Genomic DNA, 55,488 nt, shown 5'->3' on the forward strand with positions numbered 1-55,488 from the left:
AAATCGGGAGGCGAAGCGGATATGGACAAGCTCTTCAGCATGCGCGTGTTCTCGCGCGTCGCCGAAACCGGCAGTTTCAGCGGCGTCGCGAAAGACATGGATTGCAGCGTGGGCATCGTGTCGCGGGCGGTCGTCTCGCTCGAAGACGGCCTGCGCACGCGGCTGTTGCAGCGCACGACGCGCCGCGTGTCGCTCACCGACAGCGGCGAGCGCTACTACCGCAAGTGCAAGACGATCCTCGCCGAAATCGATGCCGCCGACGCCGAAGCGAGCGATGCCGCCACGATCCCGCGCGGCCTGCTGCGCGTGCACGCGATGCCCGATCTGGGCCTCACTCAGTTGATGTCGACGATCGTCGAATACCGGCGCGCGCATCCGCAAGTGACGGTCGAACTGAAGCTCTCGCCGGGCATGCCGGATCTCGTGCAGGAACAGTTCGATGTTTCGGTGCTGTCGGCGGCCTCGCTGCCCGATTCGGGCAACGCGTACCGGATCGTTGGGCGCTTTCAGCGCGTGCTGGTCGCCGCGCCCGCGTATCTGCGACGCCATGCGGTGGAATCCGTCTCCGATCTGCCGATGCACGCGCTCACGCGCATCAACGCGCCGTTCGCGCATCCGTGCGACTGGCACGCGGAACTCGCATCCGGCATGACCGGCAGCATCGATCAAATCGTGGTCAACGACGCTGCGGCGATCCGCGTCGCGCTGCTGGCGGGAGCGGGCGTTTGCGCGATGCCGCATTACTTCGTCGCCGACGACATCAAGGCCGGCCGGCTCGTGCGTCTTTTTCCGGACTATCCGCTGCTGGGCGCAAATGTGTACGCGGTCTATCCGTCGCGCCAGCATGTCGATGCGAAGATCCGGACTTTCGTGGATTGTCTGTCGACGTCGCTGAAGAACGCGTTCGATGCGGCGCCGCCGGAGAGCACGCCGCATGACATGGCTCAGGAAGTCATGGCTTAGGAATGCGGATGCGGCTGATCATCAGCGATCCGGAGATCGCGTAGATCAGCACGAGCGGATGCAGCGTGAAGCCGCCGACGCGCCAGGTGCCGAGCCACATGCTTTCGCCGATCGCGCCGGACCACGCGCCGACCGTCAGCAGCAGCACGATGACGAAGGACGTGGGAATCGGCGTGCCTTCGAAATGCGTGACCTTGCCGCCGCTGCCCGACATCTCTTCGGTCGTCACGTTATAGCGCGCGAGACGCGACACGCCGCACGCGACAAAGTACGCCAGCACCACGCGGTCATACAGTCCGCGCATACCGAATCCATAGCCGATGATCGCCGGCGCGACACCGAACGAAATCACGTCGGCGAGCGAATCCAGTTCCTTGCCGAGAAGCGATGCCTTCTGACGCCAGCGCGCGATGCGGCCGTCGAGCACGTCGAAGACCAGCGCGGCGAACACGAGCGCGCAGGCGAGATAGATATGCAGCACGTCGGAATCGTCGAGATAGGACATCGACGAGAACAGCGCGCCCGTGCCGCACACCGCATTACCCAGCGTGAACCAGTCGGCCAGGTGGAAATCGCGGATCATCGAGAATCGTTTTTTCATTCGTTTCTGCTTTCGTCACGTTCGGGCAGCGCCGATGGCCGGCGCCGCGAGGCTTTCAGTCTATCATCGCGCCCTCTTTCATCAGCACTCCGCACCTCAGCACCTCGCATGCCCGGCAAACCTGTACGCGAACGTACAGGTTTGCGCTATAATGCGCGGCATCGACACCGCACTTTCGATGCCGTCATGTCCGAAACCAAGCCCGCGTTCCTCACCATCCGCGACGCCGCCGAGCGCCTGCAAGTCACGCCGCGCACGCTCAAGTACTACGAGGAGCGCGGCCTCGTCACGCCGTCTCGCAGCGAAGGCCGTTACCGGCTCTACAGCGAGCAGGACCTGGAACTGTTCGCGCGCATCCTGCGGCTGCGTTCGCTAGGGTTCTCGCTGCAGGGCATCGTCGAGATGCTGAAGCGGCCGATGGAAACGCAAAGCGAAGGCGGCAGCGGCTATTCGGCTTCGTCGTTGCGGGAGATCGAACAGGCGCTGTCGCAGCAGATCGAATCGGTCGATGCGCGCATCGCGGCCGTGCGCCGCGAATTGAAGGAAGCGCAGGCGGTGCGCAGCGAACTCGCCAGCGACCTCGACTATTTGCGGCGCAGAATCGCGGGCGAAAGCAAGGAAGTGCTGCTGCGCGAGCGCCTGGCCGCGCGCAAGCCGCGCAAGGCGCAGAGCGCCGGGGACGCCGACGAATGACCGAAGCGTCGTATCGGCATCCGAAGCCGATCGCGGAGCGTGTGCTCGGCGATCTGTTTCCGTGGGCCATCGCGCTCGCAACAGGCCTCGATTACTTCGACAACTCCGTCTTCGCGTTCTTCACGAGCTATATCGCGGGCGGCATCAATGCATCGTCCGATGAGCTCGTCTGGGCATCGAGCGCGTATGCGGTGGCGTCCGTGCTCGGCATCCTGCAGCAGCAATGGTGGATCGAGCGGCTCGGCAACCGGCGCTATATCGCGGGATGCCTGTTTCTGTTCGCGGCGGGCGCGGTGGCGGCGACGTTGTCCGAATCGGCCATCGAGCTGGCGTTCGCACGCGGCTTTCAGGGCTACTTCATCGGCCCGATGATGAGCGCCGCGCGCATCCTCATTCAGACGCGCTTTACGCGGCAGACACGCCCCGCCGCGACGCGCCGCTTTCTCAACATGATCCTGCTCGGCTCCGCGCTCGCGCCCTTGTGCGGCGGCTATCTGGTCGCGTCGCTCGGGTGGCGCGCGCTGTTCTCGTGCACCGCGTTCGCGGGCGTCGCGCTCGGCGTGCTGGCGTTCGTCGCCGTGCCATCGACGGGCCGGGTGCATCCGGAGGAGCGCGGCGAGGCGCACTTCTGGCCGTACATCATCTTCGCGTTCGCGCAGGGCGCGCTGCAGATCGTCATGCAGCAAGTGCGATTCGAGCTTTTCAGCACGTCGCCCGAGCTGATCGTGCTGACCGTCGCCGGGCTGCTGTCGCTCGCGTGGTTCGTGTGGCATCAGTGGCATCATCCGAAACCGCTGTTGCGGCTGCATGCGCTGCGCGAGAAGACGTTTCAGGTGGGCATCGTGCTGTACATCGCGTTCTATTACATCAACAACGCGATGAGCTTTCTCGTTTCACGCCTGCTCGAAGGCGGGCTCGGCTATCCGGTCGAAAACGCGGGGCGGCTCGTCGGCTTCACGTCGATGGTCTCGCTCGCGATGGCCATCGTCTACTTCCGCTTCTCGTCGCGCATCAGGCACAAGAAGTGGCTGATCATGACCGGCTTTCTGATGGCCGCGTTCATCGGCACATGGATGATCAACATGCCGCCCGACGTCTCCATGCCGTGGCTCATCGCGCCGATGGTCCTGCGCGGATTGCTGCTGCTCTTCATCGCGCTGCCGGTCGCGAACCTGACGTTCCGTGTGTTCGCGATCGACGAGTACAGCCACGGCTATCGCTTCAAGAACATCGTCAAGCAACTGACGTATTCGTTCTCGACGGCGACCATCATCATTCTCGAACAGCATCGCGTCGCGCTGCATCAGACGCGGCTCGTCGAAACCGTCAACGTGTATGACCCGACGTTTCAGAGCGTGTATCAGAGCCTGCTCGGCGCGTTCGAGCGCATGGGCCACGGCGCGTCCGAAGCGAAGAGCCTCGCGCTCGTCGAGATCGGCCGGATCGTCACGCAGCAGGCGAACTTCCTCAGTTCGATGGATGGCTTCTACTACATCATCGGCGTCGCGCTGTGCGCGAGTGCGATCGCGGCATGGCAGAAGCAAATCGATTGATACGTCTCAGAGCAAAAGAAAGTGGACACACTCAGCAGCATGCGGATGTTTGCCCGCGTCGCCGAAGAAGGCAGTTTCACCGCCGCCGCGCAGCGCATGAACATATCGACGGCCGCGACCTCGCGCGCCATCGCCACGCTGGAAGCGCGTCTGAACACGCGGCTTCTTCATCGCAGCACGCGGCGCGTGATCCTCACCGAAGCGGGCCGGCGCTACCTGCAGCGCTGCGAGCAGATTCTCGCGTGCGTCGACGTGGCCGAAGCCGAAGCCGCCGATGCGCAGTTGCGCCCTTCCGGGCACTTGCGCATTCATGCATCGACGAGCCTCGGGCAGTCGTATGTCGTGCCTGCCATCGTGCGGTATCGGCAACGTCATCCGGCCGTGTCCATCGATCTGACGTTGTCGCAGCACATGCCCGATATCATCGACGAAGGCTACGATCTCACCGTGCAGGCGAGCATCGCCGAGTTGCCGGATTCGAGTCTCGTCGCGCAACGGCTCGGCACGGTGCATAGCGTGCTGTGCGCGTCGCCGGCGTATCTGCGCGAACATGGCGCGCCGCGTACGCTCGCGGAGCTGTCGCGCCATCCGTGCCATCAACTCGTTTCGCCGATCTTTCCGCGCGACGTCTGGACCTTCGAAGGCCCGAACGGCACCGAGACCTTCGCGCTTGCGAAGACGAACTTCGGCGTGAATGTCGCGGGCGCGCTGGCGGTGGCGCTGCGCGAGGGCATGGGCATCGGCGCGCTGCCGATGTCGACCGCGAGCAAGCTGCTCGCAAGCGGCGCGCTGGTGCGCGTGCTGCCGGAATATCGGTTACAGGCGCTCACGCTGCACGCGCTCTATCCGTCGCGGCAGTATCTGAATGCGAAGGTCAAGACCTTCGTCGAGTTCATCAAGGAGGTCGTGCCGCGGATTCTGGAAAGCGATGCCGCTCATATCGATGCCGCACGCGAGAGCGAACGCCATCACGAAGTATCATGAGATGCGTTGATCACGTCACAGGGAAACGACCATGAGCTATGACCCGGAGAACATCTTCGCCCGGATTTTGCGGGGCGACGCGCCGTGCATCAAGGTATGCGAGACGGAGAACACGCTTGCGTTCATGGACGTCATGCCGCAATCCGAGGGGCATGTGCTCGTGATTCCGAAAGAGCCGGCCGCCAATATCCACGACGTTTCCGATGAAGGACTCGCCGCCTGCATGCGTACCGTCAAACGCGTGGCAGCGGCGGTGCGTGAAGCATTGAAACCGGACGGTATGTTGATCGCGCAGTTCAACGGCGCGGCGGCGGGCCAGACGGTGGAGCACATCCACGTTCATATCATTCCGCGCTGGGGCGACGTTCCGCTCAAGGCTCATGGACGCGAGCGCGCCGACGATGCTCAACTCGAAGCTCTCGCTCAGCGCATACGCGCGGCGCTTGCCGCCGGGTGACCGACCGGGCTGGAAGGCAGCGCGCCTCACAGTCTGAAGTTTGCCTTGATGGCGGCGATAAGCACGTCAATCGCTTCGCTTCCGCGACCGGCGCCGTCGCGCATCAGGACGACTTCGTGGTCGCCGATTCGCGGGAGCGTGTCCAGCACGCTCATATCGTTGCTGACGCGTGCGCGGTCGAGCAGCGTGACCGCAAGCCCCGACTCGACGCAGGCTTTGATGACCTGGCTCGACGCGCTATCGAGCACGACACGCCATTTGCGCCCGGCACGTTCGAGCGCGTCTGTCATCGCCACGCGATAGGGGCAAGGCTCGCCGTACAACGCCAGCGGAAGCGGACGGTCCTCGTTCACAACGAAGGTCGAACTTCCGACCCAGACCGGCGTGGTCAGGGTCAGGACATCCGCGGGTCTGCTCGCCTTGACGGGCTGAACCAGTAACGCCACGTCGAGCTTGCCGCGCGTCACCCAGTCCCGAAGCTTGAGGCTCGGTGCGGTTTTCACTTCCAGCACCACGTTGGGCCAGCTTGCCGCGAAGCCCGGAAGAATATCCCGGACGACGTGCGTTGCGTACTCGTCCGGCACGCCCAGAACGACGCGTCCCGCGAGCGTTTTTCCCTGAATATCCTGCAGCACGCGGTCATGCGCGCTCAACAGCTCGCTCGTGCCCGCGAGCAGCCTTTTGCCGAGCGCCGTCAGCGTGACGGACTGATTGTCCCGTTCGAGCAGCCTGCCGCCAGCGATCGCTTCGAGACGCTGGATATGGATGCTGACCGCAGCCGGGCTTCTGTGAACATGCTCGGCCGCCGAACGAAACTTGCCGAGCCGCGCCACCGCATGAAAGGTGCGCAGGAGTTCGATATCGAGGATGGATTCCATGATGGTTCAGCCAGATTGAACGACCTCATCAATATATTTTGATTTTCGAATCGTCGCACGGGTATTAGGCTGGATGCATGACAAAAGCTTCTCGACCTTGCCTCGCCGCTCATTCGCCTGCCATCGAGGCGCTGCGCGTGCCTTTGCCTGCGCTGGAAGCGCTGATGGTCATCGCGTGGAGTTCGGGTTTCGTCGGGATGCGGTTTTCCACGGACTACGCACCGGTCTTTCTCGTGGTGCTGTGGCGTTGCGCCGTGCTTTCAGTCTGCCTGCTTCCGTTCGTGGCGCGAGAGATCATCAACGCGCCCGCAGGCTTATTGCTGCGACAGGCCGCAATTGGCTTGTTCGCGTTGACTGGCTATATCGCGGGCGTTGCGAAGGGAATCGAACTCGGCGTATCGGCCGGTCTTTCCGCTCTGATCGCAAATCTTCTGCCGGTCGGAACGGTCGCCATTTCGTCCATATTTCTCAGGGAGCGGATCTCGGGCCGGACGTGGGCCGGCATGGCGCTCGGGATGGCCGGCGTACTCGTGGTCAGTCGCGACGCGTTGACGCTTGGCTCCGCGCCTCTTTGGGCGTACGCGTTGCCGGTCGCGGGCATGATGTCGCTCGCCGTGGCCAGCATCTGGCAACAACGGAGCGCATCTCGCGCGGGCTCGCTGAGCCTCTTGCCTACCCTCTGGATACACTGCGTCGTGTCGTGTCTCATGTTCGCCTGCCTGCAAATGTCGCAAGGCAGCGTGAGACCGATCGCGACAATCGGTTTCGCAGCCAGCGTCGGCTGGACGGCGGCCATCTCGACGATCGGCGGTTACGGCCTGTACTGGGTATGTTTGCGGCGTTCGTCGCCCGCGCGCGTATCGAGCGTGCTGTTTTTGAGCCCTTCAGTCACTTTCGTATGGGCGTGGGCACTGTTCGGAGAGCCGCTTTCCTGGCCGATGCTTGTCGGAACGATCGTCTCCGGCCTGGGAATCGTAGTCATGACGCGGCCGCAAGGAAGCAGCGGCGGCGCTCGTCGACTCTGACGCCGGCAAAGCCGACGCCATACGTCAATCCGCCGATGGTTCGCACTCGCCGACGAAATCCGATCCGCGAGCCGGCCGTTCCAGCGCGGCAAGGCGGCTCAGTGTCATCAGTCCGAGCACCGCGAGCCCGCATCCCAGCGTGAAGTCAGCGCGCACGCCGGCATGATCGACAATTGAACCGCCGAGCGCGGAACCCACGGCAATCGCGACCTGAATGATGCTGACGAACATCGCAGAGCCCGCTTCAGGCAGGTCCGCCGTGCCGCGCTGAATCCATACGCTGAAACATAGCGGCAGCGCGCCGAAGGCCACGCCCCAGAGCAGCATCCCGGCTGCTTCGCCGATGATCGAATGGTCCAGAAGTAGCATCGACGCGATCGCGGCGAGCAGGAGCACGATCATCGCGGCGACGGACTTTTTCAGATGGTTCGCGACCGCCATCGACATCAGCGCGTTCGAAAAGAATCCGACCAGCCCGAATCCGAACAGCAGCAACGTGATCGCGCTGATGGAGAAGTCCTGCTCCAGGAGCGGCGCGATATACGTGTATGTCGAGAAATGCGCGCCGAAGACGAGCGCGACCATCAGCAAACTCCACCGGGTCTCGGGACGGCGAAGCAGCGTCCTGAAATCGCCGATGCGCAGCGCCGATGCCGACGGCAGCGAGGGCACGAGAAGCGCCTGTGCGACGAGAGCGAGCGCCACGAGCCCTGCCGTGGCGGCGAACGACGCCCGCCAGGATGCGAACGATGCGATGAACGTACCGAGCGGCACGCCGATAACCGTCGCGAAGGTGACGCCAGTCAGAATGGTCGCCGTGGCCTTCGCGGCGTCCTTCGGTTCGACGAGTCGCGGTGCGGCGGCCGTCGCGAGCGTCCAGAATCCGCCCAGCGCGGCGCCGAGCAACGCGCGTCCGGCGAGCAGGACCGGGAAACTCGTCGCGATTGCGCACAATACGTTGGAAACCAGAAGTACCGCCGTCAGCAACAGAAATACAAAACGGCGGTCCATACGTCCGGCACCGGCAATCAACGCTGGTGCGAATATCGCGGCCATGATCCCCGGCGTCGTGACCATCAGGCCGGCAACGCCGGGTTTGACGCCGAGGTCGTGCGCAATCTGACTCAACAGTCCGACCGGCAGGAACTCGGCCGTGACGAAGGCGAATGCGCTGACGGCGACAGCGACCACGGACAGCCACTGGCGCAACGATGTGCTACCGCCATGCAACGACGCTGAAGTTGCAGGTGTATCGATTTGCATGATGAGAAATCCTGGAAGAAGCCGACCACTTTAAGCGGGCCTCCGCGCGGGAAAAAGTATTGCGGCCTGAACAGACAAGCCGACGCAGACGAACAATCCGATACGCTCCGCGCGATAAGCCTGTCGATTCGAGGCTGCGGAGGAGTAAGCTTTCGATGCCGGACCCACATCTTTTGATAGAGACAGCGAAATGGACACCGCTTCAGAACTGGCGTCCGGCCCGGCCGGCCATACGCCCGAGTCATTGAAAACGCTGGCCGCGTATCTGGAAGTCTCTCTGGAAAAGGGCAAATGCGTGGTCATGATGCGCCGCGGTCCGGAGCTTTTTGCGGTCTACATTGGTAATCCGGGCGACGAGGACGCCAGATTGACTCCCCACGGCACGATCTCGGCGGCAATGGCGGAAGAACTGCTCGAATCGACGACTCACGTGGGTTTGAACTGGATAACTGTCGGCGATCAGAAGTACCGTTTTTTTCGAAGCTTTACATACATCGACGAAGCCGGGGCAGTGGTGTTTGCGCCGACTTAAGCAGCCGGATCAGTGGTCGCGCTTCATCTTCTTGCGGACGAGACTAACCTGCCCGTTGCGTTCGAGTATGGCCGAATGCACGTCGTCGAGATCGAGCGTGTGAAGTTCTTGTCGCGCGGTCTCGAATACATCGGTTCTTGTGATGAGTGCCGCCGACATCTGGTCTTCGTTGAACCGGCCATCCTTATAGACTTCCCTTTCCACGCCGACCACGAGCGACTCCAGCCGGGGCGAACGAAGGCAAGCCCACGCGAGCGCCCGATGTATCAGCACCATGACTAACGAAGCGAGCATCGTCGGCACCGCTGGCGAAGCGCCGACAATAACGCGACTCAACGTGGCGCCGAGGAGTATCGCGACCACGTAATCGAAGGGAGAGCGTTGTCCGAAGGAGCGTCGGCCCGAAATACGAATGAAAACGAGCGCCGCGAAAAAGACGACGACTGTCCTGGCAGCCATCTGGAAGGCATCGAGATCCCTGCCCTCTCCGAATATCGCGATGAGGATGTTCATCGGGTCCTCCAATAATGCGAGCGTGACCGGGTTTCGGCAGTCGCCATAGAAGGGTCACTCAGTCTGCCGGGCCGAGATATCCCGGAAGTCCAAGCGCGACTTTCGTCTTCGCGAGTTTCACTCCTTTTTTGACCAGCGCATCGTATTCGGCGTCGCTTTCGGGCGGGGGCAAATGGCGTCGCAGGAAATCGGACCAGCGGAATTCTTCGAGCGGAACCGTCGTCTTTTCATATCCGCCCGCGTCGCGCACGGCCGCCGACAGACTCCGAAAATCATCGTCGATCAGTTCCCACACATGGTCCCGAAAGTCGGCGAATGCGACGCGCCGGCCCTGCGCGTCGTAGGGATAAGCCCAGCGGTTGTTCTCCATGGTCAACCAGAAATCGGCCCTGGTGAGCGACGACAAATCACAGACCAGAACGAACGGAACGCTCTTTATTCCGGCGCGCCACAACGCGCTTGCAACGTGGTGATGGTCGATTGCGAACGGGGCGCCGTCCGGACCGAGCACGACAGGAACCGGCTTTTCAGCGATGGCCATGTCCAGATCGTGACCCGTCAGCGACTCGTAGGTTTTCGTTTTGTCGAGTATCTCTCGCAAACCGTGCGTCACCTGAGTGGGACGCAAGAGGTCGATTTTTACTTTCTTCATTCTTGTCTCCCCCCATCTGCACCGTACAAGTAGCATTTCGCCTTTAAACTTCGATAGCAGGAACCATGCCGTTATTTGATGTAGTACGCTGATCTCGTCGCGAAGATCGGGAGTATTTTGCGGGCGTCGGCCCGAGGCCCCGGATTTTCCGACTGATTTTGTCGATGCCCCAACCTGGACGCGTGTGCAGCACCATGCAAAACATAGTCAACGCAGTGGATTCAGGTGAGGCACTCGCGCGAGATATCGGCGCGGTAGCCCGTATCGGCGCTGTCCCTTCGATGCTGAAGATGATTTGCGAAGAGACCGGGATGGGCTTTGCCGCCGTCGCGCGCGTGACCGATGCAACCTGGACGGCCTGCGCGGTCCTCGACAAAGTCGGATTCGGCCTCAAGCCGGGCGGACAACTACAACTTCACACCACGCTTTGCTTCGAATCCCGCGCGGCACGACTGGCGATCGTCATCGACGACTTCAGCGAGAGCGAGAAGTATCGAGCTCACCATACGCCAGCGATTTACGGTCTGAGGAGCTATATCTCCGTCCCGATCGTCCTGCCAGACGGCGAGTATTTCGGAAACCTGTGTGCGATCGATGCAAGCCCGGCGGCCGTTTCAGACCCGAAGATCGTTCGCATGTTCGAGGTCTTCGCCAACCTTATCGGCATGCAGCTGGACAGCGAACAGAGGCAATGGTCAACCGAATCGCAACTGCTTCGGGAACGGGAAACCGCCACGTTGCGCGAGCAATTCATCGCGGTTCTGGGTCACGACTTGCGCAACCCGCTGTCGGCCGTCAGCGCAACGGCCGAGCTATTGAGCCGCCGTGAAGCGGAACCCGACATTGCAGCGATGGGACATCGTTTGAAGCGCACGGCATCGAGAATGGCGCGGCTCATCGATGACGTGATGGACTTTGCGCGCGGTCGCATGGGCTCCGGAATGGCGATCGCACTGAACGACGAAAGCGAGCTCGGTGTGCATCTGCGAGCGGTCGTCGACGAACTTTGCATGGCGTATCCGTCGAGAGTGGTGGATTGCTCCATCTCCTTGAGCGGGCCGGCTCGATGCGACATCGCTCGTCTTCAGCAGCTCATGTCCAATCTGCTCGCGAACGCCCTGACGCACGGGTCCCCGGACGCACCGGTCGTCGTGCGCGCCATCGTCGAAGAAGGGATGCTCGTACTCTCGGTATCCAATGCTGGCGAGCCGATTCCACCGCAGTTGCTGCCGAGGGTATTCGAACCTTACTGGCGGCCCAAGACCAGCGCACCGGGCGGAGGACTGGGTTTGGGTCTTTACATCTGCCAACAGATCGTCAAAGCACATGGCGGGACGCTCGAAGTGTGCTCGTCTATCACAGACGGAACACGCTTCACCGCGCGCATTCCTTTATAAGCAAGCGGTGGCGCGCGCGTGCGCCCGCCGCTCATTTCGACCGCGCGGCGCCCGGTTGAATCGACCTGGCATTTTCCGCGACATCGAGATTCCACTCGCCGTGCTCGTACCAGTCTTCGCCGAGCAGTTCGGCCGGATGCTGCGTGCGGCTCGAACCGTTACCGCAGCGCAGCGCGTCCGTCGCGCAATAGTGATCGCAGCCCCAGCAATTGCGCTCGGGATGTTGCGGGTTGAGCGGAAAGCGCTTCGACATCGCGTTGATGCTCCTTCGATCACGGCCCTTCGGTATTCAACATGCCGCCGGCGCAACTTTCGTCGCGCCGGTCAACAGCAGTTCGATCAGATCGCGCACGCTCCGGATCGCCGCGCCGAACGGCAGTTTCTCGCGTCCCCGGAAGAACAGGCCGTTGCCGACATCGCCGCGCAATGCTGCCGCAAGGCGCGTATCGATGCAGAAGTGACCGAACTTCTCGATGCCGTCGCGCAGCCCGCACGCGCTCAGGCATTCGAGCGCCGACGGACACGTCTGCTTGCGCGCGCCGATCTTCGTACGGATCCGTTCCTCGTTGCGCAGATAGCGCATGAGCCACGGCGTCTTCACGGCGCGCGCGGGAAGGCCGGTCACACTCACGAATTCGACGATATCGTCCGGCGTCGCCTCGACCAGCACGCGCTTGAACTCGGGATGCGCATCGCCCTCTTCGGTGACGGCGAACGGAGTGCCGATCTGCACTCCGTTCGCGCCGGCCGCGAGCCACTTGCGAACGGCTTCATGACTGTTGATGCCGCCCGCGACGATCACCGGCACGTCCTCGCGCTTCAGCCCGAGCGATGCGAACGACGCGTCGAGTTCCCTCAGCACGCGCTCGAAACCGAAGCGCTCGTCGTGCATGTCCGCGACGTCGCTGACGCCAAGATGCCCGCCGGCATGCGCCGGATGCTCGATAACGATGGCGTCGGGCAAGCGGCCTTTCTTCATCCACTTCTTGAGAACGAGCGTCACGCCGCGGCTGTCCGAGAGGATCGGGACCAGCGCGATATCGCAGCCCTGCGTGAGGTCCGGCAAGTCGAGCGGAAGGCCCGCGCCCATGACGATCGCATCGGCGCCCTCATCGCACGCGACGCGCACGTAGTCCGCATGCGCGCTCACGGCCTTCATCACGTTGACGGCGATCATGCCGCGCCCTTCCGACAACGCGCGCGCCGCCTTGATCTCGCGTGCGAGCGCGATCAGGTTCGCGCGTTCGAGTGTCGGACGTGTCTGGTCTTCACGGCACATCGCGAGCAAGTCATCGTGATGATGACGCAAGTCGATGCTCGCGATGGTGCCGAGCGCGCCTTCACGCGCCACGCTGCCCGCCAGCCGATGCGCGGAAATGCCGACGCCCATACCGCCCTGCACGATCGGCAACAGAGTGCGGCCGCGAATCGTGAGCGGCGCGAAAGGGTGAGCGTGAGAGGTCATGGGCAACTCGGTTCGGTAAGAATTCATGTTGTACGGCTCGATGTGATGCGCGCTTCGGTACATGTCGGTGAAGATTCAGGCGGCTTCCGTCGCTGGCGCCGCATCCTGCCCGACCGCGTAGATCGCGACCTGCACGCGGCTCGTCAAATTCAGCTTGCGCAGGATGTTGCGCACGTGGATCTTCACCGTGCTCTCCGCGAGCATCAGCGAACGTGCAATCTCCTTGTTGCTCGCACCGCGCGCCAGTTCGCGCATGATGTCGCGCTCACGTGTGGTGAGTGGATCGGCCGTGGCGACAGGCGGCGGAGCCGGCGCGTTCTTCGGTGCGCGCATGCTGGCGACGAGTTTCGCCGTCATGTCGTCGGCGATGACCGGATGACCCGCTGCCGCCTTGCGGATCGCGCTGGCGAGCGTGTCGGTTTCGATGCTCTTGAGCAGATAGCCGCACGCGCCATCGCGCAATGCGAGCGAGAGTTCATCGAGATCCTCTGAAACGGTCAGGATGACGACCGCGGTTTGCGGCACGTCCTGCACGAGCAGCTTCAGTGTTTCGAGCCCCGAGAGTCCGGGCATGTGGAGATCGAGCAGAATCACGTCCGGAAGAAACTGCTTCGCGCGCTTCAGCCCTTCGAGTCCATCGGCTGCTTCGCCGACGACTTTGAAATCGGATTGCCGCTGCAAGATGGCGTGAACGCCTGAGCGGAACAGCGTGTGGTCGTCGATCAACAGAATGCGGATGGTCATGACACAACTCGAAGCAGCTCTCGAAACCAGCGCGCGAGACCCTGTTCAGGCGGTCTGACGCGCCGGAACCGGCAAGACGAGTTCGACGCGTGCGCCGTGTCCAGGCGCGCTAGTCAACCGAAGCGTGGCGCCGAGCCTTTGCGCACGCTCGCGCATGATGTGAAAGCCGACATGCGTCTCGCCCAGGACGGCCATCTCTTCTGGATCGTAGCCCTGACCATCGTCCTCGACAAGGAGGCTGAAGTCGCAAGCATTGACGATTGTCACGCTAACGTGTCGCGCCTTCGCGTGTTTGCGAATGTTGGAGAGCGCTTCCTGCAGAATGAAAAGCACCTGCAGTTGCTGATCCGGCGGCAAGGGCAAACCGCCTTGCTCGCGGTAGTCGAGTAATGGCACGATGCCCGTCTGCACGCCGAAACGTTCGATCGATTCATCCACTGCGCGCCTGAGTTCACCGCTGCCGAGCTTCGTGCGGAAATTCATCAGAAGCTCGCGCACGTCGACGTAGCTTTCGGCAACACCGCCCGCGAGCAAGGGCACGATCTCGCGAATCTCGTCCATGCGTGCTTCGCGCGTCGCGGCGTCGAGCAGATGCACCTGCATCTTCAGAAAGTTGAGACTCTGCGCGATGCTGTCGTGCAGGCCTTGCGCGACCAGATTGCGCTCCTCTGACACCGCGAGCTGCCGCGCGAGCGCCGCGATCCGCCTGCTCTTGAGCGCCGTCCCAAAGTGTGCGCCGAGCGTTTCGAGCAATTGAGCTTCCGACGCCGGGATGATGCGCTCGCCACGGAAATGCAGCGAGAACGCACCGAGCTTTTCGCCTTGCGACACAATGTTGAACGCCGCCACGCTCGCAAAGCCCGCGCGCCGGCAAGGCCGTTCGTCGCAGACACAGCCATCGGCGGCGAGGCAGCGTTCATCCTCAAGCAACGCGTCGGGCAGCCCTTCCGAACCGATCAAACGCACCTGACCGTCCTCGGTGACGAGGCGAACGGCCGCGCCGTCCGCCTCGAACTGGCGCGTGAGGCGCGCGAGAAAGCCCCGGCACAGCGCGTCGACGTCATTCGATTGATTCAGGAATGCCGCCATTTCATAGAGCGCCGTCAACTCGCGGTTCTGCGCGGCGAGTTCGGCGGTCTTCGCGTCGACGCGGCCCGCGAGATCGCGATAGAGCATCTGCAATTCCGCGGCCATACGGTTGAAGCCTGCCGCAAGATGCCCGAACTCGTCTTGCGTTTCGACGGGCAAACGCGCGTCGAACTCGCGTCCTTCGATGCGCGCGAGCCCCTCCTGCAAGCGCTGCACGGGCACGACGATCCATAGATAGAGCAGGTAAGCGATCGCCGCGGTGCCCAGGCACGCCATTGCTGCGAGCGCCCTCTGCGACGTGCGCCGCCACGCGGTCTTGCGCGCATTCTCCCGCTCGATCAGGCCGACGAGTTCGTCCGCCCCCGTGACAAAGGCACGCAATTCAAGCAGATAGCGCGATACCGCCTGCGGTTCGGCAGCCATGCCTTTGCGCACATCGGGTTCGAGCTGCGTGCGCCACACATTCGCGACATGATCGAACTGGCGGCGCACGTCGGCGTCGTCGGGAAGAAAGAGCGGGCGCTCCGGATCACCTTTGCGCAGGCGATCGAACGTCGAGTTCATCTGTTCGATCTGGAACTGCAACATCACCTGCGACGTCTCCGGGCGCTTCAGCAGAGCAATCGCCAAGGCGTTCGCACGCATGCGCAGGCTGCCCGCGTCGTTGATCGCAGCGCCCGCGCCCTGCAGTTGCCACGATAGCCAGAGCGTCCCGCCGATCATCGCGAGCACGAGGACGAGCGACACCATCGACAGCGTGACGATGCGTGTGGTCAGACGATCGCGAAACGACGGCAGGGACATGCTTCTCCGTTGACGGATTCAGCGGCTGCGGACGAGTTGCCACGCCCGTCCGAGATAGCCGAGCGAAGCGAAGCCGCTCCAGACGTGCACGAGCCGCGTGAACGGGAAGATCACGAACAGGCTCATGCCCATGAACAAATGTACGCGGAAGAGCAGCGGCGCATCTGCGACATAGCGCGCGGCATCGGCTCTGAACGTGACGATATGCTGCGCCCAGGTCATGAGGCGCACCATCATCGAGCCATCCATGTGACCGGCCGACACACCGATCGTCGAAAGCCCGAGTAGCAGCGTGATGAGAATCCACAGCAGCAGCACGCGGTCGCCGATCTTCGTGATTGCCGAAAGGCGCGCGCTCGCGAGGCGGCGATGCAGCAGGATCAGCAGCCCGGCAAGACACATCGTGCCCATCACGCCGCCGGCTACCATTGCGACCATCTGCTTGACGCTGTGCTCGATGCCGAGCGCATCCCACGCCGCGACCGGCGTGAGCAAGCCGACGAGGTGACCGAAGAACAGTCCCAGAATGCCGATGTGAAACAGAATATTGCCGAGCCTGAGGTTGCCGCGTTCGACAAACTGCGTGCTGTCCGCCTTCCACGTGTATTGCTCGCGCTCGAAGCGCACGAGGCTGCCGAACAGGAAGATGCTGGCGGCGATATACGGATAGATGCCGAACACGAAGGCGTTGAACATGTTCATCGTGTGTCCTTTGCGATGGGTGCACCCGCATCGGCCATCGTTGCGCCGCGCGGATGAAAGCGAATGGTTTGCGTGTCCTGTCGCGTGTGCGGTGCCAGCAGCGGCTCGACGCCGTCCGGACCCGGCCCGAAGGTTTCGAGCATCTCGTCCATGTCGCGCACGGGCGGCTGCGCGAGCGGGCGCGGCTCGATAGTGGCAAGCTCGCGCAAGACGGCGAACACGGCCGCATAAGGGCTTCGGTCGCGTGCGAGACGCTCCCCGACCGCATCGAGCACATGAATCGCGTCATCGAGCAATGACTGAGCGCGAGCCGGTTCGATCGCGCCGAGCACATCGAGGAAGAGCGGCACGTAATCCGGCAATTCGTTCGATGCGATATCGAGGCCGAGACCGCGATACTCGTCGAGCAGATCGACCATCGCCTGACCGCGATCGCGACTTTCGCCGTGCACATGCTCGAAGAGATGCAGCGAATGCGACGGATTGCGATCGAACGTAGCGACGTAGTTCTGCTGCACTTCGATGAGCGGCAGCTTCAGCGACGCGATGAGCGGCGCGAGCCGCGCCTGCGCCTGCGGCCAGTCGTGCAGCGCGGCTTCGATCTCTGGCAGCGCGTCCAGAAGCGCAGGCTCGGGATAATCGAGCAGCGCGGAAAGAATGGGATAGAGCGACATCGTGTGTTCCTTGATCAACCGTCCGCCAGCGCCTTCCTGCGGGACTTCGGCAACGCCGCGTAGCTCACTTCGCCATGCGTTCGCGATCCGAAGAGCGATCCGTCAGACGCGCCCGGCGAGCCGCAATTGCCGAATGAAAAGCCGCAACTGCCTTTTTCGTCGAAGCTGTCATGCGCCATTTCCTTGTGCGATGAGGGCACCACGAAACGGTCCTCGTAATTGGCGATCGCCATCAGCTGGTACATCTCTTCCACTTGCGATGCCGTGAGGCCTACATCGCTCAGCACGGCGGCGTCGTTCACGTTGTTCACGTTCTGCGCCCGCTTGTAGACGCGCATCGCGAGCATGCGATCGAGCGCGGCGACGATCGGCGCTTCATCGCCCGCGGTGAGCAGATTCGCCAGATAGCGCATCGGAATGCGCAGGCTTTTTACATCGGGAATCACGCCGTTCATCCCCATGTGGCCGGCGTCGGCCGCGGATTGAATCGGCGAAAGCGGAGGCACGTACCAGACCATCGGCAAGGTGCGGTACTCGGGATGCAGCGGGAACGCCACCTTCCACTCGCACGCCATGCGATAAACCGGCGAGCGCTTCGCCGCGTCGAGCCAGCTTTGCGCGATGCCCTGGCGCGCCGCTTCGGCCTGGACTTGCGGATCGTGCGGATCGAGGAAGAGGTCGAGCTGCGACTGATAGAGGTCCGTCGTCTCTTGAACCGATGCCGCTTCGGCGATGCGGTCCGCGTCGTACAGCATCACGCCGAGATAGCGGATGCGTCCCACGCACGTTTCCGAGCACACAGTCGGCTCGCCCGCTTCGATGCGCGGATAGCAGAACACGCACTTCTCCGCCTTGCCCGACTTCCAGTTGAAGTACATCTTCTTGTACGGACAGCCGGACACGCACATGCGCCAGCCACGGCATTTGTCCTGATCCACGAGCACGATGCCGTCGTCCTCGCGCTTGTACACCGAGCCCGACGGACACGACGCCACGCACGCCGGGTTCAGACAGTGCTCGCACAGGCGCGGCAGGTACATCATGAAGGTGTTTTCGAACGTCGAGTACATCTCCTTCTGCACGTTTTCGAAAAGCGCATCGCGGCCGCGCGATTCGAATTCGCCGCCGAGATCGTCTTCCCAGTTCGGCCCCCAATGGATCTTGTCCATCTTCTTGCCGGTGATCGCGGACACGGGGCGCGCCGTGGGCGGCGTCTGGGAAAGCGGCGCGTTCTGCAGACGCTCGTAGTCGAAGGTGAACGGCTCGTAATAGTCGTCGATGGCCGGGAGATTCGGGTTCGCGAAGAGGTTCGCGAGCACTTTCAGCTTCGGCCCCTGACGCAATTCGATGCGGCCATCGCTCTTGCGAATCCAGCCGCCGTTCCATTTCTCCTGGCGCTCCCACTGCTTCGGATAGCCGATGCCCGGCTTCGTCTCGACGTTGTTGAACCACGCATACTCGACGCCATCGCGCGACGTCCACACGTTCTTGCATGTGACCGAGCAGGTATGGCAGCCGATGCACTTGTCCAGATTCAGGACCATCGCGACCTGCGCGCGGATCTTCATGATGCTGCTCCTTCCATGAGCGGGCCTTCGAGCCAGTCGACTTTCTTCATCTTGCGCACGATGACGTATTCGTCGCGATTGCTGCCCACGGTGCCGTAGTAGTTGAAGCCGTAGGCCTGCTGCGCGTATCCGCCGATCATGTGCGTCGGTTTGAGCACCGTGCGCGTCACCGAGTTATGGATGCCGCCGCGCATGCCGCTCGTCTCCGCGCCCGGCACGTTGATGATCTTCTCCTGCGCGTGATACATGAGGCACATGCCGCGCGGCACGCGCTGGCTCACGACGACGCGCGCCGTCAGCGTGCCGTTCACGTTGAACACTTCGACCCAGTCGTTGTCCTTCAACCCGGCTTCCTTCGCTTCGGCTTCCGACACCCACACGTGCGGACCGCCGCGCGACAGCGTGTGCATGCGCAGGTTGTCCGTGTACGTCGAGTGGATGCCCCACTTCTGGTGCGGCGTGATCCAGTTCAGCACGAGTTCATGTTCGCCGTTGGGCTTCGCACCGAGCATCGGCGAAATGGTCTTGGTATCGATCGCGGGTTTGTAGACGCACGAACCTTCGCCGAAATCCAGCATCCAGCGATGATCCTGATAAAACTGCTGCCGGCCGGTAAGCGTGCGCCAAGGGATCAGCTCGTGCACGTTCGTGTAGCCTGCGTTGTAGCTGACTTCCTCCGATTCGAGCCCGGACCAGGTCGGTGCCGAAATGATCTTGCGCGGCTGGGCCTGGACGTCACGGAAGCGGATCTTGTCGTGCTCGCGGCCGAGCGCGAGGTGCGAGTGATCGCGTCCGGTGATCTTCGAAAGGGCTTCCCACGCTTTCACCGCGACATGACCGTTCGTTTCGGGCGCGAACGTGAGGATCATCTCGGCGGCATCGATTGCGGTGTCGAGACGCGGACGCCCTTCTTTCTCGCCGGACAGCGACGCGAGTTCGTTCACCTCATGCGCCGTATTCCAGTTGATGCCCTTGCCGCCGTTGCCGAGTTTCGCAAGCAGCGGTCCAACCGACGTGAACTTGTCGTAGATCGCGTTGTAGTCGCGTTCGACGAGCGTCATCGACGGTGCGGTCTTGCCGGGAATCAGATCGCATTCGCCATGACGCCAGTCCTTCGGCTCGAACGCCTGCCCGAGTTCGCCCGGCGTGTCGTGCATGAGCGGCGTGCACACGAGATCGGTGCGCGTGCCGAGATGCTTGCCGCCGATCTCCGCGAACTTCTTTGCGATCGCCTTGTAGATTTCCCAGTCGCTCTTGCTTTCCCACAACGGCTGCACCGCCTCCGACAACGGATGAATGAACGGGTGCATGTCCGATGTGTTCAGGTCGTTCTTCTCGTAGAACGTCGCGCTCGGCAGCACGATGTCGCCATACAGGCACGTCGTGCTCATACGGAAATCGAGCACGGTCAGGAGATCGAGCTTGCCTTCGGCGGCGTCGCGCACATTCACTTCGCCTGGCTTGATCGCATCGGCTTCATCGGCGAACAGCGCGTTCTGCGTGCCGAGCAGATACTTCAGGAAGTATTCGTGCCCTTTGCCCGAACTGCCGAGAATGTTCGAACGCCACACGAACATGTTGCGCGGAAAGTTCGCCGGATTGTCGGGATCGTCGCAAGCGAAGCCGAGCGCGCCCGACTTCAGTTGTTCCACCGTGTATTCGATCGGATCGCGGCCCGCGCGCTTCGCGGCATCGACGATATCGAGCGGATTCGCACCGAGCTGCGGCGCCGACGGCAGCCAGCCCATGCGTTCCGACTTCGCATTCATGTCGAGCATCGAGAGCTTCTCGTAGCGCGACTTGTCGGCGGTCGGCCCGAGAATCTCGTCCACGGCCACTTTCTCGTGACGCCACTGGCTCGTATGGTTGTAGAAGAACGACGTGCCGTTCATCTGGCGCGGCGGGCGCGACCAGTCGAGCGCGAATGCGAGCGGCGCCCAGCCGAATTGCGGACGCAGCTTTTCCTGGCCCACGTAATGCGCCCAGCCGCCGCCGCTCTTGCCGATACAGCCGCACATCATCAGCAGATTGATGATGCCGCGATAGATCATGTCGTTGTGATACCAGTGATTCAGCGCCGCGCCGACGATCACCATGCTCTTGCCCTGCGTGCGGTCCGCGTTATCCGCGAACTCGCGTGCCACCTGAATCACGAGATGACGCGGCACGGTGGTGTGCTTCTCCTGCCATGCGGGCGTGTAGGGAACGTCGTCATCGTAGGACGTGGCGACGTTCGCGCCGCCCAGACCCTGGTCCACGCCGTAGTTCGCCAACTGCAAGTCGTACACGGTCGCGACGCGAGCGCTCGCGCCATCCGCGAGCACGATGCGCTTCACGGGCAAGCGGCGCGCCAGCAACGCGTCATGTTCCGCGCCGAAGTACGGGAAACTCACGTCCGCCACTTCGTCGTTCGCGCCGACGAGCGACAAGCGCGGATCGATATCGCGGCCCGAGCCGCCATCCTTCTGTTCGAGATTCCAGCGCCCGACCTTCGCGCCGTCGTTGTGATTCGGCTCGCCCCAGCGAAAGCCGATCGTGCCGTTCGGCGCGACGATCCTGCCGCTCCTCTCGTCGATGACGAGCGTCTTCCACTGCGGGTTGTTCGCCTCGTCGAGATCGTTCTGCAGTTGGGACGCGCGCAGGAAATGGTCGGGCACGAGCGTGCCTTCGTGTTCGCGCAGCACGACGAGCATCGGCATGTCGGTATAGCGCTTCACGTAATCGCGGAAGTACGCGGACTTGGCTGTAGCGTGAAACTCCTTCAGCACGACATGGCCCATCGCCATGGCGAGCGCGGCGTCGGTGCCCTGCTTCGGCGCAAGCCAGATGTCGCCGAACTTCACCATTTCACCGTAATCCGACGACACCGCGACCGTCTTCGTGCCTTTGTAGCGCACTTCCGTGTAAAAGTGCGCGTCCGGCGTGCGCGTTTGCGGCACGTTGGAGCCCCACACCATCAGGTACGTGGAGTTGTACCAGTCGGCGGATTCGGGCACGTCGGTCTGCTCGCCCCAGATTTGCGGCGATGCCGGCGGCAAGTCGCAGTACCAGTCGTAGAAGGACAGGCACGCGCCGCCGATCAGGCTCAGATAGCGCGCGCCGGCGGCGTAGGAAACCATCGACATCGCGGGAATCGGCGAAAAACCAATCACGCGATCCGGACCGTACTTGCCGATTGTGTAGGCATTCGCCGCCGCGATGATCTCGCTCGCCGTGTCCCAGTCCGCGCGCACGAAGCCGCCGAGGCCGCGCACGCTCTTGTAGCGCTTCGCCTTCTCCGGGTTCTCGCAGATCGATGCCCACGCCGCCACTGGATCCAGCGTCTTGCGCGCCTCGCGCCACATCTCGATGAGACGGCCGCGAATCATCGGATGCTTCACGCGCTGCGCGGAATACACGTACCAGCTATACGATGCGCCGCGCGGACAGCCGCGCGGTTCGTGATTGGGAAGATCGGGACGCGTGCGCGGATAGTCGGTCTGCTGCGTTTCCCACGTGATCAGACCGTTCTTGACATAGACCTTCCACGAGCAGGAGCCCGTGCAGTTCACGCCGTGCGTGGAGCGCACGATCTTGTCGTGCTGCCAGCGGCTGCGGTAGGCGTTTTCCCACTTGCGGTCTTCGTTCACGACCGCGCCATGTCCGTTCGCGAACGTGGACTTGACGCGCGACATGAACTTCAGCCGATCCAGAAAGTGACTCATCCGTTTCTCCGGGCGTAGCGGCCATGCGCCGCCACGAATACATTGATTCGAGTGTAGAGACGCGATGCCCGCGCGCCCATTCCCCGAAAGGAGCGATCGATACGCGTCATGAGGACTAGCGCGTCTACGCCTTTCGGACTAGCTCAGCACGGCATGTCCGCGTTGCGGCGCGCATAGCAGACCCAGGTGACCACCGCGCACACCGCGTAGAACGCGATGAAGCACCAGAGCGCGGCGTCGGGCGAGCCGGTCATGCTCATCGATGTGCCGAAGCTGCGCGGGATGAAGAAGCCGCCGTACGCGCCTATTGCGCCCGCGAATCCCAGCACCGCTGCCGATTCCTTGCCCGCTTCGTGCAGCGCCTGCTTCCTGATCGCTTCGGTCTTGCCTTCGGCTTCGCGCTGCTTCTGCGTGAGGAAAATCACGGGGATCATGCGGAACGTCGAGCCGTTGCCGATTCCCGTCAGCGCGAACAGTGCGATGAACATGGCGAGGAAGCCCGCGAAGCTGCCGTCGGAGCCGTCGTGCGGGAGAAACGCCATCACGCCGAAGACCGCGGCGATCATCGCGATGAAGGTCCACAATGTGACGCGCGCGCCGCCGAGGCGGTCGGAGATCCAGCCGCCGACAGGACGCGTCAGCGCGCCCGCGAGCGGCCCGAGGAACGCGTAGGCCGTCGGGTTGATCGACGGAAACTCCGCTTTCGTCAGCAGCGCGAGGCCCGCCGAGAAGCCGATGAACGAGCCGAACGTGCCGATATAGAGCAGGCACATGAGCCAGTTGTGCTTGCGCCTGAAGATGACGGCCTGTTCCGCGAACGATGCCTTCGCGTCCGCGATATCGTTCATCCCGAACCACGCCGCGAACGCCGAGATCACGATGAACGGCACCCAGATGAAACCCGCGTTCTGCAGCCAGATGCTGTGCTCGACGCCGTTCGAGACATAGGTCTGGGTTTCGCCGGCGAGCGTGCCGAACACGCTTGCGGAAATGACGAGCGGCGTCACGAACTGCACGACCGACACACCGAGATTTCCGATGCCCGCGTTCATGCCAGTCGCGAACCCCTTCTTAGCTTTGGGAAAGAAGAAGCTGATGTTCGCCATCGACGAACTGAAATTCGCGCCGCCGAGGCCGCACAAAAGCGCGAGCACGAGCAGCGTCGAATAGCTTGTCGATGGGTCGCGTAGCGCGACGCCCATGCCGATCGCCGGAATCAGCAGACTTGCCGTGGAGAACGCCGTGAAGCGGCGGCCGCCGAAGATCGGCACGAGGAACGAATAGAAAATGCGCAGCGTCGCGCCCGATAGTGCGGGCAGCGCGGTGAGCCAGAACAACTGGTCCTTCGTGAAGTGAAAGCCGCCCTTGTCGAGACTGACGACCACCACGCTCCACAGCGACCACACCGTAAAGGCCAGCGCCAGTGCGGGAATCGAAATCCAGAGGTTGCGGCGGGCAACCGATTCTCCCGTTTCGCGCCAGAAGGCGGCGTTCTCGGGCTCCCATCGAGTGAGCAGGTATCTTGATGACATGACTAGTGTTTGGGTTGAAACGTGAAGTGCATGCAGATGAGACTGACGGCGGTCGCGCCGAACATCAGCATGAAACAGGTGGTGCGCACGCCGGTGAGATCGACGAGCGCGCCGAAAAGAATCGGCAACAGGAAACCGGCGAGACCGCCCACGAGTCCGACGACGCCCGACACCGCGCCGATGTTCGCGGAGAACTCATCCGAGACGAACTTGAATACCGACGCCTTGCCGATTGCCATCGCAACGCCGACGACGAACATCAGCGCGGTGTACGCGACCGGTCCCGTCTCGATGTGGAACGTGCGCGGACCGTCCTTCGCGTGGACGACGAAGTCCGTGACTGGATAGCTCAGCAGGAAGAAGCACGCGAGCGCGATCCACATGACGATCCATGTGGTGCGATACGCGCCGAAGCGGTCGGACATCCAGCCGCCGAGCGCGCGCAGCATGCCGCCTGGAAGCGAGAAGCAGGCGGCGAGAAACGCGGCATGTTCGATGCCGAAGCCGTACTGATTCACGTAGTACTGCGGCATCCACAACGCGAGGCCGACATAGCCGCCGAACACGACCGAGTAGTACTGCGCGTAACGCAGCACGCGACGGTCTTTCAGCACGGCCATCTGCGCGGCGAGGCCGGGCGCGCCGGCGCTGCGATGCGCGGGGTTCGACGTCGACACGAACCAGAAGATCAGCGCGGTGACGAGCATCGCGATGGAATAGACCTTCGGCACGATGGTCCACGTGCCCGCCGCGAGAATCAGCACGGGCGCGACGAACTTGGTGAGCGCGGCGCCCGAGTTGCCCGCGCCGAAGATGCCCATCGCGAAGCCTTGGCGCGACTTCGGGAACCAGCGCGCGACATACGGCGTGCCCACGGAAAACGACGCTCCCGCGATGCCGACGAACAAACCGAGCACGAGGAATTGCCACAGTTCGGTGGCGTAGCCGGTCAGCCAGATCGGTATGACGGTGACGGCCATCGTGCAGAAGAACACGGGGCGGCCGCCGAAGCGGTCGGTCCAGATGCCGAGCGGCACGCGCAACAGCGAGCCGGTGAGCACGGGCGTCGCGGCGATGAGGCCGAACTCGGTATCGGTGAGATGCAACTGCTTTTTGAGGGGAATGCCGAGGATGGCGAAGGCCATCCAGACGGCGAAGCAGATCGTGAATGCGAACGTGCTGGCGCCGAGCACGCGCCAGGCTCGCATGTCGGTCGATGCTTTGGATTCGAAGTGTGTGTCGACGACGCTCATCGTCCTTCCCTTGTCGTTGCTGCTTTATCGACAAGGGTAAGGAACGTCGCGCGAGACGCCTATCCGCCATGCGGATGCGGCGACGTCGTGCCGCTAGTCAGTGCGGCGTAGTTCGGATGGGTTAGCGGGTTTGAGCTTCACGTCGTTTGCGAAGCCCGCGCGTGGAATGCGCATCGCGCCTTTTCTAGTCCTGTCGCAGCGCCTTCGGAACGATGTAATGTCCGTTGTTGTATTCCAATGTGAAGTTCTTGCGCAGCGCCGGCGAGTCCCTGTCAGTGCAGGTTTGGCCGACCATTTTGTTCACTGTGTGGGTCGACTTTTCAGCGATTTTCAGAGCCGCGTATCCCTCGCGGCCCGCAGGACCGATATCGATCGTCCGGGTCGTGGAATCGAGATAGCCGTCACACGCTCCGTCGTTCTCGCCGCTGTAGTTCGACATAGCCAGCCGGTCGACAAGCTTGCGCAATGTCTGACCTTCGATCGTATAAAGATTCAGCGACGTCGAGCCAAAGGGATTCACGCGCGACGAGCCGGAGTAATCGACCCGCACGCCGAACGCGCGATTTCCCGGCTTCAGTTGATACCGCGCCGTATCGAGTTCGATGCCGTCCACCCGAACAGCGTCGAAAGTAATCGCGTTCGGCTCGTAGACGTGCGCGATCACCGAGCCGGAAGCGCTGTCTGCCACGAGAACCTCCACATCGTCGATGCCTTCGTCGTCGCTATCGCCTTTCTGCTTCAGCGGCAATACGGCGAGCGTGAGATCCGGGTTGGTCGGCCATTCCTTGCAAACGGCAAGGCGCGAATCGAGCGTTCGCCCGTGATGCAATTTGTCGACCCATGTCTGCATGAAATCGGAACACGCGGCGTGGGCGAATACAGGTGCCAGCAAGCTGGCGGCGAGAATCGAGATTTTCTTCTTCATATTGTCTGATGCCTTCTGGAAATCGGCGCGTGCCGATGGGGCCCGCGCCGGACGATCATTTTCATCTTTGCGACATGATTTGACCCGCGCCGAGCCACCTTTTATGACACCCGCGACGTCAACCATTCGTTGTAGACTCTCCTGCCCTTTCGGGTCACTCCCGAAGAGTCATATCGCGCGCGACACCCTGTCGCATCAGCTTGATCTGAAACAATTTTCCAAACATTCGGGCCATCGCGAAAAATCCCGCGTGGCATGATCTTGACGCGGCGCAAAGCCGTGCAGTGGCGTTCTCCCCGGGACGCTTCGATCATAGAAACCAGCGAATGCAATGAATGAAAATACCCAACGTTTAGCAGTGCCATTGTTATCGGGGCTGATAGCCAGTGTCGGTCTTTCGGGATGCAAGCTGGAGGTTTTGGAGTCGAAAGGCGTGATCGGCGCAGCGGAATCCTCGCTGATCGCCACCGCGACTTACACCATGCTTCTGGTCGTGGTTCCGGTGATTCTGCTCACCCTGTTCATCGCATGGCGCTATCGGGCGTCCAACAAGAACGCCACCTACGCGCCGAAGTGGGCGCACTCCACGGCCATCGAAGTCGTGGTCTGGATCATCCCCGCGATCATCATCCTGTACCTCGGCATCCTCACGTGGAAATCCACGCACGAACTCGATCCGTACAAGCCGCTGGAATCCAGCGTCAAGCCGATCAACGTCGAAGTCGTGGCGCTCGACTGGAAGTGGCTGTTCATCTATCCGGATCTGGGCGTGGCGTCGGTGAACCAGCTCGCGTTTCCGGTGGGCACGCCGGTGAACTTCCGCATCACGTCGGATTCGGTGATGAACTCGTTCTTCATCCCGGAACTCGGCGGCCAGATCTACGCAATGGCCGGCATGCAGACGAAGCTGCACCTCCTGACCGATCACGCGGGCGACTACGCGGGCATTTCGGCGAACTACAGCGGCAAAGGCTTCTCCGACATGAAGTTCCGCGCGCTGGCCATGTCCAACGCCGACTTCGACGCGTGGCTCAAGCAAGTCAGAAACGCGCCCGAGGCATTGAGCATGGACGTCTACACCGGCGTCGCGCGCCCGAGCGAGAAGGTTGCCGTGCGCTACTTCTCGACCGTCGATCCGAAGCTCTTCAGCAACATCGTCGCGAAGTACAACTACGGCAACTCGGTCGTAGGCGCAAATTGTGTAACAAAGGGGTAAGCCATGTTCGGCAAATTAACGCTTGAGGCGATCCCGTACCACGAGCCCATCATCATGGGGGCGACCGTCTTCATGGCGATCCTCGCACTCGGTACGGTCGCCCTTCTCACCAAACTCGGCAAATGGGGCTGGCTCTGGCGCGAGTATCTGACTTCGGTCGATCACAAGCGCATCGGCGTCATGTATCTCGTCGTCGCCGGGCTGATGCTCGTGCGCGGCTTCGCCGACGCCGTCATGATGCGCATTCAGCAGGCCATCGCGCTCGATTCGCCGGGGTATCTGCCGGCGCATCACTTCGACCAGATTTTCTCGGCCCACGGCACCATCATGATCTTCTTCATGGCCATGGCGCTGCTGGTCGCGTTCTTCAACCTCGTCGTGCCCCTGCAGATCGGCGCGCGTGACGTGGCCTTCCCGTTCATCAACTCGCTGTCGTTCTGGATGACGGCCGTGGCCGCTATCCTGATCAACCTGTCGCTCTTCATCGGCGAGTTCTCTTCGACAGGCTGGCTCGCGTATCCGCCGCTCTCCGAGACGCAGTTCAATCCGGGCGTCGGCGTGGACTACTACATCTGGGCGTTGCAGTTGTCCGGCATCGGCACGCTGCTGACGGCGGTGAACTTCTTCGTCACGATCGTGAAGATGCGCGCGCCCGGCATGACGTGGATGAAGCTGCCCGTCTTCACGTGGACGGCGTTCTGCTCGAACGTGCTGATCATGGCCACGTTCCCGATCCTGACCGTGGCGCTCGCGCTGCTGGCGCTGGACCGCTACATGGGCATGCACTTCTTCACGAACGACGGCGGCGGCAACCCGATGGTCTACCTGAACCTGATCTGGGCCTGGGGTCACCCCGAGGTCTACATCCTGGTTCTGCCCGCGTTCGGCATCTATTCGGAAGTGGTCGCGACGTTCTCGAAGAAGCCGCTGTTCGGCTACAAGACGATGGTCTGGGCGACGTGCTGCATCATGGTGCTGTCGTTCCTCGTGTGGCTGCACCACTTCTTCACGATGGGCTCGGGCGCGAACGTCAATGCCTTCTTCGGCATTATGACGATGATCATTTCCATCCCGACCGGCGTGAAGATCTTCAACTGGCTCTTCACGATGTATCGCGGCCGCGTGCAGTTCACGACGCCCGTGCTGTGGACCATCGGCTTCGTCATCACCTTCACGCTCGGCGGCATGACCGGCGTGATGCTGGCGATCCCGGGCGCGGACTTCGTGCTGCACAACTCGCTGTTTTTGATCGCGCACTTCCATAACGCGATCATCGGCGGCGTGGTGTTCGGTTACTTCGCGGGCGTGCAGTACTGGTGGCCGAAGGTGTTCGGCTTCAAGCTCGACGAAAAGCTCGGCCGCAACGCGTTCATCTGCTGGTTCGTGGGCTTCTTCGTCGCGTTCGTGCCGATCTACATCCTCGGCTTCATGGGTGCGACGCGCCGCCTGAATCACTACGACAACCCGGCATGGCAGCCCTTCTTCATCGCCGCTGCTGTCGGCGTGGGCATCATCGCGCTGGGCGTCGTGTTCCAGGTCCTGCAAATCGTCGTGAGCATCGTCCGCCGCAATCAGCCCGCGTATCGCGACATCAGCGGCGATCCGTGGAACGGCCGCACGCTCGAGTGGACGATGAGCTCGCCGCCGCCCGTCTACAACTTCGCGAATATCCCGGCCGTGCGCGCACTCGACGATTTCGCCGATGCCAAGGAACACGGCCGCATCGATGCGCGTCCGTACCGCGACATCCACATGCCGTCGAATACGAGCGCGGGTCTCGTGATCGGTCTGTTCGCGCTCGCATTCGGCTTCGCCGCGATCTGGCACATCTGGTGGCTGGCGGTCGCGGGTCTCGTCGGCATCGTCGCGACGGTGATCGGCTACAGCTTCCGTGAGAACGCCGGCTTCATCATCCCGGCTGCGACCGTGAAGTCGACCGAAGAGCGCAATCGTCCGCCGAAGTCGCCTGTGAAGGCCGCTACGGAGCGCGAACTCGAACTGGAGGCAATGTAATGTCGCAATCGACACTTTCCGCGCAGCATGCGCACGACCATGAGCACGAGCATCAGCCTCATTCGGTGTTCGGCTTCTGGGCCTACCTGATGACCGACTGCGTGCTGTTCGCGTCGCTCTTCGCGGCCTTCGCGATGTACGCGATGCAGACAGCAGGCGGCCCCACGGGCAAGGATCTATTCAACCTGACCGACGTCGCGTACGAAACGGCGCTGCTTCTCACGAGCAGCCTGACCTTCGGTTTCGCGATGATCTCGGCAACGCGCAAGAAGTCGGGTGCGGCGCTCGCGTGGCTCTTCGTCACGTTCGTGCTGGGCGCGGGCTTCCTGTGGCTGGAAGTGCACGAGTTCGCGCATCTGATCGCCGAAGGCGCGGGTCCGCAACGCAGCGCGTTCTGGTCGTCGTTCTTCACGCTGGTCGGCACGCACGGCCTGCACGTCACCATCGGCCTGATCTGGCTGGTCGTGCTGGCGGTGCAGATCGCGAGCAATCCCGAGATGAACGAGCGCGAGCTGCGTCGCCTCGCCTGCCTGAGCCTCTTCTGGCACTTCCTCGACATCGTCTGGATTTGCGTGTTTTCCTTCGTCTATCTCGGGAGCGTCGTCTGATGGCACATGCTCATACCAATTCGAACGACCTGCCGCACGTCACCGTGCGCGGATATCTCATCGGCTTCGTGCTGGCCGTGGTGCTGACCGTGGCGTCGTTCTGGGCAGCGACATCGGGCGCGTTCAGGGGCGAAAGCGCAATCGTCGCGCTCGCGGTGCTCGCTGCGGTGCAGGTCATCGTGCATGTGGTGTTCTTCCTGCACGTGAACGCGTCGAAGGGACAGCGCTGGCATGCGATGTCGTTCGCATACACCATTCTCATGTCGCTGATTCTGATCGTCGGCACGGTCTGGGTGATGCATAACGTGCATATGCTGATGATGGCGCGATAACTCGCTCGGCTTCATCGAGCGAATCGAAAGGCGGGCCCGCTTGCGGGTCCGCTTTCTTTTTGTCCGCGAATCTGCCTGCGTCCTGCACGAATTCGGCATCCGATGAAGAATCTTGACAATTCTCCGAACGAGGCAGAATATTTGTCCATAATTTGAATTCATCATCCACAATATGGACAAGGAGACGCAATGAGCGCGCCAAAGCCCGCGGCGGACGCCATGACGCCGTATCAACTTCCCTTCCCGAAAGAAGCGCAAAAGGAAATCGTCGTCCCTGCCGCGATTCCTGTCGACGAGCGCGAATGGGTTCCGCAAGCCGAAAACGTCTGGTTCCGTCCGCTGTGCCTGAACGTATCGACCGGGTACTGGATGAACCTTTTGCGCGTGCGCAAATCCGGCGTGCTGTCGCGCCATCGTCATCCGCAGGCCGTTCACGGCATGGTGCTGAAAGGCCGCTGGCGCTATCTGGAGCACGACTGGGAAGCGACCGAAGGCAGCTACGTCTTCGAGCCGCCCGGCGAAACGCACACGCTCTACGTGCCGGAAGACGTCGAAGAGATGATCACCTACTTTCAGGTGAACGGCGTGATGTTCTATTGCGACCCGTACGGCAACTACACCGGCTACGAGGACGTGTTCACCAAGGTCGACATGTGCCGCAAGCACTACGAGTCGGTTGGTCTCGGCGCGGATTTCGTCGATCAGTTCATTCGTTAATTTCCCAAACCACCTCTAGCAGACTCAAAAGAGCATTCGGAGGAGACACCATGCTGGAAAAATCACCGCGCCTGAAGCGCGTTCAGATCGTCGCGATCGCGTTTCTGATGCTCGCGGGCATCGTGAACTATCTCGATCGCAGCACGCTATCCATCGCGAATCACTCCGTCACGCAGGAACTCGGCCTCTCCGCTTCGCAGATGGGCCTGCTGCTCTCCGCGTTCTCGTTCGCCTATGCATTCTCGCAGTTGCCCATCGGCGTGATGCTCGACCGCTTCGGCGCGCGCATCATGCTCGGCCTCGGCATGTTCGTCTGGTCGGTCGCGCAGTTGTTCGGCGGGCTAGTCACGAACCTGCATCAGTTCCTCGCGGCGCGCATCGCGCTCGGCATCGGCGAGGCGCCGCAGTTTCCGGCGGGCGCGAAGGTCGTGTCGGAATGGTTCGCGCAACGCGAGCGCGGCAAGCCGACAGGCATTTTCGTCACGTCATCGACGATCGGACCCGCGCTCGCGCCACCGATCCTCACCGTGCTCCTGCTCAACTTCGGCTGGCGCAACATGTTCGTCATCATGGGCGCGCTCGGCATTGCGGTGTCGATCGGCTGGTACATCGTCTATCGCAATCGCCGCGACGTGAAGCTCGAAGCGCATGAGCTCGCGCATCTGACCGAAGGCGAGCCGGCGCAGCGCGCGGAACGCAACATGACCTTCGCGGAATGGCGCGGCCTCTTCGGCAAGGCGACCACGTGGGGCATGATCTTCGGCTTCATGGGCGTGATCTACATGGTGTGGCTGTACCTCACGTGGCTGCCCGCGTATCTCGAACACGAGCGTCATCTGACGATCGCGAAGACCGGCTGGGTCGTGACGATTCCGTATCTCGCGGGCACGCTCGGCATGCTGTCGTCGGGCTTTATCGCCGATGGCCTGATGGCGCGCGGCGTCGCCCCGATCCGCAGCCGCAAGTGGCCGATCTGCTCTGGCCTCATCGGCGGCGCGCTCTTCACGGTGCCGGCCGCGTTCACGCCGAACCTCACGCTCGCGATCGTCTATCTCTCAGCCGCGATGTTCTTCGTCAACATGGCGAGCGGCGCGGCCTGGGCGCTTGTTTCCGTCGCGGCGCCGCGCCACATGGTCGCGTCGCTCGGCAGCATCCAGAACTTCGGCGGCTATTTCGGCGGCTCGTTCGCGCCGTTCATCACCGGTCTCGTGGTCGACAAGACGCACTCGTTCGTGAACGCGTTCCTGATCAGCGCGGGCGTCGCGTTCGCCGCCGCGCTCGTCTACATGTTCGTCGTGCGTTCGCCGATCGAAGACGCCGAGCAGCAGGCCGCGCCCGTACCCGCCGTATAAATCACACCGTTATGACTTTTCAAGCTGATCTCTTCAAGGGCAAGACCGTCGTCGTGACCGGCGGCACGCAGGGCATCGGCGCGGGCATCGCGCAGCAGTTCGCGGCGCTCGGCGCGCGTGTCGTCGCGGCGGGGCTCGCGCCGACCGATGACCAGCGCGACGCCTTGGGCAAGGGCATCGAACTCGCCGCGCTCGATGTCGCCGATGCCGCCAGCACCGCCGCGCTGTTCGCGACGCTCGACACGCTCGACGTGCTCGTCAATTGCGCCGGCATGATCCGTCGCGGCGACGAGCACGACATCGAAACGTTCGAGCGCGTCATCGCCGTGAATCTGAACGGCACGATGCGCATGTGCGCGGCCGCGCGCCCCTTGCTCGCGAAGAGCCGCGGCTCGATCGTCAACACGGCGTCGATGCTGACGTTCTTCGGCGGCGGTCTCGTGCCCGCGTACAGCGCGAGCAAGGGCGGCGTCGCGCAATTGACGAAGTCGCTCGCGATCGCCTACGCCGCCGACGGCATCCGCGTGAATGCGGTCGCGCCCGGCTGGATCGCGACGCCGCTCACGCAGGCGCTTCAGGAAGACGACGGCCGCTCGCAAGCGATCCTCGAACGCACGCCGATGAAGCGCTGGGGCCTGCCGGAAGACGTCGCGCGGGTGACGGCGTTTCTCGCGTCGCCGGCGGCGTCGTTCATGACGGGCGCGATCGTGCCCGTCGATGGCGGTTATCTCGTGGCATGATTCACGCATCATGCCTTCAGACACCACTTCTCTCGACGCCGCCAAGGCCTCCGGCACCGCCGCCTTCTCGAAGTTCATGGCGGTGCTGCAACTCATCGCCGATGCCGACGAGCCGCCGACCATCGCGCGTCTCACGGCCGCGAGCGGCTATCCGCGCCCGACGGTGTATCGCATCGTCGGCGCGTTGCTCGCGGAAGGGCTGGTGGTCGAAAGCGCGCGTGGCGGATGCTACGCGCTAGGCCCGCGTCTGATGTCGCTCGCGAGCCGAAGCTGGGAGCGCTCGGACCTGCGCATTGCCGCTGCTGATGCCTTGCAGACGCTGCGCGACGCAACGCAGGAAACCGTGCATCTGGCGGTGCGCAGCGGCTCGGAAATGGTGTATGTCGAAAAGCTCGAAAGTCCGCACGCGGTGCGCATGGCTTCGCGCATCGGCACGCGCGTGACGCTTTATTCGAGTTCCGTCGGCAAGGCGTATCTGTCGACGCAATCGCCCGCCGAACGCGACGCGCTCCTGCAAGGCATCGCGTTCGCGCGCTTCACGCCGAACACGATCGTCGATCGTAAAGCGCTCGACGCCGAACTCGACGCGACGCACACGCGCGGCTACGCGGAAGACCGCGAGGAAAACGAAGCGCAGATTTTCTGCTACGGCAGCGCGATTGTCGGCGCGAACGGCGCGACGCTCGGCTGCGTGAGCGTCAGCATTCCGCTGTTCCGAAAGAGCGCGACGCCGCTCGAAACCTACATCACGCCGCTCAGGGAAGCGTGCCGCGCGATCGCGGAGCGCATGAGCCCGGGCACGCGCTAACGAAACACCGTGCCGCGCGTGCGTTGCGTCGCCGCCGCGTAGTGCGCGATGAGCGACGGCAACCGCGGCAGCGTATGCGGCCAGTGCGTCGCTTCATGCGCGAGGCGCGCCGCCAGACTTCGGAAACTCAACTGATCCGCGGCGAGCCGCACGATGACCTTGCGCGCGATCTTCCACACATCGACATCCGGCGCGATGTCCTCAGCGACACGCTCGATCCTTTCCGCCGCTCTCGACAGCAACACCGCCCGCGACGCGATGCGCCCGTGCGCCGCGCTGAACATATGCTCGGCGGGCGCCTTGCCGATCGCGCCGAACAGATGCGCGACGCCCGCGCCGTGCCTTGCATGCGGCGACGCGAAACGCTCCGCCTCCCGCCGATACGTCGCTTCGACGCGCACCTCGTGATGCGTCACGTTCGCGCCGGGCCGGCCGTGCTCCAGATGCGCGCGGGCCGCCGCCTTGTGATCGCCCTCCATGAGCGCATGCGACACGCCGACGAGAAAATCGCGCTCGTGAGCGGCGAAGATCATCATCGGGTTATCGGCTTCGAGCACGATCTGGCCGCGCGTGTCCGGCTCGATGCTCACGCGCGCGCCCGCCGCATCCAGTCCCGCGTGATACAGCCCGACGCCCAGCGCCATTTCGAAGAACGCTTCGATGAGCGTCGCGAGGACGTCGGCCTGATCGAGCCCGCACGATGCGAGCGTTTCCGCATCCGACAGCGCCGCCGTTTCGATCGCGCGCGTGGTCAGCACGGCGTCGTTGCAATAGTCCCAGAGCACTTCGGGCACGGCGAGGCGGTTGTCCTCGCGCAGCTGGAAGCGCAGGTAACTCTGATCGGCCGCGCGCTGACGCAAGTCGATCATTGCATCGACGCTCTCTCGCGCGCGACGAACCCATTCCACCGGATGCATGTCGCGCGCCTTCGTCGAGCGTCGCTCCGCGAAACGCGCCGCCGCGAGCGCGAGATCCAGATCGTCTTCGAGTTCGGCACGCGTGTCCGCGCGCAGCAGCGTGACGCGCACGGGGAACGCGCCGATGCGCGCGACGTGCGTCTGCTCCGCGACGCCCGAGCGTAGCGGCACGTCGCTCAGCGCCGTGAGTTCGAAGGACAGCGTGGCGGGAAACGCCGCTTTGCAAGCCGTGCGAAAGCGTTCCGCATCGTAGGGCGTAAAGAGTCCGTCGAGTTCGGAAAGCGCGACGCGCACCGCCGTTTCCGCAAGCGCGGGATGACGCGCGAGCGCGCCGGATGCGTTCTCCAGCACGCGTGAAAGCTGCGAGAGCGCGGGCACGCCGGCGCCGAGCGGCGCGGCACGCGCGCCATGCGTCGCGAAGAAGCGCGCGACGCGCGTCATCGCCGCGCCGTCGTCGGTCAGGTGCGTCTGATGGCTTTCATGCACGAACGCGCGGCCAAGTCGCCAGAGCGTCGCGAGTCGTCGGACGAACAAATTCAGGCTCGGTGAAAGTGAGTTGGAAACCGCTGAAAGGCTGAAATGCCGTCGTGCATGGCATCCGGATTGGTCAATGTGTAACACGATTCGGCCGGGCATGCACGTGGATCGCTATTTGTTTCGGCATCCTTCGTAGGTGCATTTCGTCTCGGGCGTTTCGATTTCCGATTCAGTTCGGGATCCGTCTTCAGCGCAGCGAATTGTTCACCACTGTATCTTTTTGTCGATGCACAATTCAGAACAGTCCTAATACGGTATCTTATTAATACGCAAAGTACAGCGTATCAACATCAAGTCCGAGGTAACTTCGAGCGCCTGTGCAAGAAGACTCATAACGATAAATCGAGAGGCGCCATGCAAGACCATTCCGAGCCGCCAATGGCGAAAGCGATGTACATCCTTGGGCAGATCGGCGCGATCATCTGCCATGAACGCGGCCCGCGCCCGCAGACAGCGGTGCTCACGAAGATGGCATCGCGGCCAGCCGAGGGGTTTTCGATCGCCGTCGCGAGAATGAACGAAATGTGCCCGCCGCGACGCGGATATCGCCGCGCGCTGCTGCAATGGAAGCACAAGGAGATCGACCGTCTGAGCCGGATGCTGCCCGATCCTCTGCCGACGGCCGCATCCGCGCATACGCAGATGCCGTTCTGGGCCGGCTATTGCCAGTACTGGGAAGACATGCTGAAAGAGCACGCCCAGCGCGATATCAACCATCTCGTGCTGAAGCTCGATGTCATTCAGCGCACGCGCACGGATGCGTGATCGCCCTCGCCTTCCCGCGTCGAAAAATAGCCGCGCAGCACCGCGATCATCCCGTCGAGTTCCGTCGGCTTGACGAAGTAGCCGTTGAAGCCGGTGCGCTGCGCGCGCGTCAGGTCTTCCGGGTCCGTGCGGCTCGTATGCGCGATCAGCAACATCGAAATATCGATCGCGCGGATCGCTTCGGCGGCTTCCCAGCCATCGCCGAGCGGCATCATCAGATCGAGCAGCACGACGCCCGGCCGCCATTTGCGCGCGATCGACACCGCGTCGAGCCCCGTGTGCACCGCGCGCACGGTGAACTCGGCGTCTTCCAGCGCAAGACAGATCGCGCGGGTCGCCTCCAGATCGTCATCGGCGATGAGCACGCGCGGCTCGTCGTGGCGCGTCGCGCACGGCGGAATCTGCCACAGCGCTTGCGAAGGAACACGGTCGTGTCGTTGCATCGTTTGGGCCTCGGAATGGATGGAGATGACAGCAACGATCATTCCCTCGCGAGCGTTCGGAAGTCATCGTCAGGCGTCATGCGGCTCGCCGACGTTACACTTCGGGATTACCCGGTGGCTGTCGCGGCGCGCCGATGCACGGGCGCCGTGCAGGATCTTCATCGCCGTGCGTGACGATGGTGCATACATCCCCAAACGAGAGGCTAAACGATGTTCGTCGTGTATTGGCTCGGCGGCAACCCTGATATCGAGGGCGCGGCACGCTTCAAGAGGTTCGATGAAAACGCGCTCGCCGACGCGCTGCGCTTTGCGGAAGCGCTGCGCAAGCGCCAGGCCGATGGCGACGACATCGGCTTCGTCACGCTATGCAGTGAAAACCCGCATGCGGTCGGCAAGCCGGGCGTCGCCGATCCGCCCGCCGATTACGACTGGAAAAAGCGCCGCCGTTAATTTTGCGCGGTCGCGGATTCATCGTCCTGCCATCCGCCGCCGAGCGACTTGTAGACAGCGATGAGATCGGTCGTCACGTTGACCGTCGATTGCGCGAGTTGCTCGCGCGTCTGCGCAAGCTGGCGCTCGGCATCGAGCACGGTCACGAAGGGCGTGATGCCCTTGCGATAGCTCTCCGTCGCGAGTTGCAGGCTGACGCGGTTCGCTTCGACGGTGCGCGTGAGCGCCGCGCGCCGGTCCTGCTCCGTGCGATACGAAACCAGTGCGTTATCCACTTCCTGCAACGCATTGAGCACGGTTTGCCGATACTGCAACGCCGCTTGCCCCGCCTGCGCCTTCGCCACACGTACGTTCGCACGCAACGCGCCGCCCTCGAAGATCGGCAGCGAAATGCTCGGCCCGATCGACCAGAACAAACTCGACCAATGCGCGAGATAGCGCGCCTTCGTAGCACGCGTGCCCACTTGTCCAGTTAGTGAGATATCCGGATACATCTGCGCGACCGCGACGCCCACTTCCGCCGTCGCCGAATGCAGTTGCGCTTCGGCCCGACGGATATCGGGACGCCGGCGCGCGAGCGTCGATGGCAAGCCGACCGGCACCGTCGGCGGCACGGGCGGCACCGCGAGCGCATCCGACAGTTCCGCGTCCAGCGTGCCCGGCGCGCTGCCGGTCAGCACGGCGAGGCCGTTCAGCGCCTGCGCGATCTGCGCATCGAGCGTCGGCAGTTGCGCCTGCAACGATCCGACTTGCGCGCTCGCGCTTTGCACGTCCTGCTGACTCGTCAGGCCGACGCGCGCCTGTTCGCGCGTGAGGTCGAGAATCTGCTGCTCGGCGTCGATTTCGGCGAGCGTGATCTGCTTGATCGTCTGCGCGCCGCGCAGCTGTGCGTACGTACGTGCGACTTCCGATTCAAGCGACACGAGCGCATCGTTGCGGCTTTCGATCTCGGCCTGCGTCTGCGCATTCGCCGATTCGACCGAGCGCCGCACGCGACCGAAGAGATCCAGTTCCCACGATGCATCGAAGCCGTCCTGAAAGAGCGTGACCGGCCCCGTCGCCGAGTCGATGCCCTGACGTATCTGCGCGCCGTTCGCACCGAGACTGTCGAGCCGGTCGTACACGCCCTGCGATTCGAGCAGGCCTTTCACGCCCAGTTGCTGACGCTTCACACTCGCGCTCGCACTGACTTGCGGCAAGCCCTGCGCCGCCGCCGACACGCTTTCTTCACGCGCCGCCGCGATGCGCAGCACCGCGCTCTGCAAATCGAGATTGCCCGCGACCGCGCGATCGATCAGCGAATCCAGCGTCGGATCGTTGAACTGCTTCCACCAGCGCGGATCGGGATCGGCCGAAGTCTGCGCCGTCGATGGCGAATCCGCATGCGGCACGCGCGGATCGTCCGGCGCGTTCTGTGCGCGCTGCGTGTCGCTCCAGTCGGCGCGGACATCGGCTTTCGGGGGCGTGTAGTCGGGGCCGACCGCGCAGGCGCTCAACGCGAGCGCGAGCATCGGCATACTGTGACGTAATCTCATCTCAATGCCCTCCCGCCTGGCCCGACGCCTTCACGGGCGAAAAGAAGAACGTCAGCGGAATGAACAGGAACGCGAAGATCGCGCACGCGGCGAACACATCGAGATACGCGAGGATCGTCGCCTGCGAAACGAGCGTCTTGTACATCTGGCCGGTCGCGGCGGACATCGCCTGCGTCATCGTCTGGCCGGAGTCCATCAGGGTGCGCGCGATGCGCTGCACCGCTTCGTTGTAGGGCTGATTGAGCGGCGTCAGATGCTCGACCATATGCGCCATGTTCGCCTGCGTGCGCTCGCGGATCATCGCGGTCGCGAGCGATATGCCGATCGAGCCGGCGACGTTGCGGAACATCGTGAAGAGCGCGGACGCGTCGTTGTTCATCGATTTCGGCAAGGACAGATACGCGAGCGTCGTCACCGGCACGAACAGAAAGCCGATGCCGATGGACTGCGCGCTGCGCATCTTCGTCAGCGTCACATAGTCGATGTTGGGCACGAGATGATGCGAATACAGCAACGCGCATCCCATCAGAAAGAAGCCGAACGCCACGAGAAAGCGCGTCTGGATCACATTCATCAACTTGCTGACGATGGGGATCAGAAACACGATGCATATCGCGCCGGGCGACAGCACGAGACCCGCGAGCGTCGCGGTGTAGCCGAGTTGCTGTTGCGCGAGTTGCGGTATCAAGACGGCGCTTCCGTAAAGCACCGACGCGAAACCGACGATCGCCGCCGAGCCGAGCGCGAAGTTGCGGTCCTTCAGCACGCGCAGATCGACCACGGGTTTCTTCGCGTACAAGAGCCACACCGTCGCGCCGACGATACCCACCGCCGCGAGCACCGCGAACGTCACGATGAAGTTCGACGAGAACCAGTCGTCGTCCTCACCGCGATCGAGAAACACTTGCAGACAGCCGAGCCCGAGCCCGATCAGCCCGATGCCGACCACGTCGATGCCCACCTTCTTCGGGTCCTGCCGCTTTTCCCACGGCGGGTCTTCGACGAACTGCGTCACCGCGATGGTCGTCAGCACGCCCACCGGCACGTTGATGAGAAAGACCCAGCGCCACGTGAAGTTATCGGTGATCCAGCCGCCGAGCGTCGGGCCGAGCACGGGCGCGACGACGATCGCGACCGCCGAGATCGAGAACGCGCGGCCGCGCTGCTCGGGCGGAAAGGTATCGAGAATGATCGACTGCTGGCTCGGCTGCAGGCCGCCGCCGAAGAAGCCCTGCAAAATACGAAAGATGATGAGTTGCCCAAGATTCGTCGCGATGCCGCACATGAAGGAGCAGACGGTGAACGCCGCGATGCAGATGAGGAAGTAGCGCTTGCGTCCGAGAATTTTCGAGAAGTACGCGGACAGCGGCAGCACGATGCCGTTCGCGACGAGATAGGACGTGAGCGTCCACGTCGCTTCGTCGTAGCTCGCGGACATGGTGCCGGAGATGTGCGGCAGCGCGACGTTCACGATGGTCGTGTCGAGCACTTCCATGAACGCCGCGAGCGTCACGACGACGGCGATCAGCCACGGATTCGCGCTCGGCTTCCAGCCGCTGTGATCGTGTTGCGCGGTGGTATCGCTCATGGTTTCAATGCCGCAGCATGACGGTCGGCACGACGGACAGTCCGAGCGGCAGCGACGTGCCCGGCTTCAGTCCATCGTCGATGAGAATCTTCACCGGCACGCGCTGCACGATCTTCACGAAGTTGCCCGTCGCGTTTTCGGCCGGGAACGCGGAGAAGCGCGAACCGCTGCCGAGCTGCACGCTGTCGACATGACCGTGCAGCTTCATGGCGGGATACGCATCGACATCGATATCGACCTTGTCGCCCGGCTGCATCCGATCCAGTTGCGATTCCTTGAAGTTCGCGGTGACCCAGACGCGCGTCGTGACGAGCGTGAGAATCGACGTGCCCGCTTGCAGAAACGTGCCGAATTGCACGTTGCGCTTCGTGATCCAGCCATCGGCCGGTGCGCGCAGTTCCGTGTACGAGAGATTCAGTTGCGCCGCCTCGACCTGCGCCTGTGCCTGACGCACCTGCTGACGCCGCTCCTCGACCGTCGCGAGCACCTGCGCGATCTGCTGCGGCACGAGGCTCGCGGTGCGCACCTGCGCGCGTGCCTGCGCGACGTTCGCCTGCGCGCTTTTCTGCTGCGCGTCGGCGGTATCGATGTTCTGTTGCGAGGTCGCGCGAATATCGACGGAATGCTGACGCTCGTAAGCCGCGCTCGCCTGCACGAGATTGGCGCGCGCCGTGAGCTCCTGCGCCTGAGCCTGCGCGAGCTGCGCGGGATACTGCACGCGCGCGACTTCGAGCTGCGTTTCCGATGCATGCAGTTGCGCCTGCGCGAGTCCGAGTTGCGCGCTGGCCTGATCGAGTTGCGCCTGATAATCGCGCGGATCGATCTTGATGAGCAGATCGCCCCGATGCACGAAGCGGTTGTCGTCGATGTTCATCGTCACGACGTAGCCCGATACCTTCGGCGCAATCGTGACGGCGTCGCCGTCGGTGTAGGCGTCGTCGGTGCTGACCTGATTGCGCGTCAGGAACCACCAGACGAAAGCGCCGATCGCCAAGACGACGACCACGATGCCCAGAATGATGAGCGGCTTCTTGCCGGGCTTTTTGGCGGGCTTCTTTTCGTCGTCGCCGTCGTCTTTCTCTTTGTCGTCCTTCGCATCTTTGTCTTTATCGGATGCATCGCCGTGCGAAGACGCGCGCTCGCGTTCGCGCGCGTCGTCTTGGGTATCGGAGTCGTCTCGATCTGACATCGCCGCTCACTTTCGGGTGGTTCCCGGACGAACGCCGGGCGGAACCGCAGGCTGAACTTGCGTGGAATGCGCGAATGCCGCTCGTGCAAAGGCATTCGGGCGACGGGAAGCAAACACCGTTCCCCAGGCAGCGCGATGCGCTCGAAACCGAACGTGTGTGCGGGCTGGCGCGAAAAGCGCAGCCGGCGCGCGCCGAAGCCCGGTCGCGCGATTGTTAAGTTCCTTTGTAAAAGATGCAGGCTCGCGCTCATTTGCAGCTAACTTTGCGCGCCGATCATCCGGTCTGAGCGAACCACACCGGAGACCCATCATGTACAAGCACATTCTCGTCGCGGTCGGCACGAGCCTCAGCGAAAGCGCCCTGACCACCGCCATCACGCGCGCCCGCGCCTGCAATGCGAGGCTCACAGCACTGCATATCGTCGATCAGATGCCGTGGTGGGCCATCGTCACCGCCGACAGCAATCCGGGCGACACGCTCGATGTCATCGACGATCACGCGCGGGCCGTGACACGCTATGCGGCGCGCCTGATCGACAGCGCGGGCATCGACGGCGTCGCGCGCAGCATCACGCAGCCGCTCGACGGCACGAGCGTCGGCGAGCTGATCGCGAAGGAGGCGAAAGCGGCAGGCGCGGATCTCATCGTGCTCGGCGGCGAAGCGGATACCGGCTGGCGTCACGGCGAAGCGCGTCTGCGCGACGTTGTCTGCTCACACGCACGCTGCGATGTGCTGATCGCGGCGCACGCGGCGGCGCCGCTGCATGCGGAGAAGGAAATGGCATCGATCGAGGCGCGCTTCGCCGCTTCGGCGGGCCGCGTGGACGCGCACGCGTCGCATCGTCAGAGCGACGCGCGCAAGTGAGATGCGAGTTGCACGATGCCGATCGAAATCTGCTTTTCACGCTTCGGATCGAGCCGTCCGATGGGCACGCTCGTCGATACCGCGACGCGCTTGCCCGCCGGCGTCCTCCCGACATAGGCCGCGAAGCACGCGAGACCTTCGGCGACTTCCTCTCGCTCGACGGCGAGCCCGCTCGCGCGGATCGACGCGAGTTCGCGTAACAACGCCGCGCGCCGCGTGATGGTGCGCGGCGTTACTGCTTCGAGACGCTCGGGAAGGCGTTCGATCACGGCTTCATCGGTCATTCCGGCGAGCAGCGCCTTGCCGAGCGCGCAGCAGTGCGCGGGCAGACGCGAGCCGAGATCCGACACGAGCCGCACCGGACGATGCGCATCCTCCCGCGCGATATAGACCACCTGCACGCCGTCGAGCACCGCGAGCTGCACGACCTCGTTGTGCTTGTTGATGAACGCGCCCGCGCCCTCGCGAAACGCGGCCTGCAGCTTGTCGTGACGCACGTATGCGTTGCCGAGCTCGAAAAGGCCGACGCCGATCATGTAGCCGTCGTCGTGCTTTTCGATCCATTGCATGCGCGCGAGCGTTTCGAGCATCAGATAGACCGTGCTGCGCGAGAGGCCGGTCTCTTCGGCGAGCGACGCGGCGCGCACCGGTTTCGCGGCGGCGGCGAGGGCTTCGAGAATGTCGCTTGCGCGGCGCAGCGCGGGGACGTCGTAGGTTTTTTCCATGTGCGAATATTCCAACAGGTTGGATAAATAATCAACCCGATGGACACTGCCACGCACGCGGGCTACGATCGCCTTTCCCTTCCCGCCCGTCATTCGCCTACATGCAAACCGTCAACGTCTCCTCCTTTCTGCCCGAAGATTTCGCCGACGCCGTGCTGATCGGCCGTGTCTGGCGTCCCGCGCCCGTGAACGGTCCCGCCGTCGTCGCGGTGCGCCGCGGTGAGGTGTTCGACATCACGCGCGCCGCGCCGACGACAGCCGATCTCTTCGACAGCGCCGATGCGCTCGACATCGCCCGCAATGCAGAAGGCGAGCATCTCGGCAACGTTCAGGATCTGCTGCAAGCGACGCTCGACGGTTCCGCCGATGCCTTGCGCCTGCTCGCGCCCTGCGACGTGCAGGCCGTGAAGGCGTGCGGCGTCACGTTCGCGGTGAGTCTGCTGGAACGCGTGATCGAGGAACAGGCCGGCGGCGACGCGAGCCGCGCGCAGGAAGTGCGCGACACGATCAACAAGCTGATCGGCGCGGATCTGTCAAAGATCAAGCCGGGTTCCGAAAGCGCGGCGAAGCTGAAGGCCGAACTCGAGCGACGCGGCGCGTGGTCGCAATACATGGAAGTCGGCATCGGGCCGGACGCGGAAGTGTTTTCGAAGTCGCAGCCGATGTCGTCGGTGGGATTCGGCGCGGACGTCGGCCTGTATCCGACATCGCAATGGAACAACCCGGAACCGGAGATCGTGCTCGCGGTGAATGCGCGCGGCGAGATCGTGGGCGCGACGCTCGGCAACGACGTTAATCTGCGCGATATCGAAGGCCGCAGCGCGCTGTTGCTCGGCAAGGCGAAGGACAACAACGCGTCGTGCGCGATCGGCCCCTTCGTGCGGCTGTTCGATGGACGCTTCACGCTGGATTCGGTGCGCGCTTCGAGCCTGTCGCTGCGTATCGAAGGCGCGGACGATGGCTTCGTGCTCGACGGCGTGAGCCACATGAGCGAAATCAGCCGCGATCCGGCCGATCTCGTCACGCAGACGCACGGCGCGCATCATCAGTATCCGGACGGCTTCATGCTGTTCCTCGGCACGATGTTCTCGCCGATCAAGGATCGCGATACGAAGGGCGGCGGGTTCACGCATCATCTCGGCGATGTCGTGACGATCTCGACGCCCAGCCTCGGGGCGCTGGTCAATACGGTGAGGTTGTCGACCGAGATCGAGCCCTGGACGTTTGGGGTGAGGGCGTTGTATCAGAGTCTTGCGGCGCGCGGGTTGTTGGGGAACGCCGGCCAGGCAAGCTGAAGCCCTCTCACGACGCCCCGAACCGAAACCCCTTCGCCTGCCCCTTCGTCACCAGCTGAACCGGCGTCTCCATATACGGCGACAAATCCCTTTGCCGCCGCTTTTCGAGCAACGCCTTCACCGCGACATCCACGCCGAACACCGCCTGCCGCGCGCCGAACTGCTCGACCGTCGCGAGCAGGCGGCCATCGTCGAGCATCGGCTGCACGGCGTCGATGTTGTTGTAGCCCGTCACCAGCACGCGGCCCTTCTTGCCGGCGATACGGATCGCGTCGATCGCGCCCATCGCGATATTGTCGTTCGCGCAGAGCAGGCCGCGCACATCCGGATGCGCGTAAAGCATCTGCAACGCGATCGACTTGCCGCTCGCCGCGGTCCAGTCGCCGCTGTCGGCATCGGCGATGCGCAGTCCCGCCGCGTTCATCGCATCCTTGAAGCCGAGCGTGCGCTGCTGCGCGTTGAGATCGTTCGGCGGCCCCTCGATGATGCCGACCTCGTCGCCCGCCTTCAGCTTCGAGCCGAGATACGCGCCGACGAGCTTCGCTCCGCGCCGGCTATCCGGCCCGACGAACGGAATCGTGATGTTCGCCGCGTCCTGCGCGGCTTCGTCGAATGGATTGTCGATCGCGATCACGATGATGCCCGCCCCGATCGCCTTCACGGCCACCGGCAGCAGCGCCTTCGAATCCGCGGGCGCGATGACGATCGCGTTGACTTTCGCATCGATCAGCGTTTCGACGATGTGGATCTGCCCGGCTACGTCGTTGTCCGTGAGCGTGCCGTTCGTCGCGAGATCGAGCTGCGACGCGTAGTGCCGCTGGTAATTGCGCGCGCCTTCGATCATCGACGTGACGAACGGATCGTTCAGCGACTTCATGACGAGCGCGACGGTGGCCTTGTCGGACGCCGCGCGCACGTCGCGCGCACGCACGACCGCGCAAGCGCTCAGGGCGCAGGCGGCAAGCAGGCGTCGGCGGACAAGGCTCGTCATGGAATATTGAGACGGAAGGAAAACGTCTCATTGTAGACGCAGGCGTCCGGCCGCCGATGACGTCGGAATGTCAGCGCGCCGCCGCCTCCGCGAGCGCGGCTACGCCGCTGACGGGCTTCATGGCGTCGGCGTCGAGCCCGTGACGCGCGCGCAGATATTCCGTCGCGTTATAGGAGAGCCACGCGCGGCCGTCCGCGTCTTCCCACGACAAAACCTTGAGCGGCAAATCGAGCGCGGCGGTCGGCACGGCCTGCATCAGCGGCGTGCCCGCCTGCGGATTGCCGAACACGAGCAACTGGCTCGGCGGCATCGTGAGGCCGGCGCGGGCGGCGTCGCCGCTGAAGTCGATGCGCGCGAAGAGCATCAGTCCGCGCGCGCGGATCAGCGCTTCGAGTTTGTCGGCGGTGGCGATGGCGCCGTGCGCGCTCGCAATCGTGACGACGCCGTTATCGGTCGGCCCGGTGGACATATCAACGCTCCGTTTGCTTGCCCCACGCGAGCGCGACGAAAGCCGTGCACAGCGCTTCCATGCCGAGCGCGTCTTCATCGTCGAAGCGGTTCGGCACGGGGCTATCCACATCCCATACGCCGATCAGCGCGCCATCGCTCGCGACGAGCGGCACGACGATCTCCGAACGCGACGCCGAATCGCACGCGATATGCCCGGGAAACGCATGCACGTCCGGCACGACCTGCGTGCGCCGCTCACGCGCCGCCGTGCCGCAGACGCCGCGTCCGAGCGCGATGCGCACGCACGCCGGCTTGCCCTGAAACGGCCCGACGACGAGCTCCGTGCCATCGAAGAGATAGAAGCCGGCCCAGTTGAGATCGGGCAGCGAGTGATAGACGAGCGACGAAAAATTCGCGGCATTGGCGATGAAGTCGCTTTCATCGGCGATGAGCGCGCGGGCTTGCTGCAGCAGCTCGTCGTATTGCGCGGCCTTGCTGGCGTGCGTGGCTTGGGAAATCGAGAACATGAAACGGCGAAGGAAGTGTCGAAAAGTGTCGCCGACGATAGCACATCGATCCGCCGGGCGCTTCGCCGCGCGCCGCCCGTCGAAAGCTGGTTTATCGCCGTCCGTAAGCTCGGCGGAAAGCATCGGCGCGCGGCTTGGCACTGCCGGTTGCATCGCCTAGTGTGGAAGCGCACCGGGTCCGCGATTTGCGACCTCAACGCATCGCGCCTCATGCGACCGCTTCCTCAATACATACTTAAAAAGCAGCTCCGGGATTTCCCTCCTTTACTTCGATGCGCCGTCGGTCTTAAATAAATCAACTTGATTTAATTAATGGCCGCGACTCGATGGCCGTCCTTCGGAGACAGCGCGTGAAATCCCCAAGCGGCAGAGGAAGCAACTCCGCAACCGTGCGCCGGTACAACGAGCGCCTGCTGTTGCAGGCGCTGCGGCGCGCCGAGCCGGCATCGAAAGCCGAACTCGCGCGTCACGCGAATCTGACGAGCACGGCGGTCGGCAGCATCGTCGAGTCGCTGGAAAATGCGGGACTGATCGAATACACCGGCCGCCGTCTCGAAGGCCAGCGCGGCCAGCCCGCGTCGCTGATCCGGCTCGATCCGCGCGGCGCGTTCGGTATCGGCGTGCGGCTGGATCGCACGGGCATCGAGACGGTGCTCGTGAATTTTGCCGGCGACGTGCTCGCGCGCAGCGCACTCGACGCCGTGCTGCCGCATCCGGCCGAGGCGCTTGAGATCGTGCGGCGCGATATCGCGAAGATGCTCGGCCTGCTCTCGGCCCCGGAGCGCGAGCGGCTGGCGGGCGTCGGCATCGCGCAGCCGTTCAATCTCGGCAGCTGGCTGCGCGAACTCGGCCTGCCCGCCGAAACCTTCCGCGCCTGGGACGAAACCGATTTCGCCGATGAACTCGGCCGCGCGCTGTCGCTGCCGGTTTTCAGCGAAAACGACGGCAACGCCGCCGCGACCGCCGAACTCTTCTACGGTCACGGCCGCAGTTGCGACGACTTCGTTTATCTCTTTCTCGGCTCGGCGATCGGCGGCGGCATCGCGATCAACGGCGACTGTCTGCGCGGCGCGTCGGGCAATGCGGGCGACATCGGCGTGATTCCCGTGCCGCCGAGCCGCCTGCCGTCCGCGCCGCAACCCGCGGGACCGTGGGACATCCTGCTGTCGCGCGCGTCGCTGAACGCGCTCGTGCGGCATCTCCACTACTGCGGCGCGGCGGCGGACAACCGCATCGACTTGCAGGCGTGCATCGAGCAGCGTCTTCCGGCTGTAGACGAATGGATCGACGACTGCATCGAGGCGCTCGCGCCCGCCCTGCGCGCGACGCTCTGCGTGCTCGACGTGCCGCTGGTCGTGATCGATGCCGATATCGACGGCGGCCTGCTCGACCAGCTCGTCAAGCGCCTCTCGACGACGCTTACCGCCAACGCGCCCGAAGCGCGCGGCACCCCGACGCTCGTGCGCGGCTCCTTCGGCCCGGATGCGGGCGCGATCGGCGCGGCCACGTTGCCGATGTTCTTCAACTTCTCACCGCGCGCGGCGATTCGCCACGCGGGCATCAAAACCCAAGAGGTGAACCATGCCGCATGACCCTTCCACCCGAACGCCGCTTCTGGAAATGCGCGGCATCAGCAAGACCTTTCCCGGCGTGCGCGCGCTCAACGACGTGCGCCTGTCCGTCTATCCCGGCGAAGTGCATTCGTTGATGGGCGAAAACGGCGCGGGCAAGTCCACGCTGATGAAGATCCTGTCGGGCGCGTATCAGGCCGACGCGGGCGGCCAGATTCTCATCGACGGCAAGCCGGTCACCATCGACGGGCCGCTCGCCGCGCGCGCGCTCGGCGTCGCGGTGATCTATCAGGAACTGAGCCTCGCGCCGAATCTTTCCGTCGCGGAGAACATCCACGCGGGACGCGAGCTGCGGCGCAACAGGCTGGTCGATCGCAAAGGCATGGAGCGCGGCTGCGAGGATGTGTTGAAACGCCTCGGCGCGAGCTTCAAGCCGCATACGCTCGTCGGCGATCTGTCGATCGCGGAGCGGCAACTCGTCGAAATCGCGCGCGCCGTGCATGCACATGCGCGCATCCTCGTGATGGACGAGCCGACCACGCCGCTTTCGTCGCGCGAAACCGATCGTCTCTTCGAGCTCGTGCGCACGCTGCGCGCGGAGGGCATCGCGATCATCTACATCAGCCACCGGATGGCGGAGATCTATGAGCTGTCGGATCGCGTCTCGGTGCTGCGCGACGGATCGTACGTCGGCACGCTGATGCGCGAGGAACTGTCCGCCGACAGCCTCGTGAAGATGATGGTCGGCCGCGATATCTCCGGCTTCTACAAGAAGCAGCACGCGCCTTACGATCCGGGCAACGTCGTGCTGTCCGTGCGCGATATCGCCGACAACAATCGCGTGAAAGGATGCAGCCTCGACCTGCACAAGGGCGAAGTGCTGGGCATCGCGGGACTGGTCGGCGCGGGCCGCACGGAGCTTGCGCGCCTCATCTTCGGCGCGGAGGAAAAGGCGCGCGGCGAAGTGTCGATGCACGGCAAGCCGGTGAAACTGCGCACGCCGCGCGACGCAATCGACGCGGGCCTCGTCTATCTCACCGAAGACCGCAAGGGCCAGGGCCTCTTCCTCGACATGAGCGTGCGCGACAACATCAACATCACGGTCGCCGGACGCGACGCGAAAGCGGGCGTGATGGATCTGCCGCGCGGCAACACGCGTGCGAAGGACGCGATCGCCGCGCTCACCATCCGCGTGCCGAACATGCGCGTGAACGTAGGCGCGCTGTCGGGCGGCAATCAGCAGAAGGTGCTGCTGTCGCGTCTGCTCGAAACGAAGCCCGAGGTGCTGATCCTCGACGAGCCGACACGCGGCGTCGATATCGGCGCGAAGTCGGAGATTTATCGAATCATCAACGATCTCGCGCGCTCGGGCGTCGGCGTGATCGTCATCTCGAGCGAGCTGCCGGAAGTCATCGGCGTGGCGGACCGCGTGCTCGTGATGCGCGAAGGCAAAATCGCGGGCGAACTCGGCGGCCATTCCGGCAAGCCGATTTCGCAGGAAGGGATCATCGAACTGGCGACGGGCTCGAAGGTCGCGCTCGATCAGGCGGCGTAAGACACCAAGGAATCTGGAGAGAGACATGGCTAACACGACGAAACACCACGACACGGGCACCACGCCGGTTGCGAAGGCGGAAAGCACATCGCAACGACAGAACCGCATCGAACATCGCGAGCGCATGCAGGTGCTGATGCGAACCGCGGGTATGCTGCCCGTCCTGATCCTGCTGTGCATCGGCTTCGGCGTCGTGACGGACGGCTTCTTCAGCTTCCAGAATCTGTCGATCGTCACGCAGCAAGCTTCGATCAACATCGTGCTCGCAGCGGGCATGACCTTCGTGATTCTCACGGGCGGCATCGACCTGTCGGTCGGTTCCGTGCTGTCGGCGGCGGCGGTCACCGCGCTGCTCGCGTCGAATATTCCGGGCTGGGGATGGCTCGGCATTCCGGCCGCGCTCGCAGTCGGCCTCGGCTTCGGCGTCGTCAACGGTCTCCTGATCGCGCTCCTGAGACTGCCGCCGTTCATCGTGACGCTCGGCTCGCTCACCGCGGTGCGCGGCATCGCGCGGCTGATCGGCCACGACACGACCATCTTCAATCCGCAACTGTCGTTCGCGTTCATCGGCAACGACACGCTCTTCGGCGTGCCCTGGCTCGTGATCATCGCGATTGCGGTCGTGATCGTGTCGTGGTTCGTCCTGCGCCGCACGGTGCTCGGCCTGCGCATCTATTCGGTCGGCGGCAATCCGGAGGCGGCGCGTCTTTCGGGTATCAAGGTGTGGGGCATCCAGCTCTTCGTCTACGCGATCTCGGGCTTGCTCGCGGGTCTCGGCGCGGTGATGTCCGCCGCGCGTCTCTATGCCGCGAACGGCTTGCAGCTCGGCCAGTCGTATGAACTCGATGCGATCGCCGCGGTGATTCTCGGCGGCACGAGCTTCGTCGGCGGCGTGGGTTCGATCGTCGGCACGCTGGTGGGCGCGCTCATCATCGCGGTGCTGACGAACGGCCTCGTGCTGCTCGGCGTGTCGGATATCTGGCAGTACATCATCAAGGGCCTCGTGATCATCGGCGCGGTGGCGCTCGATCGTTACCGTCAGCGCGGCTCGGCTCGCACCTGATTCCCGCTATCCGGGCGCACTCGGTCCGCGTGCGCCCGCTCTCGAAAAAAGGACCAACTGGAGACAACAACATGCGCAAACACAATAAGCTTTTCGCCAGCGTCGCACTCGCTCTCGGATTCACCCTGTCGCTGTCGGCGCACGCCGCCGACAAGCAGTTGAAGTCCGTCGGCATCACGGTCGGCTCGCTCGGCAACCCGTACTTCGTCACCATCTCGCGGGGCGCGGAAGCGAAGGCCAAGTCGATCAACCCGAACGCCAAGGTGCAGGCGGTGTCGTCGGACTACGACATGAACAAGCAGTTCACGCAGATCGACAATTTCATCTCGGCGCACGTCGATCTGATTCTGCTCAACGCCGTCGATCCGAAGGCGATCGAGCCGGCGGTGAAGAAAGCGCAGAAGGCGGGCATCGTCGTGATCGCGGTCGATGTCGCGGCGGCGGGCGCGGACGCGACCGTGCAGACCAACAACGTGCAGGCCGGCGAAATCTCCTGCGATTTTCTGGCGAAGAAGCTCAACGGCAAGGGCAACGTCGTGATCGAGAACGGGCCGCAGGTATCGGCGGTGATCGATCGCGTGAATGGCTGCAAGACCGTGCTCGCGAAGAATCCGGGCATCAAGATCCTGTCCGACGATCAGGACGCGAAAGGCTCGCGAGAAGGCGGCATGAACGCGATGCAGGGTTATCTCACGCGCTTCCCGAAACTCGACGGCGTGTTCGCGATCAACGATCCGCAAGCGATCGGCACGGACCTCGCGGCGAAGCAGCTGCATCGGAACAACATCGTGATTACATCGGTCGATGGCGCGCCCGATATCGAAACGGCGCTCAAGTCCGACACGATGGTCCAGGCATCGGCGAGCCAGGATCCGTGGGCGATGGCGCAGCAGGCGGTCAGCGTCGGCTATGACCTGATGAACGGCAAGAAGCCGAGCAGCACGACGATCCTGCTGCCGTCGACGCTCGTCACGCGCGAGAACGTCGGCAGCTACAAGGGCTGGTCGTCGCCGCGCTAACGCAGCGTCATTTGATCGGCACTATGCGCAGCGCGCTCGGCTTGTCCGGCGCGCTCGACCGGTCCACCGCGATCAGCCGTTTGCGCGCGACATCCACCGCGACGCCGCGCGGCGCTTCGAAGCCGTCGGCGACGACGGTGGCCCGGCCGCGCGTCGAGAAGCTGCACACGGCGTGCGCGCCGCACTTCGTGTAGAGCGTGCCGTCGGGTGACGCGGCCATCAGGTCGGGCGCATCGACGGTCGCGAAGACATCGCTCGCGGGCACGGGCGCGCTCGCCGCCCGCGCCGCCTGCAAATCCACTTTGTAGATGCGATTCGCGGCCTGATCGCTGACGTAGAGCATGTCGCCGACCGCCGCGAGCCCGACGGGCTTCTCCAATCCGGTGACGATGTCGCGCTCGATCATCTGCCGGGGCGCCGTGCCGCGCGTGATCACGCTGACGCCGCCTTCGGGTGGCGCGCTGCCTTCCTTCACGAACCAGCTCGACAGAAACGTGCCGCTGTCGAGCACGAGCAGACCGAGACGCCGCCGCGCGGAATTCGTGTCCGACGCGAGCGCGACCTGGCCGCTCGGCGCGACATCGAAGACCGCGGCCGCCGTGCCGAAGCCGAATTGCTCGACGAGCAGATGTCCGTTCGGCGCGAACGCGATCTGGCTCAAGCCGGTGCGCTCGCCCGCGGCCGCCGGAATGCGCGCATAGACCGAGAACGCGGGCGCGTCATCGTCGCCGATATGCGTCGTCATCACGATGCCGTTGGTCCTGTCATCGGTGACGAACACCGCGCCGTCCGAATCGCGCACCGCAACGCCGTTCGGCGTGCCCGCGAGCGGCACTTTCTGCGCGGTCGTGCCGGGCGCGACCGAGCCGCACGCCGCGAGGAAAACCGATACCGCGATTGCCGCCATCAGGCGCCGATTCATGCGCTTCTCCCGTCGATAAGCCGAAGATCATGTCCGATATGCCGCGAGAAACATGGCATCGCGCCGGACGTCGTAATATATTCGGAGACATAACGCTGCTCAAGGCCACATTCATGGACCTCGCATACTCGATTCCTTCGCCGTCGATCGCCGCTCAACCCGTTGTCGTCGAGATCGGCGGCGCGGTGCAAAGGCCGCTCACGCTCGATCTTGCCGCATTGCGCGAATTCGCGTGCGCGAGCATCGAGCCGTTCGACCTCGTGTGCTTTTCGACGGGCCGCTACATCCGTCCGATGGGAAGCTATCGCGGCGTGCAGTTGCGCGCGCTGCTCGACGCGGCGGGCGTGCGCCGCCCGGACAACACGGATTTCAAGCGCACCGTGTTTCTCGCGCACGCGCACGACGGCTATGCCGTGACGTTTTCGTGGCACGAGCTGTTCAATACGCCGATCGGCGCGCAGGTGATCATCGCGTATGAGTGCGCGGATCGCGAACTCGGCATCGAGGATGGCCTGCCGGTGCTCGTGTCGGGCGCGGACACGGTGCACGCGCCGCGCCACATGAAGCGCCTCGTGCGCGTTGATGCGCACGTGCTCGGCGCGTCGCATCGATGAACGAATCAGCGCGTGCGCTGCTCGCGCACGCCGCCCATCCCGATGCGCCCGATTCCGTGCTGTTCGCGCGGCTCATCGGCGCGCGCGTGGAATCGGGCGATCTGCTTCTGCTCGGCCTCGACGCCGGCGCGCTCTTGCGGCTCATCGGCCGGCATTTTCCCGGCGCGAAGATCGATCGTCCGCCGGGCGCGATGCTCTGGTCGGCGCACTGGCCGTTCGTGCGCGATCTGCGCGGCCTCCTGATGTGGCACGACCGCACGGCGGCGCGGCATCGGGAAGACGCGGTGTGTCTCGCGGCGATCATTTCCGCCGCGTCGCTGCGGCCCGATCATCTGTGGCGCGATCTCGGCCTCGCCAGACGCGACGACGTCACCGACATGCTCGGGCGTCACTATCCCGATCTCATCGCGCGCAATGTCGCGAATTTGCGCTGGAAGAAGTTTCTCGCGCAGGAAGTCGCGCACGCGCGAGGTGAAGCGCCGACCTGCGCGCCGGGCTGTCCCGGATGCGAGGATTACGCTTTCTGCTATCCGGACAACCGATAACGCCGACGGCTCCTCCGTGAAACGCCCGTCCGATTTCCTTCGTGTATTCTCTCGGGCATGGCGACGACCCAGAAAACCACCGCAAGCGCAAAGGTCACTGACACGGCGAACCAGCCCGCCGAAGTGCGCTTTCGCATACGCATCATGAAGGGCGAAACGATCGCGATCGGTCCGGGCAAGGTTTCGCTGCTGGAAGCGGTGCGCAAGCACGGCTCGATATCGGCGGCGGCGCGCAGTCTCGACATGTCGTACCGGCGTGCGTGGCTGCTCATCGACGAGCTCAATCGCGCGCTCAAATCGCCCGCGACCATTTCCGAGCAAGGCGGCCAAAGCGGCGGCGGCTGCGTGCTGACGCCGGTCGGCGAGAGCATTGTCCGGCTTTATCGCGATGTCGAAGCGCAGGCGCAAGCGGCCTGCGCCGGGCAGATCGAATCGCTCACGCAGTTGCTCAAGCCTTAACCGTGACGCAGGCAGAATGCGGAGGGCGGCGGCGCGCTCGCGTGCGTGTTCTGCGCGCTCGCGGTCAGCCGCGCGACGAATTCCACGAAACTCGCGACGCTCGCCGTGCGCAGCGGCGAATACTCGACGCCATGCCGCTCGCAGACGCGCTTCAGCATGCTCATCGAATCATGATCGATGCAGTCGACGGGAAAGAGCACCACATCCGCGTTAGGCAGCGCGGCCGCGAGTAGCCCCTTGCGATCCTCGATGCCGCCGTCGTGAACGATCAGCTCACCGCCCGCCGTCGCGACCAGCGCCTTCAGCACCGCATTCGAATTCGGCCTTCCGCCGACATAGACAACGCGCTTCCCACTCACCCAATCGATGCCGCGGCGGCGCGCGCCGGGTTGATCGTCGGCATCGAGCGTCGCGCGTTCCAGCGCCGCGCATTCGGCCTGCACCACCTTCAAGAGCGCCTGCGCTTCGCCGAGCTTGTTGCGCAACGCGCGCGTCTGTTCCTCTTCGGACAGCGCGCGCTGCTCGGCGGCCTCGCGGCGGCTCGTGTGCAGCGCGAGGCGACGCTCGCCGTCCTCGACCTTTTCGCGCAGACGCTCGACTTCCGATTCGATATCGATGGCCGACCGGTCCGCCTTGCGTTGCCCGAGCGCGGCGAGCTGCAGCGCGTGCTCGTTCGATTGCCTGACGGACGCATCGCGTTCCGCGCTCAATTCGAGCAGACGCGCCTGCTGGCGCTCGATCTTTTCCCTGAGTTCCTGATTCTGCGATTCCAGCGCGACAAGACGCCGGATATCCGCGCGATTCGCCGCGCCGACCAGATGCGACAGCATGTGCAGCTCGCCGAACGCCGACTGCCGCACTTCGATGCTCGCGTGCGGATGCGACATCAGCGCCCAGTACGCGGGCGGAATATCGCCGGATTTCAGCGCGTCGTTCCACAAATCGAGCAGCGTCTGCGGATCGCGCGCGGCGTCGAAACGGCGGATCGCGCCGGCATAGCGTTCGTCGAGCGCCTTGTTCAGCGCCTTCGCGCCCGGGCCGCCCGCAATCGCGAGTTCGACGGCCGCATGATGAATCTCGAGATCGCTTGCGTGATGACGGTCGAGGTCGGTGAACTTCGGCACGAGCTTGCGCAGTTCGCCCGTCGAAAGACAGGTGCCGATGACCGAGCAATGCAGATGCGAATCCAGTTCCGCGAGACGCGCGCGACGGCGGGACGTGCGCAGATCGGCCTCGGTCGGCTGACAGCATGCGTCGCGTGCGCCGAGCGCGCTCGTGCGGGCAAGTTGAAACGGAGGGGTCTGCATGATCACCTCGTGCTCGATCGGCTGGCCTGACGTGCCTCGTAATATACCACTGAATATAGCGACGGCAAAAAGACGGAGCGGCGCACCGAACGCGGGCCATATCCCGCGCGCACCATGCGGACAGGGCGTATCCTACGACTTCGGCGCGCCGGCCCGGCCTGCGAAGGCCGCATCCGCGAGACATGCGACGCCTGACGTTTCCAATCGCGAGAAATCGCTCACAAGGAGAATCTGAATGGCCAGGGTTGAAGTCAAGGTTCCGCAGCTTTCCGAATCCGTCACCGAAGCGACGATGTTGCCGTGGAAGAAGAAAGCGGGCGACGCCGTGGCGCAAGACGAAATCCTCGTCGAACTGGAAACGGACAAGGTGGTGCTCGAAGTGCCCGCGCCCGCCGCCGG

Annotated in this window: 54 protein-coding genes and 1 pseudogene (2 of these 55 only partly in view); 28 read left to right on the forward strand and 27 right to left on the reverse strand. The window is 63.7% G+C overall.

Annotated features, from left to right (window positions below; all coding sequences use genetic code 11):
• A protein-coding gene (locus PQR08_RS22080; protein ID WP_408162306.1) for a LysR family transcriptional regulator crosses the window boundary here: on the forward strand, positions 1 to 963 show its 3' portion. It extends 3 nt beyond the left edge of the window; the window shows 963 of its 966 coding nt (coding positions 4-966); its start codon lies beyond the left edge, outside the window; it ends in the stop codon at positions 961 to 963.
• On the opposite strand, the gene pssA is transcribed toward PQR08_RS22080, so the two are convergent.
• Entirely contained in the window at positions 953 to 1,564 is a 612-nt protein-coding gene (gene pssA, locus PQR08_RS22085; protein WP_238210680.1) for a CDP-diacylglycerol--serine O-phosphatidyltransferase, read from the reverse strand. The genes PQR08_RS22080 and pssA overlap by 11 nt on opposite strands.
• 186 nt (positions 1,565 to 1,750) lie before the next feature.
• On the opposite strand from pssA, the gene PQR08_RS22090 reads away from it, so the two are divergent.
• The 4 genes from PQR08_RS22090 to PQR08_RS22105 are packed head-to-tail and all read left to right on the forward strand — an operon-like array spanning position 1,751 to position 5,251.
• The gene (locus PQR08_RS22090; RefSeq protein ID WP_250485787.1) at positions 1,751 to 2,257 is read left to right on the forward strand and encodes a MerR family transcriptional regulator; all 507 of its coding nucleotides are present in this window, start codon (positions 1,751 to 1,753) and stop codon (positions 2,255 to 2,257) included.
• Entirely contained in the window at positions 2,254 to 3,810 is a 1,557-nt protein-coding gene (locus tag PQR08_RS22095) for an MFS transporter (RefSeq protein ID WP_250485786.1), read from the forward strand. The genes PQR08_RS22090 and PQR08_RS22095 overlap by 4 nt, the downstream gene beginning before the upstream one ends.
• A gap of 21 nt (positions 3,811 to 3,831) precedes the next feature.
• Positions 3,832 to 4,794, forward strand: coding sequence for a LysR family transcriptional regulator (locus PQR08_RS22100; RefSeq protein ID WP_187608442.1), 963 nt, complete (start codon positions 3,832 to 3,834; stop codon positions 4,792 to 4,794).
• A gap of 31 nt (positions 4,795 to 4,825) precedes the next feature.
• On the forward strand, positions 4,826 to 5,251 hold the full coding sequence (locus PQR08_RS22105; protein ID WP_250485785.1) for an HIT family protein: 426 nt from the start codon (positions 4,826 to 4,828) through the stop codon (positions 5,249 to 5,251).
• A 26-nt stretch (positions 5,252 to 5,277) separates the two neighbouring features.
• On the opposite strand, the gene PQR08_RS22110 is transcribed toward PQR08_RS22105, so the two are convergent.
• Complete coding sequence (locus PQR08_RS22110) at positions 5,278 to 6,129, reverse strand: LysR family transcriptional regulator (protein ID WP_250485784.1); 852 nt, start codon at positions 6,127 to 6,129, stop codon at positions 5,278 to 5,280.
• A gap of 77 nt (positions 6,130 to 6,206) precedes the next feature.
• On the opposite strand from PQR08_RS22110, the gene PQR08_RS22115 reads away from it, so the two are divergent.
• The gene (locus PQR08_RS22115; protein WP_250485783.1) at positions 6,207 to 7,154 is read left to right on the forward strand and encodes a DMT family transporter; all 948 of its coding nucleotides are present in this window, start codon (positions 6,207 to 6,209) and stop codon (positions 7,152 to 7,154) included.
• Positions 7,155 to 7,178: 24 nt separating this feature from the next.
• Here PQR08_RS22115 and PQR08_RS22120 read toward each other — a convergent pair whose 3' ends face one another.
• Positions 7,179 to 8,417: an MFS transporter gene (locus PQR08_RS22120; protein ID WP_238289715.1), complete on the reverse strand. Its 1,239-nt coding sequence runs from the start codon at positions 8,415 to 8,417 to the stop codon at positions 7,179 to 7,181.
• A 190-nt stretch (positions 8,418 to 8,607) separates the two neighbouring features.
• Here PQR08_RS22120 and PQR08_RS22125 point away from each other — a divergent pair, with 190 nt between their 5' ends.
• Positions 8,608 to 8,949: a hypothetical protein gene (locus PQR08_RS22125; protein ID WP_238210696.1), complete on the forward strand. Its 342-nt coding sequence runs from the start codon at positions 8,608 to 8,610 to the stop codon at positions 8,947 to 8,949.
• A 9-nt stretch (positions 8,950 to 8,958) separates the two neighbouring features.
• Here the strand turns inward: PQR08_RS22125 and PQR08_RS22130 are convergent, their stop codons facing one another.
• Positions 8,959 to 9,462: a DUF421 domain-containing protein gene (locus PQR08_RS22130; protein ID WP_187608447.1), complete on the reverse strand. Its 504-nt coding sequence runs from the start codon at positions 9,460 to 9,462 to the stop codon at positions 8,959 to 8,961.
• A 58-nt stretch (positions 9,463 to 9,520) separates the two neighbouring features.
• The gene (locus tag PQR08_RS22135) at positions 9,521 to 10,114 is read right to left on the reverse strand and encodes a ParB-like protein (protein ID WP_187608448.1); all 594 of its coding nucleotides are present in this window, start codon (positions 10,112 to 10,114) and stop codon (positions 9,521 to 9,523) included.
• Between the two features lie 194 nt (positions 10,115 to 10,308).
• On the opposite strand from PQR08_RS22135, the gene PQR08_RS22140 reads away from it, so the two are divergent.
• A complete protein-coding gene (locus PQR08_RS22140) occupies positions 10,309 to 11,511 on the forward strand; it encodes a GAF domain-containing sensor histidine kinase (RefSeq protein ID WP_250485782.1) in 1,203 nt (400 codons plus the stop codon).
• A 31-nt stretch (positions 11,512 to 11,542) separates the two neighbouring features.
• Here the strand turns inward: PQR08_RS22140 and PQR08_RS22145 are convergent, their stop codons facing one another.
• The 11 genes from PQR08_RS22145 to PQR08_RS22195 form a co-directional block, all read right to left on the reverse strand.
• Positions 11,543 to 11,764: a DUF3079 domain-containing protein gene (locus tag PQR08_RS22145; RefSeq protein WP_035502180.1), complete on the reverse strand. Its 222-nt coding sequence runs from the start codon at positions 11,762 to 11,764 to the stop codon at positions 11,543 to 11,545.
• 36 nt (positions 11,765 to 11,800) lie between these two features.
• Positions 11,801 to 12,976, reverse strand: a complete 1,176-nt coding sequence (locus PQR08_RS22150) for an NAD(P)H-dependent flavin oxidoreductase (protein ID WP_250485781.1) — start codon at positions 12,974 to 12,976, stop codon at positions 11,801 to 11,803.
• A gap of 75 nt (positions 12,977 to 13,051) precedes the next feature.
• Positions 13,052 to 13,720, reverse strand: a complete 669-nt coding sequence (locus PQR08_RS22155; protein WP_250485780.1) for a response regulator — start codon at positions 13,718 to 13,720, stop codon at positions 13,052 to 13,054.
• Between the two features lie 45 nt (positions 13,721 to 13,765).
• Positions 13,766 to 15,613 (reverse strand): type IV pili methyl-accepting chemotaxis transducer N-terminal domain-containing protein, encoded by a 1,848-nt coding sequence (locus PQR08_RS22160; protein WP_408162312.1) that lies wholly within the window; start codon positions 15,611 to 15,613, stop codon positions 13,766 to 13,768.
• Positions 15,614 to 15,631: 18 nt separating this feature from the next.
• On the reverse strand, positions 15,632 to 16,315 hold the full coding sequence (narI, locus tag PQR08_RS22165) for a respiratory nitrate reductase subunit gamma (protein WP_250485778.1): 684 nt from the start codon (positions 16,313 to 16,315) through the stop codon (positions 15,632 to 15,634).
• Positions 16,312 to 16,989: a nitrate reductase molybdenum cofactor assembly chaperone gene (gene narJ / locus PQR08_RS22170; RefSeq protein ID WP_408162315.1), complete on the reverse strand. Its 678-nt coding sequence runs from the start codon at positions 16,987 to 16,989 to the stop codon at positions 16,312 to 16,314. Before narJ ends, narI begins: the two co-directional genes overlap by 4 nt.
• A 14-nt stretch (positions 16,990 to 17,003) precedes the next feature.
• The gene (gene narH / locus PQR08_RS22175; protein WP_250485776.1) at positions 17,004 to 18,557 is read right to left on the reverse strand and encodes a nitrate reductase subunit beta; all 1,554 of its coding nucleotides are present in this window, start codon (positions 18,555 to 18,557) and stop codon (positions 17,004 to 17,006) included.
• On the reverse strand, positions 18,554 to 22,261 hold the full coding sequence (locus PQR08_RS22180; RefSeq protein WP_250485775.1) for a nitrate reductase subunit alpha: 3,708 nt from the start codon (positions 22,259 to 22,261) through the stop codon (positions 18,554 to 18,556). Before PQR08_RS22180 ends, narH begins: the two co-directional genes overlap by 4 nt.
• Positions 22,262 to 22,404: 143 nt before the next feature.
• The gene (locus tag PQR08_RS22185; RefSeq protein ID WP_250485774.1) at positions 22,405 to 23,793 is read right to left on the reverse strand and encodes a NarK family nitrate/nitrite MFS transporter; all 1,389 of its coding nucleotides are present in this window, start codon (positions 23,791 to 23,793) and stop codon (positions 22,405 to 22,407) included.
• A gap of 2 nt (positions 23,794 to 23,795) precedes the next feature.
• Positions 23,796 to 25,046: an MFS transporter gene (locus PQR08_RS22190; RefSeq protein ID WP_250485773.1), complete on the reverse strand. Its 1,251-nt coding sequence runs from the start codon at positions 25,044 to 25,046 to the stop codon at positions 23,796 to 23,798.
• Positions 25,047 to 25,230: 184 nt separating this feature from the next.
• Positions 25,231 to 26,097, reverse strand: a complete 867-nt coding sequence (locus PQR08_RS22195) for a PA3715 family protein (protein ID WP_250485772.1) — start codon at positions 26,095 to 26,097, stop codon at positions 25,231 to 25,233.
• Positions 26,098 to 26,302: 205 nt separating this feature from the next.
• Here PQR08_RS22195 and cyoA point away from each other — a divergent pair, with 205 nt between their 5' ends.
• The 8 genes from cyoA to PQR08_RS22235 all read left to right on the forward strand — a co-directional run bounded on the left by cyoA (position 26,303) and on the right by PQR08_RS22235 (position 33,757).
• The gene (cyoA, locus tag PQR08_RS22200) at positions 26,303 to 27,187 is read left to right on the forward strand and encodes a ubiquinol oxidase subunit II (RefSeq protein WP_035502202.1); all 885 of its coding nucleotides are present in this window, start codon (positions 26,303 to 26,305) and stop codon (positions 27,185 to 27,187) included.
• 3 nt (positions 27,188 to 27,190) lie between these two features.
• Positions 27,191 to 29,200, forward strand: a complete 2,010-nt coding sequence (cyoB, locus tag PQR08_RS22205; protein WP_250485771.1) for a cytochrome o ubiquinol oxidase subunit I — start codon at positions 27,191 to 27,193, stop codon at positions 29,198 to 29,200.
• A complete protein-coding gene (gene cyoC, locus PQR08_RS22210; RefSeq protein WP_250485770.1) occupies positions 29,200 to 29,808 on the forward strand; it encodes a cytochrome o ubiquinol oxidase subunit III in 609 nt (202 codons plus the stop codon). Before cyoB ends, cyoC begins: the two co-directional genes overlap by 1 nt.
• Complete coding sequence (cyoD, locus tag PQR08_RS22215; RefSeq protein ID WP_250485769.1) at positions 29,808 to 30,140, forward strand: cytochrome o ubiquinol oxidase subunit IV; 333 nt, start codon at positions 29,808 to 29,810, stop codon at positions 30,138 to 30,140. The genes cyoC and cyoD overlap by 1 nt, the downstream gene beginning before the upstream one ends.
• Before the next feature lie 189 nt (positions 30,141 to 30,329).
• Positions 30,330 to 30,857 (forward strand): 2,4'-dihydroxyacetophenone dioxygenase family protein, encoded by a 528-nt coding sequence (locus PQR08_RS22220; RefSeq protein ID WP_187608464.1) that lies wholly within the window; start codon positions 30,330 to 30,332, stop codon positions 30,855 to 30,857.
• Between the two features lie 50 nt (positions 30,858 to 30,907).
• Positions 30,908 to 32,209: an MFS transporter gene (locus PQR08_RS22225; protein ID WP_238210711.1), complete on the forward strand. Its 1,302-nt coding sequence runs from the start codon at positions 30,908 to 30,910 to the stop codon at positions 32,207 to 32,209.
• 11 nt (positions 32,210 to 32,220) lie between these two features.
• The gene (locus tag PQR08_RS22230; RefSeq protein WP_238289679.1) at positions 32,221 to 32,949 is read left to right on the forward strand and encodes an SDR family NAD(P)-dependent oxidoreductase; all 729 of its coding nucleotides are present in this window, start codon (positions 32,221 to 32,223) and stop codon (positions 32,947 to 32,949) included.
• A 10-nt stretch (positions 32,950 to 32,959) separates the two neighbouring features.
• Positions 32,960 to 33,757, forward strand: coding sequence for an IclR family transcriptional regulator (locus PQR08_RS22235; protein WP_035502304.1), 798 nt, complete (start codon positions 32,960 to 32,962; stop codon positions 33,755 to 33,757).
• On the opposite strand, the gene PQR08_RS22240 is transcribed toward PQR08_RS22235, so the two are convergent.
• Positions 33,754 to 35,208, reverse strand: coding sequence for an AarF/UbiB family protein (locus PQR08_RS22240; RefSeq protein WP_250485768.1), 1,455 nt, complete (start codon positions 35,206 to 35,208; stop codon positions 33,754 to 33,756). The two genes, PQR08_RS22235 and PQR08_RS22240, sit on opposite strands and share 4 nt — an antisense overlap.
• A gap of 357 nt (positions 35,209 to 35,565) precedes the next feature.
• Between PQR08_RS22240 and PQR08_RS22245 the strand changes: the two genes are divergently transcribed.
• Positions 35,566 to 35,976, forward strand: coding sequence for a hypothetical protein (locus tag PQR08_RS22245; protein WP_238289674.1), 411 nt, complete (start codon positions 35,566 to 35,568; stop codon positions 35,974 to 35,976).
• Here PQR08_RS22245 and PQR08_RS22250 read toward each other — a convergent pair.
• On the reverse strand, positions 35,952 to 36,419 hold the full coding sequence (locus tag PQR08_RS22250; protein WP_238210716.1) for a response regulator: 468 nt from the start codon (positions 36,417 to 36,419) through the stop codon (positions 35,952 to 35,954). The two genes, PQR08_RS22245 and PQR08_RS22250, sit on opposite strands and share 25 nt — an antisense overlap.
• Before the next feature lie 210 nt (positions 36,420 to 36,629).
• Here PQR08_RS22250 and PQR08_RS22255 point away from each other — a divergent pair, with 210 nt between their 5' ends.
• Positions 36,630 to 36,869: a hypothetical protein gene (locus tag PQR08_RS22255; protein ID WP_106855302.1), complete on the forward strand. Its 240-nt coding sequence runs from the start codon at positions 36,630 to 36,632 to the stop codon at positions 36,867 to 36,869.
• Here PQR08_RS22255 and PQR08_RS22260 read toward each other — a convergent pair.
• Genes PQR08_RS22260 through PQR08_RS22270 form a run of 3 tightly spaced genes read right to left on the reverse strand, consistent with a single transcriptional unit; the run spans position 36,866 to position 41,181 of the window.
• The gene (locus PQR08_RS22260) at positions 36,866 to 38,404 is read right to left on the reverse strand and encodes an efflux transporter outer membrane subunit (RefSeq protein ID WP_250485767.1); all 1,539 of its coding nucleotides are present in this window, start codon (positions 38,402 to 38,404) and stop codon (positions 36,866 to 36,868) included. The two genes, PQR08_RS22255 and PQR08_RS22260, sit on opposite strands and share 4 nt — an antisense overlap.
• A gap of 1 nt (position 38,405) precedes the next feature.
• Positions 38,406 to 39,992 carry a DHA2 family efflux MFS transporter permease subunit gene (locus PQR08_RS22265; RefSeq protein WP_250485766.1) on the reverse strand — a complete coding sequence of 529 codons (1,587 nt, stop codon included), beginning with the start codon at positions 39,990 to 39,992 and terminating at the stop codon, positions 38,406 to 38,408.
• Positions 39,993 to 39,996: 4 nt separating this feature from the next.
• On the reverse strand, positions 39,997 to 41,181 hold the full coding sequence (locus PQR08_RS22270) for an HlyD family secretion protein (RefSeq protein ID WP_250485765.1): 1,185 nt from the start codon (positions 41,179 to 41,181) through the stop codon (positions 39,997 to 39,999).
• A gap of 310 nt (positions 41,182 to 41,491) precedes the next feature.
• Between PQR08_RS22270 and PQR08_RS22275 the strand changes: the two genes are divergently transcribed.
• Positions 41,492 to 42,046 carry a universal stress protein gene (locus PQR08_RS22275; protein WP_250485764.1) on the forward strand — a complete coding sequence of 185 codons (555 nt, stop codon included), beginning with the start codon at positions 41,492 to 41,494 and terminating at the stop codon, positions 42,044 to 42,046.
• On the opposite strand, the gene PQR08_RS22280 is transcribed toward PQR08_RS22275, so the two are convergent.
• A complete protein-coding gene (locus PQR08_RS22280) occupies positions 42,025 to 42,771 on the reverse strand; it encodes an IclR family transcriptional regulator (protein ID WP_250485763.1) in 747 nt (248 codons plus the stop codon). The two genes, PQR08_RS22275 and PQR08_RS22280, sit on opposite strands and share 22 nt — an antisense overlap.
• Before the next feature lie 101 nt (positions 42,772 to 42,872).
• Between PQR08_RS22280 and PQR08_RS22285 the strand changes: the two genes are divergently transcribed.
• Entirely contained in the window at positions 42,873 to 44,066 is a 1,194-nt protein-coding gene (locus PQR08_RS22285) for a fumarylacetoacetate hydrolase family protein (RefSeq protein ID WP_250485762.1), read from the forward strand.
• A 7-nt stretch (positions 44,067 to 44,073) separates the two neighbouring features.
• On the opposite strand, the gene PQR08_RS22290 is transcribed toward PQR08_RS22285, so the two are convergent.
• The 3 genes from PQR08_RS22290 to msrC form a co-directional block, all read right to left on the reverse strand.
• The gene (locus PQR08_RS22290; protein WP_250485761.1) at positions 44,074 to 45,057 is read right to left on the reverse strand and encodes a substrate-binding domain-containing protein; all 984 of its coding nucleotides are present in this window, start codon (positions 45,055 to 45,057) and stop codon (positions 44,074 to 44,076) included.
• Positions 45,058 to 45,127: 70 nt separating this feature from the next.
• Positions 45,128 to 45,526, reverse strand: a complete 399-nt coding sequence (locus PQR08_RS22295) for a DUF302 domain-containing protein (protein WP_250485760.1) — start codon at positions 45,524 to 45,526, stop codon at positions 45,128 to 45,130.
• A gap of 1 nt (position 45,527) precedes the next feature.
• Entirely contained in the window at positions 45,528 to 46,034 is a 507-nt protein-coding gene (gene msrC / locus PQR08_RS22300) for a free L-methionine (R)-S-oxide reductase MsrC (RefSeq protein WP_250485759.1), read from the reverse strand.
• A gap of 350 nt (positions 46,035 to 46,384) precedes the next feature.
• Here msrC and PQR08_RS22305 point away from each other — a divergent pair, with 350 nt between their 5' ends.
• The 4 genes from PQR08_RS22305 (at position 46,385) to PQR08_RS22320 (ending at position 51,242) form a co-directional block, all read left to right on the forward strand.
• Entirely contained in the window at positions 46,385 to 47,626 is a 1,242-nt protein-coding gene (locus PQR08_RS22305; RefSeq protein WP_250485758.1) for an ROK family transcriptional regulator, read from the forward strand.
• Complete coding sequence (locus PQR08_RS22310; RefSeq protein WP_250485757.1) at positions 47,616 to 49,160, forward strand: sugar ABC transporter ATP-binding protein; 1,545 nt, start codon at positions 47,616 to 47,618, stop codon at positions 49,158 to 49,160. The genes PQR08_RS22305 and PQR08_RS22310 overlap by 11 nt, the downstream gene beginning before the upstream one ends.
• A 106-nt stretch (positions 49,161 to 49,266) precedes the next feature.
• On the forward strand, positions 49,267 to 50,223 hold the full coding sequence (locus PQR08_RS22315; protein WP_371883985.1) for an ABC transporter permease subunit: 957 nt from the start codon (positions 49,267 to 49,269) through the stop codon (positions 50,221 to 50,223).
• 71 nt (positions 50,224 to 50,294) lie between these two features.
• Positions 50,295 to 51,242: an ABC transporter substrate-binding protein gene (locus tag PQR08_RS22320; RefSeq protein WP_187608482.1), complete on the forward strand. Its 948-nt coding sequence runs from the start codon at positions 50,295 to 50,297 to the stop codon at positions 51,240 to 51,242.
• A gap of 7 nt (positions 51,243 to 51,249) precedes the next feature.
• On the opposite strand, the gene PQR08_RS22325 is transcribed toward PQR08_RS22320, so the two are convergent.
• Positions 51,250 to 52,164: an SMP-30/gluconolactonase/LRE family protein gene (locus PQR08_RS22325; protein WP_250485756.1), complete on the reverse strand. Its 915-nt coding sequence runs from the start codon at positions 52,162 to 52,164 to the stop codon at positions 51,250 to 51,252.
• A 113-nt stretch (positions 52,165 to 52,277) separates the two neighbouring features.
• Here PQR08_RS22325 and PQR08_RS22330 point away from each other — a divergent pair, with 113 nt between their 5' ends.
• From PQR08_RS22330 to PQR08_RS22340, 3 genes are read left to right on the forward strand one after another with little or no spacing between them, the layout of a single operon-like run.
• On the forward strand, positions 52,278 to 52,778 hold the full coding sequence (locus PQR08_RS22330; RefSeq protein WP_250485755.1) for a molybdopterin-dependent oxidoreductase: 501 nt from the start codon (positions 52,278 to 52,280) through the stop codon (positions 52,776 to 52,778).
• On the forward strand, positions 52,775 to 53,323 hold the full coding sequence (locus PQR08_RS22335) for a nitrogen fixation protein NifQ (RefSeq protein ID WP_250485754.1): 549 nt from the start codon (positions 52,775 to 52,777) through the stop codon (positions 53,321 to 53,323). The genes PQR08_RS22330 and PQR08_RS22335 overlap by 4 nt, the downstream gene beginning before the upstream one ends.
• A gap of 57 nt (positions 53,324 to 53,380) precedes the next feature.
• On the forward strand, positions 53,381 to 53,782 hold the full coding sequence (locus PQR08_RS22340; protein ID WP_187608486.1) for a winged helix-turn-helix domain-containing protein: 402 nt from the start codon (positions 53,381 to 53,383) through the stop codon (positions 53,780 to 53,782).
• Here the strand turns inward: PQR08_RS22340 and PQR08_RS22345 are convergent.
• Positions 53,779 to 55,089: a DUF2325 domain-containing protein gene (locus PQR08_RS22345; RefSeq protein WP_250485753.1), complete on the reverse strand. Its 1,311-nt coding sequence runs from the start codon at positions 55,087 to 55,089 to the stop codon at positions 53,779 to 53,781. The genes PQR08_RS22340 and PQR08_RS22345 overlap by 4 nt on opposite strands.
• Positions 55,090 to 55,324: 235 nt before the next feature.
• On the opposite strand from PQR08_RS22345, the pseudogene PQR08_RS22350 reads away from it, so the two are divergent.
• Positions 55,325 to 55,488: pseudogene (locus PQR08_RS22350) on the forward strand (biotin/lipoyl-containing protein); its annotated part runs 55 nt beyond the window's last position; the annotation flags it as partial.

The organism is Caballeronia jiangsuensis (genome assembly GCF_046030135.1).
In the GTDB taxonomy this organism is placed as follows: Bacteria; Pseudomonadota; Gammaproteobacteria; order Burkholderiales; family Burkholderiaceae; genus Caballeronia; species Caballeronia jiangsuensis.

What these genes read in the sequence shown, in the direction of transcription:
- pssA (WP_238210680.1), bottom strand. Translation starts at nt 1,564, where the DNA reads ATGAAAAAACGATTCTCGATGATCCGCGATTTCCACCTGGCCGACTGG.
- PQR08_RS22090 (WP_250485787.1), top strand. Translation starts at nt 1,751, where the DNA reads ATGTCCGAAACCAAGCCCGCGTTCCTCACCATCCGCGACGCCGCCGAG.
- PQR08_RS22095 (WP_250485786.1), top strand. Translation starts at nt 2,254, where the DNA reads ATGACCGAAGCGTCGTATCGGCATCCGAAGCCGATCGCGGAGCGTGTG.
- PQR08_RS22105 (WP_250485785.1), top strand. Translation starts at nt 4,826, where the DNA reads ATGAGCTATGACCCGGAGAACATCTTCGCCCGGATTTTGCGGGGCGAC.
- PQR08_RS22110 (WP_250485784.1), bottom strand. Translation starts at nt 6,129, where the DNA reads ATGGAATCCATCCTCGATATCGAACTCCTGCGCACCTTTCATGCGGTG.
- PQR08_RS22115 (WP_250485783.1), top strand. Translation starts at nt 6,207, where the DNA reads ATGACAAAAGCTTCTCGACCTTGCCTCGCCGCTCATTCGCCTGCCATC.
- PQR08_RS22120 (WP_238289715.1), bottom strand. Translation starts at nt 8,417, where the DNA reads ATGCAAATCGATACACCTGCAACTTCAGCGTCGTTGCATGGCGGTAGC.
- PQR08_RS22125 (WP_238210696.1), top strand. Translation starts at nt 8,608, where the DNA reads ATGGACACCGCTTCAGAACTGGCGTCCGGCCCGGCCGGCCATACGCCC.
- PQR08_RS22130 (WP_187608447.1), bottom strand. Translation starts at nt 9,462, where the DNA reads ATGAACATCCTCATCGCGATATTCGGAGAGGGCAGGGATCTCGATGCC.
- PQR08_RS22135 (WP_187608448.1), bottom strand. Translation starts at nt 10,114, where the DNA reads ATGAAGAAAGTAAAAATCGACCTCTTGCGTCCCACTCAGGTGACGCAC.
- PQR08_RS22140 (WP_250485782.1), top strand. Translation starts at nt 10,309, where the DNA reads ATGCAAAACATAGTCAACGCAGTGGATTCAGGTGAGGCACTCGCGCGA.
- PQR08_RS22145 (WP_035502180.1), bottom strand. Translation starts at nt 11,764, where the DNA reads ATGTCGAAGCGCTTTCCGCTCAACCCGCAACATCCCGAGCGCAATTGC.
- PQR08_RS22150 (WP_250485781.1), bottom strand. Translation starts at nt 12,976, where the DNA reads ATGACCTCTCACGCTCACCCTTTCGCGCCGCTCACGATTCGCGGCCGC.
- PQR08_RS22155 (WP_250485780.1), bottom strand. Translation starts at nt 13,720, where the DNA reads ATGACCATCCGCATTCTGTTGATCGACGACCACACGCTGTTCCGCTCA.
- PQR08_RS22160 (WP_408162312.1), bottom strand. Translation starts at nt 15,613, where the DNA reads ATGTCCCTGCCGTCGTTTCGCGATCGTCTGACCACACGCATCGTCACG.
- narI (WP_250485778.1), bottom strand. Translation starts at nt 16,315, where the DNA reads ATGAACATGTTCAACGCCTTCGTGTTCGGCATCTATCCGTATATCGCC.
- narJ (WP_408162315.1), bottom strand. Translation starts at nt 16,989, where the DNA reads ATGTCGCTCTATCCCATTCTTTCCGCGCTGCTCGATTATCCCGAGCCT.
- narH (WP_250485776.1), bottom strand. Translation starts at nt 18,557, where the DNA reads ATGAAGATCCGCGCGCAGGTCGCGATGGTCCTGAATCTGGACAAGTGC.
- PQR08_RS22180 (WP_250485775.1), bottom strand. Translation starts at nt 22,261, where the DNA reads ATGAGTCACTTTCTGGATCGGCTGAAGTTCATGTCGCGCGTCAAGTCC.
- PQR08_RS22185 (WP_250485774.1), bottom strand. Translation starts at nt 23,793, where the DNA reads ATGTCATCAAGATACCTGCTCACTCGATGGGAGCCCGAGAACGCCGCC.
- PQR08_RS22190 (WP_250485773.1), bottom strand. Translation starts at nt 25,046, where the DNA reads ATGAGCGTCGTCGACACACACTTCGAATCCAAAGCATCGACCGACATG.
- PQR08_RS22195 (WP_250485772.1), bottom strand. Translation starts at nt 26,097, where the DNA reads ATGGTTGACGTCGCGGGTGTCATAAAAGGTGGCTCGGCGCGGGTCAAA.
- cyoA (WP_035502202.1), top strand. Translation starts at nt 26,303, where the DNA reads ATGAATGAAAATACCCAACGTTTAGCAGTGCCATTGTTATCGGGGCTG.
- cyoB (WP_250485771.1), top strand. Translation starts at nt 27,191, where the DNA reads ATGTTCGGCAAATTAACGCTTGAGGCGATCCCGTACCACGAGCCCATC.
- cyoC (WP_250485770.1), top strand. Translation starts at nt 29,200, where the DNA reads ATGTCGCAATCGACACTTTCCGCGCAGCATGCGCACGACCATGAGCAC.
- cyoD (WP_250485769.1), top strand. Translation starts at nt 29,808, where the DNA reads ATGGCACATGCTCATACCAATTCGAACGACCTGCCGCACGTCACCGTG.
- PQR08_RS22220 (WP_187608464.1), top strand. Translation starts at nt 30,330, where the DNA reads ATGAGCGCGCCAAAGCCCGCGGCGGACGCCATGACGCCGTATCAACTT.
- PQR08_RS22225 (WP_238210711.1), top strand. Translation starts at nt 30,908, where the DNA reads ATGCTGGAAAAATCACCGCGCCTGAAGCGCGTTCAGATCGTCGCGATC.
- PQR08_RS22230 (WP_238289679.1), top strand. Translation starts at nt 32,221, where the DNA reads ATGACTTTTCAAGCTGATCTCTTCAAGGGCAAGACCGTCGTCGTGACC.
- PQR08_RS22235 (WP_035502304.1), top strand. Translation starts at nt 32,960, where the DNA reads ATGCCTTCAGACACCACTTCTCTCGACGCCGCCAAGGCCTCCGGCACC.
- PQR08_RS22245 (WP_238289674.1), top strand. Translation starts at nt 35,566, where the DNA reads ATGCAAGACCATTCCGAGCCGCCAATGGCGAAAGCGATGTACATCCTT.
- PQR08_RS22250 (WP_238210716.1), bottom strand. Translation starts at nt 36,419, where the DNA reads ATGCAACGACACGACCGTGTTCCTTCGCAAGCGCTGTGGCAGATTCCG.
- PQR08_RS22255 (WP_106855302.1), top strand. Translation starts at nt 36,630, where the DNA reads ATGTTCGTCGTGTATTGGCTCGGCGGCAACCCTGATATCGAGGGCGCG.
- PQR08_RS22260 (WP_250485767.1), bottom strand. Translation starts at nt 38,404, where the DNA reads ATGAGATTACGTCACAGTATGCCGATGCTCGCGCTCGCGTTGAGCGCC.
- PQR08_RS22265 (WP_250485766.1), bottom strand. Translation starts at nt 39,992, where the DNA reads ATGAGCGATACCACCGCGCAACACGATCACAGCGGCTGGAAGCCGAGC.
- PQR08_RS22270 (WP_250485765.1), bottom strand. Translation starts at nt 41,181, where the DNA reads ATGTCAGATCGAGACGACTCCGATACCCAAGACGACGCGCGCGAACGC.
- PQR08_RS22275 (WP_250485764.1), top strand. Translation starts at nt 41,492, where the DNA reads ATGTACAAGCACATTCTCGTCGCGGTCGGCACGAGCCTCAGCGAAAGC.
- PQR08_RS22280 (WP_250485763.1), bottom strand. Translation starts at nt 42,771, where the DNA reads ATGGAAAAAACCTACGACGTCCCCGCGCTGCGCCGCGCAAGCGACATT.
- PQR08_RS22285 (WP_250485762.1), top strand. Translation starts at nt 42,873, where the DNA reads ATGCAAACCGTCAACGTCTCCTCCTTTCTGCCCGAAGATTTCGCCGAC.
- PQR08_RS22290 (WP_250485761.1), bottom strand. Translation starts at nt 45,057, where the DNA reads ATGACGAGCCTTGTCCGCCGACGCCTGCTTGCCGCCTGCGCCCTGAGC.
- PQR08_RS22295 (WP_250485760.1), bottom strand. Translation starts at nt 45,526, where the DNA reads ATGTCCACCGGGCCGACCGATAACGGCGTCGTCACGATTGCGAGCGCG.
- msrC (WP_250485759.1), bottom strand. Translation starts at nt 46,034, where the DNA reads ATGTTCTCGATTTCCCAAGCCACGCACGCCAGCAAGGCCGCGCAATAC.
- PQR08_RS22310 (WP_250485757.1), top strand. Translation starts at nt 47,616, where the DNA reads ATGCCGCATGACCCTTCCACCCGAACGCCGCTTCTGGAAATGCGCGGC.
- PQR08_RS22320 (WP_187608482.1), top strand. Translation starts at nt 50,295, where the DNA reads ATGCGCAAACACAATAAGCTTTTCGCCAGCGTCGCACTCGCTCTCGGA.
- PQR08_RS22325 (WP_250485756.1), bottom strand. Translation starts at nt 52,164, where the DNA reads ATGAATCGGCGCCTGATGGCGGCAATCGCGGTATCGGTTTTCCTCGCG.
- PQR08_RS22330 (WP_250485755.1), top strand. Translation starts at nt 52,278, where the DNA reads ATGGACCTCGCATACTCGATTCCTTCGCCGTCGATCGCCGCTCAACCC.
- PQR08_RS22335 (WP_250485754.1), top strand. Translation starts at nt 52,775, where the DNA reads ATGAACGAATCAGCGCGTGCGCTGCTCGCGCACGCCGCCCATCCCGAT.
- PQR08_RS22340 (WP_187608486.1), top strand. Translation starts at nt 53,381, where the DNA reads ATGGCGACGACCCAGAAAACCACCGCAAGCGCAAAGGTCACTGACACG.
- PQR08_RS22345 (WP_250485753.1), bottom strand. Translation starts at nt 55,089, where the DNA reads ATGCAGACCCCTCCGTTTCAACTTGCCCGCACGAGCGCGCTCGGCGCA.